Raw genomic sequence first — 53,250 nt, forward strand, 5'->3', positions numbered from 1 at the left:
TTAAGGTCTCTAAAGGGTTGTTGAAGACTACAACGTTGATAGGTCGGGTGTGTAAGTGCTGCGAGGCATTGAGCTAACCGATACTAATTGCCCGTGAGGCTTAACCATACAACACCCAAGGGGTTTTTATCTCGTCAAGAGAAACGCGGACTCCAAGTACACTTGAACGTGTAGAGAACACTAGTTAACTTTCCCAGATTGCTATTTATTGTCGATGACAATAAATAAAACCAAATTTGCTTGGCGACCATAGCGTTATGGACCCACCTGATCCCATGCCGAACTCAGTAGTGAAACGTAATAGCGCCGATGGTAGTGTGGGGTCTCCCCATGTGAGAGTAGGACATCGCCAGGCTTCTAATTCGTTTTTACTTTTACAAAAAGTGAAGACAAAAAGTTAAGATATTCGTTTTGAACTACGGATATCGGATAAAACGAAAGTTTTATCTCCGTGTGGAGCGGTAGTTCAGTTGGTTAGAATACCGGCCTGTCACGCCGGGGGTCGCGGGTTCGAGTCCCGTCCGCTCCGCCACTTTATTTAGACACAGTTAAGTCTTTAAAATAACTACAGGGGTGTAGCTCCAATTGGCAGAGCAGCGGATTCCAAATCCGCGTGTTGGGAGTTCGAATCTCTCCACCCCTGCCATCTTCAAGAAAGCCTCGTCAGAAATGACGAGGCTTTTTTACGTCTGTATGATTGTAAATTCCCACATAAAGAAAGCCCCACGATAAAGTGAGGCTTAATATGATGATCATTGATAGTGATAAAAGTGACGTAGCCAACGTTCAGCTATCATTATTTCGTCATCTTCACATAATGATTGAATACCTGGTTTAAATTGCGTGGCATCTTTAATGAGCTTTAATCCTGCAAGCATATGAGCCGCTTCAAATAAATACAGAGTTGGATCACCCATCCCTGTTTTAAAAGGCGTATTTGCTGATTCCCCCCCCGCAAAGAGATACACGCTGTACCCATGACGTGTTTTATATTCTTTGGTTAAATTATTGGTTTTCACTTCGGTGAGTACACCTTGTTGTAATAAATCAGGCAAATGAAGTTCATCATCAGCAGAGGTAACTGTGCTGATAAACATTGGTTGTGAAAGTGCATCAATCATCTCAGGTGTAATTGATTGATTGCCTGTGCAACAAAACAACATATTACAATGTTCGACTAAATATTTGATTGAGCAAGCTTGAATGCCGTCACGAGGAAACTGAGTTAATCTTCTTGGGTCGATATCAGTAACATGAATATTGGTAATACCTTTTGATCTGAGATGTTTTATCACACCGCGGCCAAGGTTTCCCGCTCCGATTACGCCAGTTTTTAGAAAGCCTGAATTATTAATTTTAAGGCCAAATTCTTCTCGTAATATTTGATCGGAATAGTGAACAATACATTCAGAAGCTTCAAAATCTGCTGGCGCTTTGATACTCAGATGGGAAACCGTAACAAGAGGCTTTGAAATTGATTTATTAAGATATTTTTGTAAGCCATTCGCGGTTAACTCAGTAATACCAATGCATTGTTCTTTGAAGGTGTCGCAAATATGTGTAATAGAGGACGAGAAATATCCACCGTGATCAAGAATAAGGAAAGGAGTGTCAGGAGTAATATGTTGGCGGATAAACATCTCACAATACTCAATATTTTTTAAATGAGCTTTATTATTGTGAGTCGAAACAACATGACAACGTGGGATTTTCTTTATCGTTGCGAGAAGTTCTGGGTTTGCGCCTACAGTGGCATCTTTGGGAATGAATATAAGTTTGTCTGCGAGCTCGGCAAGAACGTTAATATAGGGTAAAGAGCCTTCATAGCAATGCATGACAGAAAAAATCACAAGATTATTAGGGAGAACATATTCTTGTGAGAGTTTTTTTAGAAATTGATAACCATGATCAGCATAAAAATCAGCACAATATGAATGCGTTAATATTGGACTAGGCACTACTGTTGTTCCTTGAAAAATGCACTAATAAAACGAGCTAAAGTAAGTTATCTACATAGCTATCATTAAAAAGCTGTAGTAAAGCATGCAATAGAGGCTCTTGCTCACGGGACTGTTTACAACATAAACCTAAACTCATCGGCTCTATTGATTCTGTGTTAAACCGTTGTACTTTATCACTAACAGGACTGTTGTTAATAACAACATCGGGCGCTATGCCTACACCACAGCCAAGCGCAACCATACTAACAATGGCTTCATGGCCTGATATTTGGGCATAAATAGAGGGTGTTATTTTCTTTTTCTTGAACCATTTATCAGCACGGGTTCGCGCAGGTCCAGATTCTGGCAGTATAAAAGATAAAGATTTCCAATCTGGATCATAAGTTAAGCTTTTTTGTAATGTGGGTGATGAGATTAATGGCCCAATCAACGACATCTGGATTTGATCAACTTCGATGTAAGTTAATTTAGACGGTAGGGTGTCTGGTTTAGCAGCAATAGCGATGTCGACATCACCGGATAGGACTTTCTCTATTGCGAGGGCAGGATCCCCTGTTTGAAGTTGAATTTCGATATGGGGATAAATGACGCGAAACTTATTTAAGATATTAGGAAGGTGGCTATAGCTTGCCGTCACCGAACAGAAGAGGGTTAATTTCCCTTGTAGCTGAGAATGATCTTCCTGTAATTCACTTTTTAATTCGAACCAATTACTCACAATTAAAGATGCGACGGGAAGCAATTTCTTTCCAGCTAGCGTTAATTCAACACTGCGATTATCACGCATAAATAAGGTTTGGCTTAACTCCTCTTCGAGACGCTGAATAACGCGACTTAATGCCGAAGGGCTGATATGCATGGCTTGTGCTGTTTGGCTAAAGTTATGGGACTCACAAAGGTGAATAAATAGTTGCAGATTTTTAATATTCATCATCCATGTTGCACAATTTGCAATTAGTTGTTGTGAATATAGCACTTTGCGCAACAAATTACCTGATCTACTATCAGGTTATTCGACAATAATATGTCGACTAAAGGATTTATTTTTTCACGGAGTTTGTTGTTATGGCTAATTATTTTAATACCCTGAACCTACGTCAGCAGTTAGATCAACTAGGTCGTTGTCGTTTTATGGATCGTGCGGAATTCGCAACAGAAGCTGATTACCTTAAAGGTAAGAAAGTGGTGATTGTTGGTTGTGGTGCGCAAGGTCTAAACCAAGGCCTAAATATGCGTGACTCAGGTCTAGATGTCTCTTATGCGCTACGCCAAGCGGCGATTGATGAGCAACGTCAATCATTTAAGAATGCAAAAGAAAATGGGTTTGAAGTAGGTAGCTACGAGCAACTGATCCCACAAGCTGATTTAGTGGTAAACCTAACACCTGATAAGCAGCACACGAATGTGGTTGAAACGGTTATGCCATTAATGAAGCAAGGTGCATCTCTTGGTTACTCACACGGTTTCAACATCGTTGAAGAGGGCATGCAAATTCGTAAAGACTTAACCGTTGTTATGGTTGCACCTAAGTGTCCAGGTACAGAAGTTCGTGAAGAATATAAGCGTGGTTTCGGTGTGCCAACACTGATTGCCGTTCACCCAGAAAATGACCCACAAGGTGATGGTCTTGAGATTGCTAAAGCATGGGCGGCAGCAACAGGTGGTCACCGTGCGGGCGTACTTGAGTCATCATTTGTTGCTGAAGTAAAATCTGATCTAATGGGTGAGCAGACGATCCTGTGTGGCATGCTACAAGCAGGTTCTATCGTATGTTACGAGAAGATGATTGCTGATGGCATCGCACCAGAATACGCAGGTAAACTTCTGCAGTACGGTTGGGAAACAATCACTGAAGCGCTGAAGTTTGGTGGTGTATCTCATATGATGGATCGTCTATCAAACCCAGCTAAAGTAAAAGCGTTTGACCTATCGGAAGAGCTAAAAGATCTGATGCGTCCACTTTACAACAAGCACATGGATGACATTATCTCTGGTCACTTCTCTAGCACTATGATGGCTGACTGGGCGAACGATGATGCTGATCTTCTTGGCTGGCGTGGTGAGACCGCTGAAACACAATTCGAAAACTACCCATCTTCTGATATTCAAATCAGTGAGCAAGAGTACTTTGATAACGGCATCTTGATGGTTGCTATGGTACGTGCAGGTGTTGAGCTGGCATTTGAAGCAATGACGGCATCAGGCATCATTGATGAGTCAGCATACTACGAGTCGCTACACGAACTACCACTTATCGCAAATACTATTGCACGTAAGCGTTTATATGAAATGAACGTAGTGATCTCTGATACCGCAGAATACGGTAACTACCTATTTGCAAATGTGGCAACACCTCTACTTCGTGAGCAGTTCATGCCAAAAGTAGCGACGGATGTGATTGGTAAAGGACTAGGTGAGACATCTAACTTTGCTGATAACCAGAAGTTAATTGAAGTGAATGAAGCGCTGCGTAATCACCCAGTAGAAGTGATTGGTAAAGAGCTACGTGGTTACATGAAAGACATGAAGCAAATTGCTGTTGGCGGTTAATTTTAGCGTTGATTAAATAGAAAAAAGCCCGGTTTATACCGGGCTTTTTAATGTCGGAATTTTCAAATTAAGCGTTATCGCTTTTCGCTTCAGCATCAAGTTTTGCTTCAAGCTCTGCCATTTTTTGCTCAAGTTCATTAAGCTTCTGTCGAGTACGAAGGAGAACCTGAGTTTGCACATCAAATTCTTCACGGTTCACGACATCTAATTTACCCAATTGCGCTTGGATCACTTGTCGTACTTTTTGCTCAACGTCATTGCCGAGCTCTTTTACTGGCTGTGGCATTGCGTCTTGAATTTGCTTAGCTACTTGCTCAAGCTTCTTTGGATCAAACATGATTCGCTTACTCCGTTGCGAGAATCGTTATTCTTCTATTGTAATCGTCGTACTAGCTAAAATAAAAGGGCGCGGAAGTTCCAGCGCCCTTTTTCATTTATTTATTACTTAGAAATGGCTATCTGTTGCATCGTCATCTTCAACGAATACAGGTAGCGGTTTGTGTTCGCTTGCGAGGAATGTATAGATAACTGGCAGAACAAACAAGGTAAACAATGTACCGATAGAAAGACCTGCCACGATAACGATACCAATACTAAAGCGAGAGGCTGCACCTGCGCCTGATGCGTAAAGTAGTGGAACCAAGCCTGCAATCATCGCACATGTGGTCATTAGGATTGGACGAAGACGTATCTTCGCGGCTTCCATGACCGCTTCTAAGCGATTCTTACCATGGTATAACTGTTCTTCTTTTGCTACTTCACAGATCAAGATGCCGTGTTTGGTTATCAAACCTATCAAGGTTATCAAACCGATTTGTGAGTAGATATTCAAGGTTGTCGCTCCCCATGCCAGTGCGATTAACGCACCACAAATAGCAAGTGGAACTGACACAAGAATAACCAGCGGATCGCGAAGTGATTCAAATTGAATCGCAAGTACTAGGAAGATAACAGCCAATGCTAAACCGAAGGTTGCGTATAGTGCATTACCTTCTGTTACGTACTGACGGCTCTCACCAAGGTAGTTGTAGCTATAACCTTTAGGGAGAACTTTCGCTGCTTCGGTATTTAACCAACTTACCGCTTCACCAATGGATGTGCCAGGGGCTAATACGCCACTGATGGTTGCTGCGTTTTGCTGGTTAAAGCTTGGTAACGTTGGTGGGGTTGATTTCACCGTGATGGTTACTAAGCTACCTAGTGGGATCAGATCACCAGTATTGGTTTTCACATAATAGTTGTTTAAATCATTTGGATTGAAACGATTCTTACGCTCAACCTGTGGGATCACCTTGTATGAACGACCTAAGATATCAACACGGTTAATATCACCGCCGGCTAACATGGTACTTAATGTGTTACCGATTGATTGCATCGTCACACCATAAGCACCTGCTTTGTCTTTGTTGATATTGATTTTCATATCTGCCGAGTCGTACTTCAAGTTAAGATCTGAGTAGACGAACATCGGGTTGTCTTTCACCTTAGTCAGCATATCAGATGCCACTTGGAACAAACTTTTAAAGTTATTCGGCGTGGTGATCACGAACTGCACAGGGAAACCACCGCCAGCACCAGGCAAGCTTGGCATTTGGAACGCAGCCACTGACATTTGAGGAATGTCTTTGATTTTCTTAGCAACCTCATTTGCCACTTCGGCTTGGCTTTGGTCGCGCTGACTCCAAGGTTTCAAGGTCGCTAGACCAAAGGCTTGGTTAGATGCAGGGATACCGGAGAATACCTGTGCATACTCTACGCTCTTTTGATCGGTTAGCACCTTGTTAACTTGGTTCATGGTGTCTTCAATGTAATCCAAGTTTGCGTTTGATGGCGCATTACCTTGGAATACCACCACACCATTATCTTCAGCTGGTGCCAGTTCACTTGGAATGAACTTGAATAAGAACGGTAAGCTCGCAAATGCACAAATTGCAAATACAATCACGACTGAACGCATCTTCATGATGCCACCTAGCATTTTTTCATAGCGTAGGGTGAGGCGATCAAGGAAGCGATGCACTGTTTGTTCAAATTTATTTGGCGCTGCGTTTTCTTTCAGGAAGTGGGCACACATTACCGGCGATAATGTTAGTGCGATGATCCCTGAAATAAATACGGCGCCCGCGAGTGTTAATGCAAACTCTTTAAACAGCGAGCCTGTTAAGCCACCCATTAATGCGATAGGTGCGTATACCGCGCCTAGGGCGATAGTCATCGAAATAACCGGAACGGCAATTTCACGGGTACCAATAATGGCAGCACGGAAAGGGCTTTGTCCCATTTTCATGTGACGCTCAACGTTTTCAAGAACAACGATGGCGTCATCCACCACCAGTCCGATGGCGAGTACCATGGCCAGTAGTGTCATGAGGTTCCAAGAAAAACCAAACATTTGCATCACGAGGGCGACACCAACAAGTGATAGCGGGATCGTGATGATTGGGATCAGTACCGAGCGTAGTGAACCGATAAATAGGGCTATCACCACTAATACAATCACGGCTGCTTCAAGGATGGTTTTAATCACCTCATGAATCGAGTCGTTAATCGCAATCGTTGAATCGTACATCACCGTCATTTTGATGGTGCTTGGCATATTACGTTCAATGGTTGGCAGTAGTTTTAGCACATCGGATGCAATATCAATTGGGTTTGCACTCGGCGCTGCTTGGATAGCGGCGACTACGGCTTCTTGACCATTTGCTGTCGCACGGTAGCTGTCACTGCTTCTTGATAACGTTACTTTAGCAATGTCACCTAAGCGAGTGACTTGACCATCTTTACTAGTAACAACTAACTTTTCTAGTGTTTCAGGACTATTTGATTGCGTGTTAGCGCTGCCGTTATAAAGTACAAAGTCGTTATTAACCTGACCAACAGCAGATTGGTAGTTATTGGCTTTGAGTACTTGAATAACATCGGCAGCTGATAGGTTAAATGCCGCCATCTTTTGTGGATCTAACCAAACACGTAAGGCGTAAGGAACACCACCGTACATATCGACTTTAGACACACCGTTAACGGTAAATAACTGTGGTTTAACCACTCGCTCAATGTAGTCAGTGATTTGACTCGAGTTTAAGCTCTTACTGGTGAAACCTAAGTAAAGCACACCGGTATCACCACCTGTTGATAAGGTGATCGTTGGATCTTGGGTTTCTGTAGGTAGTTGTGAACGTACTGAGTTTACCTTCGCCAAAATGTCAGCCAAGGCTGCATTGGGGTTGGTATTCAGTTTCATTTGTACCGTAATTGTCGACATCCCCAAGGTACTTTGGGCGGTGATGTAGTCAATATTATCGGCTTGGGCAATGGCTTGTTCTAAGGGCTGAGTAATAAAGCCCTGCATCAGATCGGCACTTGCACCGTAGTAAGCTGTGCTTACGGTTACTACGGTGTTGGTCATTTCTGGATACTGTCGAACCTGCATTTTGAAAATCGCCTGAAATCCGAGCAATGCGATCATTAAACTGATCGAAATTGCGAGGACTGGGCGTCTGATAAATATATCAGTAAAGCGCATACTGAGTGTTCTCCAATTACAACAGTGGGGTTACGGCTGGAGCTTTGAGTGCATCATTTTCAACGATATGTACTAGCGTCTTATTACTTAAACGGATTTGACCTGTAGTAACAATTTGCTCGCCAGCTTTAATACCAGAAAGGATTCGCACTTGATTACCATGATTTTGACCTGTGGTTATCACTGTTTGAATTGCACGTAATTTACCGTCTTGTTCTTTTAGTACGTATACCGTGTCACCGTATAAGGTGTAAGTAATCGCAGTTTGTGGGACGATAATTTGATCGGGAATGGTTGGTAAGATCACGCGTGCACGAGCAAACATACCGCTACGTAATTTACCGCCACTGTTTGGAATATCTGCTTGAACTTGGATTAGACCTGTCTGGGCATTTACTGCCGGCTCAATCGCTGTGATTTGACCCTTGAAGTTAATATCTTGGTAAGCATCGACATTGATATCTACTTCTTGACCAATTTTGATCTTAGAAATATCTGTTTGAGGAACCGTAAAGCGAAAACGCATGGTACGGGTATCTTCAAGGCGAACAATTTGCGTACCCGGTTGAATGTACTGACCTAAGTAAACATTACGTAAGCCAACTTCACCAGTAAAGGGTGCCACGATATCACGGCGTTGGATTGATTCTTCTAACGATTTGATCTGTGAGACAAGTGCAAGGTAATTAGCTTTTGCTTCATCAAGGTTTGATTTAGATACCGAGCCTTTACGATATAGATCTTGGTAGCGCTTGTAGGTAGCCTCTACTGCCGGTAATTTCGCTTTAGTACTTTCTAGGCTAGAGACTTCTACATTAGAGTTAATTGATACTAACTCTTGACCGGCTTTAACATGCTGACCTGATTCAAATGCAATTTTGCTGATCACACCTGAGGCTTCAGAAGTTAATGTTACACCTTGTACTGGTTCAATAAAACCAATCGCTTGAATGGCTGGATACCAGTTCTCTCCTTTTGTTGTCATCGCCGTAACTGGATAATTGGGCTCTGGCATATTTGCCATGTACTCCGCGATTTTTTTCTGTTTGAACAAGTTGAAACCAATGACGCTCCCGAATAACAGGAGGACAAGAAGTAACACGACTATCCATTTTTTCATTGTAAAGTTTGCTCCGGTTTTACGCTATTAATGCAGAATGATGGCGTCCCACGAAGCATTGATTACTGCTTCAAGTTCGTCATCGTTGATCTGTAAACCACCATTGATTTGACGTCGAGCTAGGTTACAACTCGTCTCAAGGCTCAAAACACTCAGAACCTCGTTATCAATATTTTTAAATAAGCCGCAGGTTTTTCCTTCATTAAACATAGTTGCTACGGAAGAAAATAATTTTTGGCTTAAGTGCTTCTGCTCTTGTCTACTGCGACAAGGCAGATTTTGGAACTGACCCCGAATGATCAATGGGGCATCACCATTTAGTGTCATATGCCATAAATTAAGCCACATGGTGCGATAACGCTGCTTAATTGGCATGGTATCGACAACATTGTTACTAATTTGAGCGGCGATATAACTTAAAATATGATCATGTAATTGGTTGAGTAAGTCGTCTTTATCGTTGAAGTAACGATAAATAGTTCCTGCTGCAACATTGGCTTCTTTAGCCACCATTTGCATTGAAAGGCCGTGAAAACCAAATTCAGCAAGTAGCTTTTCTGTCGCTGCCAATATACGTACTTTTTTCTCATTCATAGTGGTAATCATATTTGGGGGTGCAATGAATGAACGCTCGTTCATTATTGTAGATAGTCACCCTTGATACGCAAGTTTTTAATATGGCTTTTGCACAATATTCATTGATTATTCAGTTTAAGTTATATGCTAGGCGAATGGTGGCTTTGAACTTATTTGTTAGATGTTATAGGTGTTGCTATTAGAGGAAGTTAGGGGTAAAAAAACGCACACCCAAAGGCATGCGCTAATTTATTTTTCGGAGGAAGTATTACTCGGCTACTTGCTCTTTATTGTCGGTATTTTTCTTTTTGCCGCGGCTGAAAATACGCTCAACCACCACAAAGAATATTGGAATAAAGAAAATCCCAAGGAATGTCGAACTTAACATACCGCCAAGTACCGCAGTACCAATCGCATTCTTACCACCAGAGCCTACACCAGTACTGATTGCCAATGGCACAACACCGAGACCAAATGCCAGAGATGTCATGATAATCGGCCGCAGACGTACACGAACAGCGTGCAGTGTTGCTTCAACCAGTCCAGCGCCTTTTTCGTAGTACTCCTTAGCAAATTCGACAATCAAGATGGCGTTCTTAGTTGCCAAGCCAACGGTGGTTAATAGACCTACTTGGAAAAATACATCGTTAGGCATACCACGAGCGTTCATTGCCAGTAGTGCACCGATAATACCTAACGGTACCACTAAGATTACGGCAAAAGGAACTGACCAACTCTCATAAAGTGCAGCAAGTACTAGGAATACGACTAAGATAGACAACGCATACAGCATTGGTGCTTGGTTACCTGATAGTCGCTCTTCATAAGATAAAGCATTCCATTCGATACCAAAGCCCGGTGGTAATTGTTTTACCATCTCTTCAATATCAAGCATTGCCTGACCTGTACTGTAACCCGGGACCACGCTACCTTGAATGTTGACCGCAGGTGTCGCATTGAAACGCTCAAGTCGAGGTGATGCGTATTTCCATTCGCCCGTCGCAAATGCGGAGAATGGTACCATTTCACCTTTGTTGTTACGGACATACCAAGTATCTAAATCCGTTGGTTTCATACGGTATTGTGCATCACCTTGTACGAACACTTTTTTCACGCGTCCACGGTCGATGAAGTCATTCACATATGAGCTACCCCAAGCGGTACCTAATACTTTATTTACTGATTGAATATCAATACCGAGAGCACGAATTTTGGCTTGATCAATATTGATTTGGTACATCGGTGCATCTTCTTGCCCGTTAGGACGTACCCCAACAAGATTTGGGTTTTGTGCCGCTAGACCTAACAACTGGTTACGCGCTGCGATCAGTTTATCGTGTCCTTGACCACTTCTATCTTGGAGGTAGAAGTCAAAACCACTCGCTGTACCTAATTCAATGACCGCAGGTGGTGCAAATGAGAACACCATTGCGTTCTTTATTGTCTGGAAATAGGCCATTGAACGGTTAACGATAGATTTCACATCCATCCCTGGCAATTGGCGATCAGACCAATCTTTTAATCCAACAAAGGCCATACCCATATTTTGACCACTACCAGCAAAACTAAAGCCTGATATACTTAATACACTAGCGACAGTCTCTTTTTCTTGATTTAGGTAGTAATCAGAGACCTTATCCATCACTTCTTGGGTTTGCTCTTGGGTAGAGTTCACCGGCAAGATAGCCTGACTAAACAAGATACCCTGATCTTCATCAGGTAAGAACGAGGTTGGCATACGCATGAAGATCCAACCGACAGCAACGGTTAGGCCAAGGAAGATAAACATCACGCGAATAGAGCGCTTAATCATCGCCGCAACACTTGATTCATAGCGCTTGGTTAAGTTATCAAAGGTGCGGTTAAACCAACCAAAGAAGCCTTTCTTCTCTCCGTGCTCTACCGGTTTTAGCATGGTTGCACACAAGGCAGGGGTCAAAATCACGGCCACCAAGACTGAGAGTGCCATGGCGGTAACAATGGTTATTGAGAACTGACGGTAAATAACCCCTGTTGAGCCTGACATAAATGCCATAGGAACAAATACAGCAGAGAGGGTTAAGGCAATACCGACCAGTGCGCCCGTGATCTGATCCATCGACTTACGTGTTGCTTCAACGGCATTTAAGCCTTCTTCATGCATCACACGTTCAACGTTTTCTACCACCACGATAGCATCATCAACCAGCAAGCCGATGGCAAGCACCATCGCGAACATGGTTAAAGTATTGATGGAGTATCCCGCCAGAGACAGCACCGCAAAGGTACCTAATAGTACAACCGGAACCGCAATAGTTGGGATCAAGGTTGCACGGAAGTTCTGTAAGAACAGGTACATGATGATAAACACCAGTGCCACCGCCTCAAACAGTGTATGAACAACCCCTTCAATCGATTTTTCAACGAATGGCGTAGTATCGTACGGGTAAACCGCGGTTAAACCTTCAGGAAAGAAAGGTTTTAGCTCTTCAACTTTCGCTTTTACCGCTTCTGCTGTCGCAAGTGCATTAGCCCCTGTAGCGAGTTTTATACCTAAACCACTAGCAGGTTTTCCGTTGTAAAGTACTTGAACTGAATAACTTTCAGCCCCTAATTCAACTCGTGCAACATCACTAAGGTGGACTGTTGCGCCAGAAGAGTCAGATTTAACAATAATGTTTTTAAATTCTTCTGGTGTTTGTAAGCGGCTTTGTGCGGAAACTGTCGCGTTAAGCTCTTGGCCTGGCAGAGAAGGAGATGCACCAAGTTGACCTGCCGAGATCTGTGCATTCTGCTCTTTAATTGCCGAAATAACATCAATACTGGTAAGGTTATATTTGGTCAGTTTTAAAGGATCTAGCCAGATACGCATCGCATATTGTGCACCGAAAGTGGTGATTTCACCCACACCCGGAACACGACTCATAGGATCGGCAACATTCGAACTGATATAGTCCGAAATATCGTTTTTATCCATTGAGCCATCTTCAGAATAGAAACCAACAACCATCAAGAATGATGAGCTTGCTTTGTTTACCTTCACACCTTGTTGTTGCACTTCCATTGGTAACAGAGGAAGGGCTGATTGCAGTTTGTTCTGCACCTGTACCTGAGCGATATCAGGATCCGCTTCAGCATTAAAGGTGAGGGTAATTTGAGTATTACCAAAGCTATCACTGGTGGAGGATAAATAGCGCAGGTTATCGATACCTGTCATACGTTGTTCGATAACCTGAGTAACGGTATCTTCCATAGTTTTTGCGTTTGCGCCAGGGTAGCTAGCGCTGATCACCACCGTAGGTGGTGCAATACTCGGATACTGCGACACTGGCAATTTGAGAATTGACAGTACCCCCGCAAGCATCACGATAATTGCGATCACCCAAGCAAAAATAGGGCGATCGATAAAGAAACGAGCCATATCTTATCTCTACTTTTGTGGTTGTGTGTTATCGGCTATGGTCGGTTGAACCAAAGCACCTGGGCGAACTTTTTGTAAGCCATCAACAATGACTTGGTCACCATCTTTTAAGCCTTTGGTGATACGCCATTGGTTATCAATCACTTGTGCTGTAGTTACAAGGCGAGATTCCACTTTGTTTTCGGCATTAACAACCATGACCGTTGCTTCGCCTTTACTATTACGGGTAACGGCTTTTTGTGGAACCATGATAGCTTTAGGATCGGTACCTGTGTTTAGCACTGCGCGAACATACATACCCGGAAGTAAGATACCGTCTGGATTTGGGAATTCAGCGCGTAATGTGACAGAGCCTGTATTAGGATCAACGTTGACTTCAGAAAACTGTAATACGCCGTGATGAGGATAAACCGAACCATCTTCTAGGATAAGTTCAACATCAGCATTCTGGCTAGCTTGGAGTTCACCTTGCTTTAATGCCGCTTTTAAACGGAGTAATTGCGCACTAGATTGAGCAATATCGACATTAATGGGATCTAACTGCTGAATAGTTGCAAGTACTTGAGCTTGCCCTGCATTAACTAATGCGCCAGGAGTTACAGAAGATTGACCAATACGACCTGAAATTGGGGCTTTAACTTTGGTATAATCCAAATTGATTTTGGCTGTATTGACGTTTGCTTTTGCTACTTCAAGTCCTGCGATAGCAACTTTATAGGCAGCTTGGTTATCATCGTTAGTTTGTTTGCTGAAAGCACCGCGTTCTACTAGCTTTTTACTACGAATAGCTAATGCTTTTGCTGATTCTAACGTTGCTTGTGCCTTGGCAAGTTCTGCTTTAGCACTTAAGTAAGCGGCATTATAAGTTGCAGAGTCAATGTTATAGAGTGATTGGCCTTTCTTTACATCACTACCTTCGGTAAAACCACGGTTTGTGATAATGCCAGAAACTTGAGGACGAACTTCTGCTTCTAAATAAGCTTTGCTTCGACCGGGTAATTCCACGCGGATTTCTTGTGGGTGAGATGTAATGGCAATAGTACCGACGGGGATACTTTTTGCTGCTTGTTGCGCAGTATTTTCTGCCGCATTCTGATCACAAGCTGTTACCCATAGTGCCATACTGACAACCATGGCCATTTTTGCGATTTTCCGCATGAAATCTCCTAATTTTAAGCAATATAACCGAGCGTAAATATCCAAATATATGGATTTACAATAGAGTAACCACTATTTACCATTTTGTAACCTATGATAACCGTTTAAACACAGAACGGTTATTTTTGGCATAAAATAGAGTTTCTACCATGGAGTCACGTAGAAATTACTATTTATACCTTTAGGGGATTGTTAATCATTACGTATGATTTTTTGTGATTGGTCTGAGTTTTAGTATTTTCTATATGAATAAAACTCAAGTTTAAAGTGAATGTATATGCACCTTTTTAAACGAGCGTCAGGATAACGAATGAAACTGAACCCAAGGCAAACAGAAGCAGTAAAATACGTTTCTGGGCCATGCTTAGTACTTGCTGGTGCAGGCTCTGGTAAAACCCGTGTGATCACTAATAAAATTGCTTATTTAGTACAGCAGTGTGATTACAAAGCACGCAATATTGCCGCGTTGACTTTTACTAATAAAGCGGCACGTGAAATGAAAGAGCGTGTAGGGCAAACATTAGGACGTCAAGAATCGAAAGGGTTGATGGTTTCTACCTTTCATACTTTAGGTTTGAATATCATTCGTCGTGAATATAAGCATTTAGGTTTAAAAGCCAGTTTTTCACTGTTTGATGATCAAGACCAAATGGCGCTTCTCAAAGAGCTCACCGAAGATGAGCTTGAAGGCGATAAAGATTTATTAAAGCAATTAATGTCCTCTATTTCTAATTGGAAAAATGACATGTTATCGCCAGCCGATGCGGCAGCACACGCCCGTAGTGAGCGCGATCAATTGTTTGCACATTGCTATGAAATGTACCAGCGTCAAATGAAAGCCTATAACGCATTAGATTTTGATGATTTGATTTTACTGCCTGTTTTGTTGCTGCGAGATAACGCCGAAGTGCGTAAACATTGGCAGAACCGTATTCGTTACTTGCTGGTGGATGAGTATCAAGATACCAATACTAGCCAATACTTATTTGTAAAACTATTGGTAGGTGAGCGTGCGCGCTTTACTGTGGTTGGTGATGACGATCAGTCTATTTACTCATGGCGTGGAGCGCAGCCAGAAAATCTAGGCTTGCTGAATAAAGATTTCCCTAGTTTAAAAGTGATCAAACTCGAGCAAAATTACCGTTCGACCAGCCGTATTTTGCGAACAGCGAATATTTTGATCGCTAATAACCCCCACTTATTTGAAAAAGCCCTTTTCTCTGAGATCCCTGATGGCGCGATGCTTAAAGTGATCACAGCGAAAAATGAAGAGCATGAAGCAGAAAAAGTGATTGGTGAACTCATTGCTCATCGCTTTATGAATAACACCGCTTATAAAGATTATGCGATCTTGTATCGAGGTAACCATCAGTCACGCTTGTTTGAAAAGTCGCTGATGCAAAACCGTATTCCTTATAAAATTTCAGGTGGCACATCATTTTTCTCACGTTCTGAAATCAAAGACATCATGGCGTACTTACGTCTACTGACTAACCTCGATGATGACAACGCATTTTTACGTATCGTCAATACACCACGTCGAGAAATCGGCCCAGTGACACTCGAGAAGCTTGGGACATACGCTAACATGCGTGGCAAAAGCTTGTTTGCCGCGAGTTTTGAGATGGGGTTAGAGCAACACCTATCAGGTCGAGGTTTAGAATCACTGCAACGCTTTACCCATTGGGTTAATCAATTAGCAGATAATGCTGAACGCGGTGATACGGTGGCGGCTGTGCGTCAATTAGTGCGTGATATTCATTACGAAGATTGGCTATACGAAACCTCACCAAGCCCAAAAGCTGCTGAGATGCGAATGAAAAACGTCTCTGATTTATATAGTTGGATCACCGCTGATTTAGAAGGTGATAACTATGATAATGAAGAGAAAACCTTAAAAGAAGTGGTGCAACGTTTAACCCTACGCGACATGATGGAACGAGGGGATGATGATGACGATGCTGATCAAGTACAACTTATGACGTTGCACGCCTCTAAAGGGCTGGAGTTTCCTTATGTGTTCTTAGTGGGGACAGAAGAGGGGATCTTGCCGCACCAAACCAGCATTGATGAAGAAAACGTTGATGAAGAACGTCGCCTTGCATATGTAGGGATCACGCGAGCACAGCGCGAACTAACCTTTACTTTATGTAAAGAGCGTCGTCAGTATGGCGAGCTAATCAAACCAGAGCCAAGTCGATTCTTGTACGAATTACCACAAGATGATTTGGAGTGGGAAAGTGAGCGCAAACCTGTTTCTGCTGAAGAGCGGATGAACAAAGGGCAAGCGCATATTGCTAATATTCGCGCGATGTTTAAAAAGTAACCCTACAAAATAGCGGCCATATAAAAAGAGGGTGAGCATTAATAATGCTCACCCTCTTTATTTATGATTGAGAAATTTATGGTTGAGAAAAATTATAAGCCAGCAATCATATAATTAATTGCGGCAACAATTTCTTCATCACTACAATCCATACAGGCCCCTTTTGCAGGCATAGCATTAAAGCCATTAATAGCATGATCGGCTAACACATCTTTACCTTGGGCAATACGAGCAGACCAATCACCCGCATCGTCTTTCTTTGGCGCCCCCATGACACCAGAAGTATGACAAGAAGCACAAAAAGTATTATAAACGGCATCACCATTACGTGGAGCTACTGCGACTTCTACAATAGGGGCTTCACCTTCAAGATGTAATGAACCTACAGGTTTAATGCGTTCAGCAATAGCTTCATCTGTCATGTCGTCAGCAACTGTGGGAGCTGCAATGGTGAATGCGACTACAGCAGCGAATAAAAATTGTCGAAAAGAAAAATCCATGGCGTTCACCTTATACTTCCCAATTGTATTTTTAGTTGTTGTTATCTTTACGCGCAGCTAATGTTGAAATTGAACGGTTAATGTTTTTAAATGATTATATTGTTGCATATTTGTTAGTATATCGGGTTGTGCTGTAGGATCAAACTTGTGCGCTGTATTTGTATGATACGAATCAATAGTTATTTGAGCATAAAATCAGCGAGCGAAAGAAAAATAAAAAAAAACACTTGCCGAGAGGCGTTCTGATCCGTAATATTCACCCCCGTCGATAGGGCAAGGCGCCCGTAGCTCAGCTGGATAGAGCGTTGGCCTCCGGAGCCAAAGGCCGAAGGTTCGAATCCTTTCGGGCGCACCATTTAAATGGTCGTATTGGCGGAAGGTAATACATTGGTGGCTATAGCTCAGTTGGTAGAGTCCCGGATTGTGATTCCGGTTGTCGCGAGTTCAAGCCTCGTTAGCCACCCCATATTATAGAGAGTTGATACGTCAGCTTTCTGGCTTTTTTAAAGCCCGCTTGTTTATTCAAGCACACAGAATTAAGTCGGTGAATAGCGCAGTTTGGTAGCGCATCTGGTTTGGGACCAGAGGGTCGGGGGTTCGAATCCCTCTTCACCGACCACTTATAATGGTGGCTATAGCTCAGTTGGTAGAGTCCCGGATTGTGATTCCGGTTGTCGCGAGTTCAAGTCTCGTTAGCCACCCCATTATTTAGGTTATCTTATTAAGAAGCCTTGGCATTAAAAGCCTAAAACATTGTCGGTGAATAGCGCAGTTTGGTAGCGCATCTGGTTTGGGACCAGAGGGTCGGGGGTTCGAATCCCTCTTCACCGACCACTATTAAGAAAACCGTATCGAAAGATGCGGTTTTTTTTCGCCTATAGAAAAGTAAAAGTCGCTCAGTGTTGTTGATTGGGGCCAGAGAGGTGGAGGATTCCCTGATGTTAGAGCTTCGCTTTTTATCGTTCCTAATGAAGGAGCTGTATCGTAATCGTAGGTTTTCTTCGTCGCCAATCTGATTTTATGTGGTGATAGATTTTAATAAATTTGTAATTATCCACTTATATATCTAGTAAATTAAAATTTTTGGTTGTTACTGTTGTGTATTTTTATGAAAGCAGTTGATGTTGTGATTATGTAAATCGTGGTAGTTGTTGTTAGTGATAAATTATTCATAACTTGTCTTTTGTTTTTTTAGGAAATAGTGATTATTTTGATGATTTTGCATGATATCGCTGTTTTTGTGGGTGTTTTGCATTGAAAATATATTTAGGTGGATATAGTTTTGCCGATAAGTAAAAGTGAATAATTATTCGATAATTCACATTTATTATAGTTTTTTGCTTTGAAATGTTGCTTTTGTGTAAAATATTTGACAGATTGATAGGCCGACATGCCATAGATGAATGTTCTGGTGTGGAAAGGATTCAAGTTTTTATATTGGCAGGATCTGCCAAGCAATTGAGGTCGGTCATGGCTTTATTAGAAGTAAAAAACCTTCGGATAGAATATCCATCCCGCCATGGGGTGCATGCTGCGGTGAAATCATTGTCGTTTTCTATTGAGCGCGGTGAAATTGTCGGCGTAGTGGGTGAATCTGGTGCGGGTAAATCAACCGTCGGCAATGCGGTGATTGATCTATTGAGTCCACCAGGACAAATCGCTAAGGGTGATGTGTATCTTGATGGGACAAAAATTTCAGGGCTGACGCCAGAGCAAATGCGTCAGGTACGTGGCGCTAAGATAGGGTTTATTTTTCAAGACCCAATGACATCGCTAAACCCGCTATTTACGGTTGAACAACAACTCACTGAAACTATAGTAACCAATTTACAAGTCACTCAGCAGGAAGCGTACAAACGTGCATTAACGTTAATGGAGCAGGTGGGTATTCCGCAACCGGAATTGCGCATTAAGCAATACCCTCACCAGTTTTCAGGCGGTATGCGCCAACGTGTCGTGATTGCTATCGCGCTGGCAGGAGAGCCTGATTTAATCATTGCTGATGAGCCTACAACAGCGTTAGATGTTTCGATTCAAGATCAAATTTTGACGTTGATCCGTGCGTTGTGTGTTGAGAAAAACGTCGGCTGTATGTTGGTTACTCACGATATGGGCGTTGTCTCGAATGTGACTGATCGCGTTGCAGTAATGTATCGCGGTGACTTAGTCGAGCTCGGCACCACAGAGCAAGTTTTACACCGTCCAGAACATCCATATACTCAAAGCCTAATTTCAGCTGTTCCACGTTCAGATATTAAATTACAGCGTTTTCCATTGGTGAATTATATCGAAGCGGCAGAAGAAACGCCGCCATTAGATGTTAAAAATCATTGGTTAGGGCAGCGCCAAGAGCAACGTGATTATTCAGGACCATTGTTGAATGTAGAGAACGTGAGTTTGCGCTTTGTGACCAAAGATTCTTTCTTTGAAAGTCGTCGGGAATATGTTCAAGCCAATAATGATGTCAGTTTCCAAGTCTTTGAAGGTGAAACCTTTGGCTTAGTGGGTGAATCTGGCTCTGGTAAATCAACCATTGCTCGTGTAATTGCTGGTTTATACCCGCCGAATGAAGGTCGGGTGACATTTGAAGGAATGGATCTAACGGCGCTGAAAAGTGAAGCTGACCGTCGTCCTTTCCGTCGTCAAATGCAGATGGTCTTCCAAAACCCCTATACCTCGATGAATCCACGGATGCGTATTTTCGATATTATTGCAGAGCCTATCCGTTTTCATAAATTAACCGAGAACGAAGCACAAACCCGTCAAATTGTGCATGATTTATTGGATCATGTTGGATTAGGACGTGCCTCTGGGGTGAAATATCCTCACGAGTTTTCAGGCGGTCAACGTCAACGTATTTCTATTGCTCGTGCTCTCGCAACACGTCCACGATTGTTGATCTGTGATGAGCCAACATCAGCTCTGGATGTGTCTGTTCAAGCACAAATTTTGAATTTACTTAAAGATCTGCAAGACGAATTGAATTTAACCATGCTGTTTATCAGCCATGACTTACCCGTGATCCGTCAAATGTGTGATCGCATTGGGGTGATGCAAAAAGGTACTTTGCTGGAAGTGGCGAAAACTGAACAGCTTTTTACCGATCCTCAACATGAATACAGCCAACATTTAATTTCACTAATGCCAGAATTTAAAGGGATTAGTCAAAATGGATTAAAGCGCGCTTAGTCCACATCAACAAACATTACTCGCGGGAGAGGTCCCGTGCATAAAGGAGTTATGCAATGAAAACCATCAAGAGCAAATTAGCCGTAGCATTGATTGCCGCGGGGTTAAGTTTTAGTGCTACTGCTGCAGAAATCAAACTGGGTTACGCTTCGGATCCTGTTTCATTAGATCCGCATGAGCAGTTATCAGGCGGTACGCTACAGCTATCTCATATGGTGTTCGATCCTCTTGTTCGTTTTACCCAAGATATGGATTTTGAGCCGCGTCTAGCGGAAAGCTGGGAGCGTGTTGATGATCACACGTTCCGTTTCAAATTGCGTCAAGGGGTGAAATTCCATTCGGGTAATCCACTTACGGCGGACGATGTGGTATGGACATTTAATCGCCTGCAAGATTCGGCAGACTTTAAAAAGATCTTTGCCCCGTATTCTGAAATGAAGAAAGTGGATGACTACACGGTTGAGTTGATCTCGAAAGGAACCTATCCACTGGTACTACAAACTGCGACATACATCTTCCCAATGGACAGCAAGTTCTACACAGGGAAAACCGCTGAAGGTAAAGATAAAGCGGAAATTGCGAAACACGGTAACTCATTTGCTTCTACCAATCTTTCAGGTACCGGTCCATTTATCGTTACAGAGCGTGAGCAAGGGGTAAAAGTTGAATTTACCCGTAATGCAAATTACTGGGATAAAGCGTCAAAAGGTAATGTAGATAAGCTAACACTATTGCCTATCAAAGAAGATGCAACACGTCTTGCAGCGTTGCTTTCTGGTGGTGTTGATATGATTGATCACGTTGCACCTAATGATCATAAACGTTTGAAAGAAGCAAAAGATGTTGATCTGGTGACACTACCGGGTACCCGTATTATCACGTTCCAAATGAACCAGAACAGCAATGAAGCGTTGAAAGATGTGCGCGTACGTCAAGCGATTGTACATGCGATTAACAACGAAGGCATTGTGAAGAAAATCATGAAAGGCTTTGCGACTACGGCAGGTCAACAGAGCCCAGTGGGATACCAAGGTTACAATGCTGATTTAGTACCGCGTTATGATGTGAAAAAAGCCAAAGAATTAATGAAAGAAGCGGGCTATGCCGACGGTTTTACATTAACCATGATGGCACCGAATAACCGTTATGTGAACGATGCAAAAGTAGCGCAAGCGGTAGCGGCGATGCTGTCTAAAATTGGCGTGAAAGTCGATCTCAAGACCATGCCAAAAGCGCAATATTGGCCTGAGTTTGATAAGTGTGCGGCAGACATGATGATGATTGGTTGGCATGCCGATACTGAAGATTCAGCGAACATGACAGAGTTCCTAACCATGACGCGTAATGAAGAAACAGGTCAAGGTCAGTACAACTGTGGTTTTTACTCTAACCCTGAAGTCGATAAGTTGATTGAAGCGGCGAACGTAGAAACCGATCAAGCCAAACGTAAAGTCATGCTACAGAAGGTAGAAGCGACGTTGTACAACGAAGCGGCGTTTGTCCCACTGCATTGGCAGAGCCTTGCATGGGGCGCGCGTTCAAATGTACACGCGGCCGATATTGTTAACCCAATGGAACAGCCTTACTTTGGCGATCTTGTGGTCGATGAAAAGTAAGTAATGTTATAGCGAAAGCGACAGTGCCGGAGCTTGCTCCGGCACTTTTTCAGGAAGAAAGAGAAGGGGCAGGGAATGTTTACGTTTCTGGTCAAGCGCCTGTATCAGGCACTGATAGTGATGTTTGTGATCAGTTTGGTGGCCTTTGCCATCCAAGATAACCTTGGCGACCCATTACGAGAGTTGGTGGGGCAATCTGTATCAGAAGCAGAACGACAACAATTACGTGATGATTTAGGACTTAACGATCCGTTTATCACCAAATACAGCCGATTTTTAGCTAATGCGGTACAAGGCGATCTTGGCACGTCTTATACCTTTAAAAAGCCTGCCACAGAGGTGATTTTAGACAAGTTAGTTGCCACCTTAGAGTTAGTTTTTGGTGCCACAATTATTATTGTCTTGGTCTCTATTCCGCTTGGCGTGTACTCCGCGATTCATCCCAATAGTTTCTTAACCAAAGCCATTATGGCGTTCAGTAGTATTGGTATATCAATTCCCGTTTTCTTAACTGCCATTATGTTGATGTACGTCTTTTCTATTGAGCTAGGTTGGTTACCTTCGTTTGGTCGAGGTGAAACCGCCAACTATTTAGGTTGGGAGTCGGGGTTCTTTACCCTTGATGGCTTAAAGCACCTTGTGCTGCCATGTGTTGCCTTAGCGTCGATTATGTTGCCGTTGTTTATTCGTTTAGTGCGCTCTGAAATGTTAGAAGTGTTGAGCTCTGAATACATTAAGTTTGCGAAAGCGAAAGGGCTACCGATGAAAAAGGTCTACTACCAACACGCCTTAAAAAACACCATGCTGCCGGTATTAACGGTTGGCGGGGTGCAGATCGGTACCATGATTGCTTACACCATTTTGACTGAAAGTGTATTCCAATGGCCAGGCACAGGATTACTGTTTTTAGATGCCATTAACCGTGTTGATACCCCACTTATCACAGCTTACGTGATTTTTGTTGGCTTGATCTTTGTTGTAACTAATACCATCGTCGATTTGCTCTATGGATTGGTTAACCCGACTGTAAACCTGACTGGCAAGGGAGAGTAAGTCATGAGTAATACACTAGCTGCACCAAGCCGTTGGGAGCGTTTTAAAAACTCCGATATTTTGTATTATTTTAAGAAAGACAAAGTGGCGATGGTGTGCTTCGCTGTCTTTCTAACGTTTGCCACCACGGCATTGTTTGCACCGTTTATAGCGCCGAGTAATCCGTATGATTTAGCGTCGATAGATATTATGGATTCAGAGTTACCGCCATCATGGATGGAAGATGGTGATGAGAATTTCTTACTTGGTACCGACGATCAAGGCCGTGATATTTTATCGACCATGCTTTATGGTGCGCGTTTATCACTAACGATTGGTTTACTTGCTGTTGCACTGCAAATGACACTGGGGATCGTGATTGGCTTAACTGCGGGTTATTATGGTGGCCGTGTTGATAGTTTCTTGATGCGTATTGCCGACGTGCAGTTGTCATTCTCGACCATGATGGTGGCGATCATCGTTTCTGCGATTTTTCGTACCGCATTAGGTGCTGAAACCTATGCGCAATATGCGGTGATCATGCTGGTGATGATCATTGGTATTGCTGAATGGCCTCAGTATGCACGTACAGTGCGAGCTTCGGTATTAGCCGAGAAAAAGAAAGAGTATGTTGAAGCGGCAAAAGTCATGGGCTTTAGAGCGCCACGTATTATGTTCCGTCATATTCTGCCAAACTGTTTATCACCGATCTTAGTGATTTCAACGGTACAGGTGGCAAATGCCATTATGTCAGAAGCGGCCTTGTCATTCTTAGGCTTAGGTTTACCGGTAGATCAGCCATCATTGGGTTCACTGATCAGTATCGGCTTTAAATATATCTTCTCTGGCGCGTGGTGGATCACTGTCTTCCCCGGTATTTTGCTGGTGGTATTAGTACTGGTAATCAACTTGTTAGGTGATTGGTTACGGGACGTGTTTAACCCGAAGATTTATAAAGGCTAATAGCTTGATGTTTAGATAATAAAAAGGCGACCCATTGGTCGCCTTTTTTATTAGGTGCTGTTACGATTTTTTCATCGTAATAGTAGCAACTTTGGCACCATTATCGCTTAACGTATCACGAACAAGTACGCCTTTATCCCATGCTTTACCTGCTGGGATGTAGCTAAAGCGGTTGATCTTGAAGTTATCGGTTGTCTCACCAGTATCTTTGTCATTCCAACGTACTGTTGTGTTTAGCTGATCTAGTGTTGCTGTAGATACTTTATCGTTGGTACCAAACCACCAGAAGTCCATCTTTGCAAAGTCTTCGTATGTGATCGTTTCGTTTATGCCATCAGTAATATCGCATTTACCTATAAACTCTTGGCCTGTTAGTGTGATTGTATTCTCACCAAACGTTAAGTTAGATGTTGCTACATCATGACAATCAGGACGCGTTTCTTTAGCGGTCCATGTTCCTGTGAAGTCAACAAAGCGATCTGTTTTTGCATCCGCTACAGGATAGAAGAATTCGATGGATTCACTGATTCGTCCTGCGTAATCACCATCTAGGTATTCTTTGCTGCGAATTTGAGTGTAAACCTGAGTTACTGGATCGTATGTACCTGACTGTGCTTCTTTTTGTTTATGGTCGCCATCTTGACGCTCAATGTATTCAAGGTTAGCTTGAGTTAATAAGCGCTCACTACAGTTTTTTGCAGTCATACAAGCGTATGGAGAGCCCATTGTTTCAATTTCAGACCAAGGCATCATTTCATTTTCAGTATAAGCTTCCGCCTTATTAGTCATCTCATAAACAAAGCTTGGTAAAGTGCTTGTTTTTTCGATGGTTGAGTCGTTAGAACCAGCAAGAATAATAAATTGATCATCAGTCAACTTGTAGTTCATTAAGCTTAAGCCACCAACGTACTTACCGTTTTGTTGGTCTTGATGAATAACCGTTTTAAATGTTTCATCGCTGCTATTTTTAACGCGTAGGTTGGCACTACGATGAATAATAATTTGGTTAGAGCCTTTTGCCCATTGTGTTAATACTTCATCAGAACCACGTTGTAATTGTTCTGGGTTTAAAGATGCTTGCATGTGCTTTTGAGCATCAGCAGCAGCTACAAGCGCTTTTGAATCTAGCAGGGTTAATAGTGTTTCAACTGATTTTTCAAAGTAACCATCATCCAAGGTAATTTTCGCTAGTGCAGCTTGAATATCAGTACTTGGGTTATCTTTGATCAGTGAAGGGATGATAATGGTTGAATCATCATTGTGTTCGTTAATGGTTAGTAGTAAACGTGCAAGGTTAATAGAGCGCTCGTAGGTACCAGCTGCTTCAAATGGGGTTGTAACTGCACGACCAGAAACTGAACCAATTAATAGACCGTCTTTGCCACCGATATAGAAACTAATAGTGCCATTTTCTGCACCTAACTCGTAGTTACCTTCTGCATCTGTTTGTGCTGCTTTCGTACCGATAACGTAATCTAAGCCCTGTACCTTAGCATCAATAAATTGACCTGTTGTAACTGGTGTTGGATTGCCTGTATCTGGCTTACCAGTGTCAGGGTTGCCTGTCTCAGGAGATGGATTTTCAACATCTGGTGCTGTTGGCGTTGAAGATGAATCGTCGTTACAGCCAGTAAGAGTTAGCGTCGCAAGAAGGGATGCTGCAACAAGAGACAGTTTAAATTGCATGATATAGATTTCCTTAAACAATATGCACAGTTAATCAGCCGAAAATAACATTAAAACAGTGATTTATAGTTGATTTTTCGATATGTTTGCAATTAAGGAAAATAAAATCAATGGTAAAAAAGTGCTTATTCTTATGATGAATACTATATTTTATAAAATGCGATAAGATTAACGAAATTGCTGGCTGGCATTAAGTCTAATGCTTTAGCTACATCAATATTTTGATAATAAAAAAGGCGACCAATGGCCGCCTTTTTTATCAGTGAAACTCAAATTTAGAATAGTAAATGTGCCATGCCTGCAATCACAGGCAAGGTGACCAGTGTACGTAGGATGAAAATTACAAATAGTTCCCACGCTTTAACGGGTACTTTACTACCGATCAGCAGTGCACCAATTTCAGACATGTAGATAAGTTGTGTCACTGACATTGCTGCGATGATAAAACGGGTCATGTCGCTTTCAATGGTTGAGGCCAAAATAGATGGCAAGAACATATCAGCGAAACCCACCACAATCGTCTTTGATGCCGCTTCCGCTTCTGGAATGTGCAGCAATTCTAAGAACGGAATAAATGGCATACCTAAGTAATCAAATAGTGGTGTATTTTCTGCAATTACCAGCGCGATAGTACCAATTGCCATAACAACAGGCAGTACGCCAAACACCATATCTACGGCATTTTTCACACCATCTAACGCAATTGCTGGAATACTTTTAACTTCAGCTGCTTTCTTTAGTGCTTGGTGTAAACCGTAAGAGAAAACGTTGTGACCTTGTGGCACATTTTCATCATGTTGACTCTCTGTTGTGCCATCAATGTAGATGTTTTTCTTACGTGATAGTGGCGGTAGACGAGGCACAATAATTGCCGCGACAAGACCAGCAAGGCATACCGTTAAGTAGAACGGTGCAAACATGTGCTCTAAGTTAACTTGCGCGATCACGACTAAGCTAAAGGTAATAGATACCGCTGAAAAGGTTGTACCAATAATGGCCGCTTCACGTTGGGTGTACATTCCCGATTCGTATTGCTTACTGGTCAATAATACGCCTACCGAGCCATCACCTAACCAAGATGCAATGCAGTTAACGGATGAACGGCCAGGCAAACCAAAAATCGGACGCATGATTCGAGTAAATAAAGTGCCGAAAAATTCCAGTAGACCAAAATTGAGTAGAAGCGGCAGTAGCAAACCGGCAAAAATAAATACTGAGAATAGAACAGGTAGTAAATCGTTTAATACAAGACCGCCTGTCGCGTCGTTACGAAACATTACAGGGCCAATATTAAAGTACGCCATAACAGCAAAGATAGCACCAAGCTGTTGAACCACAAACCACATTGGTGATGGGTTTAGTAAGCCATTTAAAAAACCATTGCGTGTAATAAACCCTGGCTTAAACACTTTAGTGATGATCGACATGATAGCTGTAAAGCTGATCACGCCTGTCACAATCGATGTCAGTGAATGTTCAAACTGCGCTTGAATAGTTTTCGCTAAAACAGCGATAGGGATTGTAATGTCACCATTAAAATTAATCGGTGCCATAAAAAGAAAGACACCAATTAATGATGGGATAATGAACATTAGCCAGGTGTTTAAGGTGTTTTTAGGTGGTGCTACTGCTTGGTTATGCATCTTGATTTACAACCTACTGATAGAAACTGCCGAATAAATAGGAATACCCTCTATAGACCCTGTGAGAATAACTATTCACTGGTTTTCCATATTTAGGGAGGGAGAGATTACATTCTTTTAATAAAGCATGGAATAGTTGACTGGTAAAAAATGGTTAATTATGTAAATGTTTTTTGATTTTATTCTGATTTTTATGTGTTTAGTAAACGTTATGATTTAACAAATTAATAAAAATTAGTGTGTTATGACTATTATACTGTGATGGGTATTTGACTCATTATTCTAGAGGTTCTAGATACTCTTCTCATTTGCGCAATATTATTACTTATATGTAATAGTGTTTTTGCTTTGGCAGGGATTATGTTTTTCTTTGTAATGGTTATAATGATGACATTAAACAATATGTTGTATTTATTGCTTTAGCTTAATTATAACGTTACCAATTTATTGAGGTTTGCTATGACAGAACAACATCATAATCATTTTCACGTTGGTCAAATTATTGAAAATCATCCATTTGCAGCGGGAGATGGTGCTGTTCTGGAAATGTTCCGCAATGATATGACGAATGTTGTTTTTCTTGGTTTAGAGAACATTACTGAAGATGAACAACAACTGCTTGCTGAATCAGGTGCTGAGTTTGGTGTATTAAGCACTGAAAATGGCGGTTGTTTAGTGGTACTAAAACTCGGTGATCTGGCGTTTGATATTCAGTTTAATGCTGCAGTGATCCCTAATGAGTTTTTTGCACAACCTGCTGAAGATACAGCTTCATTAACATTAAACATGATGGCTGTTGATACACAAAGCAATGAAATGAAAGTGATCCGTGAGTTTTCATTGCCAGCAGAAGTTAGCCATAAATTAATTGATGTGGTTAACAAGCAGCGTGAAATCGAAGATGTGATGGCTGTGAATGCAGAAAACATGCATTTACTAAACACTATCAGCACTGAAGAGTTGCTAAAACAAATCACGCTTACGCAAATTCAAAGTGTGATTGCGCCAAGCTGTAGTTGTGGTCATGATCACCACCATCATCACTAATTAATGAATATATTTAAAAAAACATCGCCTTTGCGCGGTGTTTTTTTTCGTCTTAATTACACTTACGCTGTCGTGATTAAAAAACGTCAGGCCAAAGATTGAGTGGTAGAGGGTATATAGCAAAAGGGCTTTGAACATGCCGTTCAAAGCCCTTTCTAAATTCTTTTTTCAGTAAGGTATTTTAATGCTTACTTATTGTTGCCGTTTTTGTATAGAGAAGAAAACGCTGGAGTGTATAGAGCAACAATTTTATTTACGATGCGAGTCATGGAATTACCTATAAAGTTTAAGCTGTTTTTACTGTACAACCTTCGCCCAACCCTAAGATATATAGGCATTCAGTCGTGTTTCGATGCGCGAATTATAGATATTTTTGGAACATTGAAAAATGAAAAAAACTAGTGTTTTAGTATTAGTTTTACTAATGAATTGGCGGTGTGTGTTAATAGGTAAAAATACGCTTTTAAACTAAGCTCTTTCGGTATCGTTGATAAAAGCAATAGCATAAAAAAGGCGATGTATTTCACTACATCGCCTTATCTATATTAGGTTCGTGTTAATGCCTAGCGCATTGTCACAAATTCCTCAGAGCCTGTTGGGTGAATAGCCACAACGCTATCAAAATCAGCTTTTGTTGCGCCCATCTTCATCGCGACACCAAAGCCTTGGATCATTTCGTCAACCGCGAAACCAATACCGTGTAGACCGACTACTTTCTCGTCATCGCCTGCACAGATCAGCTTCATCTTACATGGTTGACGGTGCGCAGTAACTGCGGTGTACATTGCTGTGAAGCCTGACTTGTACACTTTCACGTTTTCTTCGCCGTATTGCGCAATCGCTTCAGCTTCAGTAAGACCGATAGTACCGATTGGTGGGTGGCTAAATACTACTGTAGGGACTAATTTGTAGTCCATCTTCGCATCAGGTTTGTTGTTAAATAGACGCTCAGAAAGCTGACGACCTGCTTTAACTGCTACAGGTGTTAGTTCGATACCGCCTTCCATGATGTCACCGACACAGTAGATACCAGGAACGTTAGTTTGTTGGTATTCATCCACTTTGATGAAACCACGGTTATTGGTTTCAACACCCGCAGCGGCTAGGTTGATGGCATCTGTAGTTGGCTCACGACCGATAGCCCAGATCAGTACGTCAGTATTGTGTGATTCACCGTTTTCAAAGTACAGCGTGATTGAGCCGTCTTTTTCTTTCACTACTTCTTTTGGCACAGATTGCGTATGTAACGCTGGCCCTTCAGCTGCCATAACTTCAACTAGCGTATCTACAATCATTGGATCGAAGCTACGTAGTGGTGATTCTTTACGTACGAATAAGTGCGTATCTGTACCTAGTGCATTTAATACACCAGCGATTTCAACGGCAATGTAACCTGCACCAATGATAGCGGCACGTTTTGGTTGCTCTTTTAGTTCGAAGAAACCGTTAGAGTCGATACCGTAGTGTGCGCCTTGGATTGCAGGAATTGATGGACGGCCACCAACAGCAATAAGAATGTGATCAGCGGTGTAGTGTTCACCGTTTACTTCAACAGTTTTCTGGTCAACGAAATGGGCAAAACCGTTGATCACTTCAACTTTGTTATTGCCTAGTACATTGTCGTAAGAAGTGTGGATACGGCTGATGTAAGCTTCACGGCTTTCGACCAGTTTGCTCCAGTCAAAACCTTTTACATCAACATTGAAGCCGTAATCTTTTGCGTAAAGGTGCATAGCTTCAGCGATTTGAGCACCGTGCCACATCACTTTTTTAGGTACACAACCTACGTTTACACAAGTACCGCCGAGTGCTTTTGCTTCGATAATCGCAACTTTTGCACCATACATTGCAGCACGGTTTGCCGATGCAATACCGCCGCTACCACCGCCGATACAGATGTAATCAAAATGCTTTGCCATGACTTTACTCCATTAATATTCGTTATATTCGTGACGAGCTATTGAGCTAGTGTAATAAAGATTGGGGTGCCTGACGAGGATTTAAAATCGGAAAATACGATTGATTTGCTATTAAATCATCGGAAATTGAGATTGTGGCACGAATTATCTGGTACAGGCAGCATACACTGCCTGTATTTAAAGGGAGGAAAGATTGCCAATGGAGCTTATTCAGGCACAACCCATTCAACGGTGTGGTGACCATGATTAGGCGCAATGGCTTGCTGTAACCAAGGTAGAATGTCACGCATTTGGCTTTCTAGCTTCCAAGGCGGGTTAATCACAATCATGCCTGATGCTGTCATACCGCGCTCTTCACTATCAGGCTCTACACCCAGTTCAATTTGTAAGATTTTGGGGATATTTAAATCTTTTAAGCCTTGAAGCATGTTGTCGATAGTTTCACGATAAACCACAGGGTACCAAATCGCATAGGTACCTGTCGCCCAACGTTGATGGCTTTGCTTGATCGCTTTTACTACATCTTGGTATTCATGTTTAAGTTCATAGGGGGGATCGATCAGTACCACACCGCGACGCTCTTTCGGCGGTAGGGTCGCTTTTAAGCGAGCAAAGGCATCTTCTTTATACATTTTTACTTGGCGATCGCCACGGAACTCTTGCAGGAGTAGAGGGAAATCACTTGGGTGAAGTTCGGTGAGTACCATACGGTCTTGATCACGGATTTGTGCGCGTGCCACTTTTGGAGAGCCTGGGTAGTAACGCAGCTCTTCGCCGTGATTAAGATCTTTAATCGTTTCAATGTAGCTTTGGATCGCTTCAGGGATATCATCACGTGACCAAATACGTGCAATACCTTGTTTAAATTCACCGGTTTTTTCGCTGCGCTCATCTTGCAGATCGTAACGACCTACACCTGAGTGGGTATCGTGATAGACGAAAGGTTTATCTTTCTGCTTGAGTGCATCCAAAATTAAGCTTTGAACAATGTGTTTAACCACGTCGGCATGGTTGCCAGCATGGAAGCTGTGACGATAACTCAGCATGAAATCAATCTCTATCGGTATATAAAAGGAGAGGGGTTAAACAGTATTATCGTTAATTCTCACCTATTATCCAACCATGACACCACCTTTAGAGTGAACAATCATGAGTAAATGCGTGAATTCTTGCCTTTTTATACACTAAACCACGCAAACGATTGAAATTTACCTATCGCGGGCGCATGTTAATAATAAGATAAAAAAATAAAGGAAAAGCGTATGTCTAACCCATTATTGACGATGACCGATTTGCCACCGTTTGCTCATATTAAACCTGAGCATATTAAGCCCGCGGTTGAACAAGCGATCGCAGATTGTCGTGAAAATGTAGAATCTGTGTTGATGGAAATGGCAGAGCCAACTTGGGAAACCATCTGTGCGCCTTTAGCTGAAACTGATGATCGCCTAGGTCGTATTTGGTCACCTGTCGGTCATCTTAATGGCGTGAAAAATAGTGCTGAATTACGTGAAGCGTATGAAAGCTGTTTGCCTCTGTTATCTGATTACAGTACCTGGGTTGGACAACACAAAGGATTGTATGAAGCCTATAAAGCGATTAAAGCGAGCGATAAATTTGCGTCGTTGAATAAAGCGCAGCAAAAGTCGATCAAAGACGCCTTAAAAGAATTTGAGCTATCAGGTATTGGCTTACCTGCACAAGAGCAAGCGCGTTACGGTGAGATCAGTAAACGCTTATCTGAGCTATCTTCAACCTTTAGTAATAACGTGTTAGATGCCACCATGGCATGGAACAAGGTCATTACTGATGTTGAGCAATTAAGCGGTTTGCCTGAATCGGTTTTGCTTGCGGCAAAAGCGAACGCAGAAGCGAAAGAGAAAGAAGGGTATTTATTCACTCTAGAAATGCCGTCGTACTTACCGGTAATGACTTACTGTGATAATCGTGAACTCCGTGCTGAAATGTATGAAGCGTTCGGTACCCGTGCCTCAGATCGTGGTCCTAATGCAGGTGAATTTGATAACACTGAAGTCATTGCAGAAAAACTGAAACTGAGCCACGAACTGGCTCGTATGTTAGGGTTTAACAGCTACAGTGAAAAATCACTGGCGACCAAAATGGCGGAATCTACCGAGCAAGTGTTAGGTTTCTTAAATGATCTTGCTGATCGTGCGAAGCCACAAGGTGAGCGTGAGGTGGCTGAGCTACGTGAATATGCTAAGAATGAATATGGTATCGACGATCTACAGCCATGGGATTTTGCTTACTATTCAGAGAAGCTAAAACAACATCGTTACAGCATTTCAGATGAAGAATTACGTCCATATTTCCCTGAAAAGAAAGTCGTTGCAGGTCTCTTTGAGGTATTAAAGCGTGTGTTTGGTTTAGAGATCAAACAACGTGAAGGTGTAGAAGTTTGGCATGATTCGGTAACGTTTTATGACATCTTTGATAATAAAGGCAAACTTCGCGGTAGCTTTTATCTTGATCTTTACGCCCGTGATCATAAACGTGGTGGTGCGTGGATGGACGAATGCATGGTTCGTCGCACCCGTATTGATGGCACACTACAAACCCCAGTAGCCTACTTAACTTGTAACTTTAACCGTCCGATTGGCGATAAGCCGGCATTGTTTACTCACAATGAAGTCGTAACCTTGTTCCATGAAACGGGCCACGGTATTCATCACATGCTAACGCAAGTTGATGTAGCGTCAGTATCAGGTATTAACGGTGTGCCATGGGATGCGGTAGAGCTACCAAGCCAGTTCCTAGAAAATTGGTGTTGGGAAGAAGAAGCACTGGCGTTTATTTCTGGTCACTATGAAACAGGCGAGCCACTACCAAAAGAAATGCTAGATAAGATGCTCGCAGCGAAGAACTTCCAATCAGCGATGTTTATTTTACGTCAGCTTGAGTTTGGTCTGTTCGATTTCACGCTATACACCGAATATGATCCAGAAGTGGGCGCACAGGTGTTAGATACCTTATTTAAAGTGAAATCACGTGTCTCAGTGGTACCAAGCCCAGAATGGGGACGTTTTCCACACAGCTTTAGTCATATTTTTGCTGGTGGCTATAGTGCAGGTTACTACAGCTATTTGTGGGCAGAATTATTGTCTTCTGATGCGTTTTCACGCTTTGAAGAGGAAGGCATTTTCAATCCGCTAACAGGTCAAGACTTCCTAACTTGTATTCTTGAGCAAGGGGGCAGTGAAGAGCCAATGGCGCTATTCAAACGCTTCCGTGGTCGAGAGCCTGAGCTAGATGCAATGCTGCGTCATAGTGGTATTACGGGTTAATTATGACTATTGCTGTATAAAAAAAAGGCTCCTTTAAGGAGCCTTTTTTGATCGAGTAGAATGTTTAGTCTTGCGATGTCACGACCATAGGCCAGCCCATATCTGTTTGACGGGTTGCTTCTTGGTGTAGCTCACTACGCGTTAGCGGGTTGTTGATCAGCCATTTTGCAGGCAACAGTAACGTTAACTTATCGTTATCAACTTGCAGGCTAAATGGCGGTAAACAATGGGTATCACGACGGTGGCACATAATCACGGCAATACGTAATAAACGCAGTAATCGCGCCGCGCTTTGAGCTGAGAGGGCATGTTGCTCAGGTAAGCTGGTGAGAGGACCAATGTAGCGACGTAAGATTTCGGCCAGTAAATGACGTTGAGCACGGGTAAAACCAGGAAGATCTAGGTGCTTGATTAGATAAGCTGCATGATCTGCACTTTTCTTAAATTCAATGCTTGTCCCTATCTCATGCAGTTTTACCGCCGCTTCCAATAAGTTTTGTGCTTGAGGCTCTAGTTGCCAATTTGGGCATTGGCTTAACATCGACATTGCCATATCGTTGACAATATCGGCATGTTCGGTATCAATTTGAAAGCGTTGCTGAACACTGTTTATGGTACGAGTACATACATCATGATGGCGCATTTGTTCCATCATTTCATACACCATGCCTTCACGTAGCGCGCCACCGGCTAGCGTCATAGATTCAATTTTTAATGACTCAAATAGCGCGATTAAAATTGATAAACCACTAGGGAATACTAATGCGCGTTCTAGTGTTAAACCTTCAATATCAAGATCTTCTAAGCGCTCGTATTGCATAGCTTGACGTTGTAAGCGCTTAAGCTTTTGCAAGGTAATGATTTCATCCATTCCTTGCGCCAGCATAATTTCTTGTAGTGCTTGTACCGTTCCACTGGCACCAACACAAGATTCCCAACCGAGTTCGGTATAGCGTTCAATGATCGGTTCAATGACTTCTTTGGCGCCATTAATCGCCGCCTCGAAGTTGGCTGAAGTGAGGTAGCGATCTTTAAAGTAACGTTCAAGCCAAGTCACACAACCAATTTTTAAGCTGGTTAAAGCGCTGCTATCAAACCCTTTGCCAATAATAACTTCAGTGCTGGCACCGCCGATATCGACCACTAAACGTTTATCACTACCACCAGAGGTGTGCGCCACCCCTTGATAGATAATGCGGGCTTCTTCTTCACCCGGAATAATATTGACCGGATAACCAAGAATAGCCTTCGCCTTGGAAAGAAATTCTTCTGCGTTCACTGCTGTACGTAAGGCGGCAGTACCAACGATACGGATATGGTCGGCTTTGATATCTTGTAAGCGTTCGGCAAAGAGAGCCAAACAATCAAGGCCACGCTGCATCGCTTCTTCGCTGAGTACATTTTGGTTGTTAAGCCCTGCGGCTAAACGCACTTTACGTTTGATTTTCGCGAGTGTCTGAACACTGCCATTTACTTCGCGCACAATCCACATGTGGAAACTATTTGAGCCGAGATCAATGGCGGCATAAAGCGGTGATACTGAATTTCTTTCCATAGACATACATTACTTATCGTTATTACGCAGGCTTATTGTTTTGAGGCGGACGACGGCGATTATTGCGCGAACGTTGTTGCCCTTGACCTTGGCCTTGACGTTGAGTGTTACGGCGACCACCTTGACGAGGATTTCGTTGGAGGCGGATCGGTGCTGGAAGATCGTCTAACAATGCTTCTGAATCATACTTTGACTGTGGAATACCATGTTCAATGTAAGTTTCAATAGCGGTTAGGTTAATAGCGTACTCTTCACAAGCAAAACTGATTGAGTGACCACTTAGGCCTGCACGACCTGTACGACCAATACGGTGTACATAATCTTCTGCATCATCAGGGAGATCGTAGTTAAATACGTGCGTTACTGCAGGGATATGCAAACCACGTGCAGCGACATCGGTCGCGACTAAGATATCAACATCACCGTTGGTGAATTGATCCAAAATACGCTCACGTTTTTTCTGTGGCACATCGCCAGTTAGCAAACCAACACGATGACCATCAGCAGCTAAGTGACCCCAAACATCTTCACAGCGGTGCTTGGTATTAGCAAAAATAATTGCGCGTTCTGGCCACTCTTCCTCGATCAACGTTTGTAATAAACGCATTTTTTCTTGGTTAGATGGGTAGAACAATTCTTCTTGAATGCGGTGGCCCGTTTTTTGTTCCGGCTCAACGACAACGCTTTCAGGACTATTCATATGTTCAAATGCTAATTCTTTCACACGGTAGGACAATGTGGCTGAGAATAGCAGGCTTAAACGCTCGCTCGGTGCTGGCATGCGACGGAACAAGAAGCGAATGTCTTTAATAAAACCTAAATCGAACATACGATCGGCTTCATCAAGTACTACGACTTGAATGCTCGCTAAATCAATAACACGTTGCTTGTAGAAATCAATAATACGGCCACACGTACCGATTAAGATATCCACACCCTCATCAAGAATCGCTTTTTGCTTCTCGTAAGGTTCGCCACCGTAAGCGAGACCGGCTTTCAAGCCCGTACTTGCAATCAGTGATGATGCATCATTATAAATTTGGATCGCCAATTCACGCGTAGGCGCCATGATAATGGCACGCGGTTGATTGGTTTTTCGATGTGCAGGCGCAGCAGTCTCCAATAAATGGTTAAAAGTAGCGGTTAGGAAGGCAATGGTTTTACCCGTACCTGTTTGAGCCTGTCCCGCGATATCATGGCCAGTGAGCATAACTGGCAATGCCAAGGCTTGGATCGGGGTACAATTATGGAACCCTTTATCATCCAATCCTTTTAAAACTAGAGGGTTTAACCCTAGCTCGGCAAATTTCCGCTCTGTGATGTGAGTCGTCTTCATTGCTATAGAATATCAGCTTAGGGTTGCAATACGAAACGTATTCCATTCAAATAGGGTAACGATTTGCTGGTAAAATAAGATCAGCTAACAAAATCAACTGTTGGAGTGGAAGATGAGCGACAAGATTGTGCAGCTTACAGATGCGAGTTTTGACACTGATGTAATCAATGCTGCTGGCCCGGTATTAGTCGATTTTTGGGCTGAATGGTGTGGTCCATGTAAAATGATTGCCCCTATTCTTGACGAAATCGCTGATGAATACGAAGGCAAGCTAACGATTGGTAAATTAAATATTGATCAGAATGCGGAAACACCGCCGAAGTTTGGTATTCGTGGTATTCCGACATTACTGCTGTTTAAAGACGGTGGTGTAGCGGCAACAAAGGTTGGCGCGCTGTCGAAAACACAGCTTAAAGAGTTCTTAGACGCGAACCTATAAGTGCAATTTTACAAACCATGGACAATTTGTAAGTTGTACATGGTTTGTCTAACGTCTATGCTAGACGGATAGAACGTTTAGTGTTACCTTAGCGCACAGAAATTACATTTTCGTTCATTTCTTGACCAGGCCCTATTGGTCATCTTTATCTCAACTAATATAGAACCCCGATTTTGACAGACAAGAAACCCACCACTATGAACCTTACAGAATTAAAGAGCCAACCGATTTCTAAGTTGGTATCACTTGGCGAAAGTTTAGGATTAGAAAACCTTGCCCGCTTGAGAAAGCAAGACATCATCTTCTCCATTCTTAAGCAGCATGCGAAGAGTGGTGAGGATATTTTTGGCGATGGTGTTCTAGAAATATTACAAGATGGCTTCGGCTTCCTTCGTAGCGCTGATAGTTCTTACCTTGCTGGCCCTGATGATATTTATGTATCACCAAGTCAAATCCGTCGTTTTAACTTACGTACTGGCGATACCATTGCCGGAAAAATTCGTCCACCAAAAGACGGTGAGCGTTACTTTGCACTACTGAAAGTTAACGAAGTAAACTACGACAAGCCAGACAACGCCCGCAATAAGATCCTATTTGAAAACCTTACCCCACTGCATGCAAACTCACGTATGCGTATGGAACGTGGTAACGGTTCTACAGAAGACATCACAGCACGTGTTCTTGATTTAGCATCACCTATCGGTAAAGGCCAGCGTGGTCTGATTGTTGCTCCGCCAAAAGCGGGTAAAACAATGCTACTTCAAAACATTGCCCAAAGTATTGCCCATAACCACCCTGAGTGTGAGTTAATGGTATTGCTTATTGATGAGCGTCCAGAAGAAGTGACCGAGATGCAACGCCTTGTAAAAGGCGAAGTGATTGCATCAACGTTTGATGAGCCAGCATCACGTCACGTACAAGTGGCTGAAATGGTAATTGAAAAAGCAAAACGTTTAGTAGAGCACAAGAAAGATGTGGTTATCTTACTTGACTCAATTACACGTCTAGCACGTGCATACAACACCGTAATTCCTTCTTCTGGTAAGGTATTAACTGGTGGTGTAGATGCCAACGCCCTTCACCGTCCTAAGCGCTTCTTTGGTGCTGCACGTAACGTAGAAGAAGGCGGTAGCTTAACTATCATCGCAACAGCACTCGTTGATACTGGTTCGAAAATGGATGAAGTTATCTACGAAGAATTTAAAGGTACAGGTAACATGGAACTTCACCTTTCTCGTAAGATCGCTGAGAAACGTGTATTCCCTGCTATTGATATCAACCGCTCAGGTACGCGTCGTGAAGAGCTACTAGCGAAAGCGGACGAGCTACAGAAGATGTGGATTCTACGTAAGATCGTTCACCCAATGAGCGAAACTGACAGCATGGAATTCTTAATTGATAAGCTATCAATGACGAAGACTAATGATGAATTCTTTGATGCGATGCGTCGTCAGAAGTCATAATACGCTGTACTGAGTCACAGATTTTGAAAACGTCGCCCACGGGCGGCGTTTTTTATTGACAGAAATTACCTTGTATTGCGATGGTATGGGTAAGGAAGAAGAGTTTTACTTCGCTAGGGAGGCGTTATGTTACGACATTGGTGTGCGCTAGGCTTGCTGATCGCCTCGGCATTACAGCCTATTTCTGCGACAGAGATAACCGAAGCGAAAATCCAGCATATTAAGCAAATGCCACAATTTGTTGCTCACATTGAGGCGCTCAAACCTTATTATGATCACAGTGATTTTCAGTCATTGGAGATTCTGCTTGATCAACTCCCGCCATTAACTCAAGAAGTGGCTCGTAGCCAGTTGATCAAATACGCCAGCGAAGTCGGTCGTTTTAACACTGCTCGTATTGCGTGGCTCAAAATTCAAGCGAAGCGACAATCACCGTTTACTATTACCGAGCAAGGTGACGGTTATACCGTCAGCCGAATGGCTTTCTTTTATAGTAATCAAGCCAATGGGCTGCTGCGTGAGTGGAAAAAAGACTTAGTGAGCCAGCGAGCTGTGATTAACTTAGAGCGAGGAAAATTGACGTTATCTGAATGGCTAAAAGGCGATTTAGAGCAGCAACAGAAGCGCAGCCAAGTGATTGCACGTGCGATCGCGCAATTATCACCGCCAGCAATTAATGCGCTGGTTGAGCAGTTTCATTCAGATCCTCAGCTGATTTGGCTGCCAGATAACAGCATCTTAGCAACCTTAGCAGCACACTCTAATGATGCGAAGTTGTATGATGTGTTATGGCGTCGCCGTACCGATCAATACAGCTTGGCAGAATTAAACCGTTTATCTCAAGTTACCGCTTCTGATTTTGTGGTAAGCCAATTAATTGCAGCAACAGCAAACCCTTCATTAAAAGAGTCAGCATACCGCGCTTTAACCAGTTTTAAGCCATTGCCTGATAAAGCCAAAATCTTTTTACAGAACCAGTTAGGTAACGAAATAGAACGTTTGTTGATCACGCCTCACTTGCTTAAGCAAGGTCATGGTCACTGGTTACAACAACTCTTAACTGCCAGCAGTGATCCTGATTTAGTTGCTCATATAGAAGAGTTGTTATCGATGGGCTCAGTGTCTGCAATGAAACCCTAACCCCTTTATTTACTAGGGTGATAACCAGCTTAATTGAAACATCTGGTGGCGAAATTAGACCGCAGAACGGGTGTTTTAGCCTCTACAACTGGTTATACTAGCGAAAATCATTCTCATCACTACGCTGTTATTTTCGGTTATGGCGTAGCTCAATCGTGGTATCAGATATGAAATTCAAGGATCTGCGAGACTTCATCGCCTATTTAGAACAAAACGGGCAATTGAAGCGAATTAAGCAAGCAGTCGATCCCGATCAAGAAATAACAGAAATTAGCGATCGCACTTTACGTGCTGGTGGTCCTGCGCTTTTGTTTGAAAATCCTATTGGTTACAACATGCCAGTGCTTGCCAACTTGTTTGGTACGCCACAGCGTGTTGCGATGGGAATGGGGCGCACAGAAGTGAAAGAGTTGCGCGAAGTCGGTAAATTATTAGCGTATTTAAAAGAGCCTGAGCCACCTCGTGGTTTTCGTGAAGCGTTAGATAAGATCCCAGCATTTAAGCAAGTACTCAATATGCCAGTGAAGCGTCTGCGCAATGCGCCGTGCCAAGAAATTGTGTGGCAAGGTGATGAGGTTGATTTAGATAAAATCCCTGTAATGAGCTGTTGGCCTGATGATGTGGCACCACTGCTTACATGGGGCTTAACCATCACTAAAGGACCACATAAAAAGCGCCAAAACTTAGGGATTTATCGTCAGCAAAAAATCGCGAAAAATAAAATCATTATGCGCTGGTTGGCTCACCGTGGTGGGGCATTAGATCTGCGTGAATGGATGGAAACTCATCCGGGTGAGAAATTCCCAATTACTGTCGCTTTTGGTGCCGATCCTGCCACGATTTTAGGCGCAGTAACGCCAATTCCAGATACCTTATCTGAGTACGCTTTTGCAGGCTTACTGCGTGGGCGTCGTACTGAAGTGGTGAAAAGTTTAACCAATGACTTAGATGTGCCAGCAAGCGCTGAAATTGTCATGGAAGGCTATATCGACCCTGAAGAATTTGCAGATGAAGGCCCGTATGGCGATCACACGGGTTACTATAACGAGAAAGAGCGTCATCACGTCTTTACCATCACGCATATCACCATGCGTAACGATCCGATTTATCACAGTACTTACACAGGTCGTCCGCCCGATGAGCCTGCGGTATTAGGTGTGGCACTGAACGAAGTCTTTGTGCCGATTTTGCAAAAGCAATTTCCTGAGATAGTTGATTTCTACCTGCCACCAGAAGGTTGTTCATACCGTATGGCGGTGGTGACGATGAAGAAGCAATATCCGGGTCATGCCAAACGTGTGATGATGGGCGTATGGTCTTTCTTGCGCCAGTTCATGTACACCAAGTATGTGATTGTGTGTGATGAAAGTGTCGATGCCCGTAATTGGGACAGTGTGGTGTCTGCGATGACAACTCACATGGAGCCAGTACGTGATACCTTGTTCATTGATAACACCCCAATTGACTCGTTAGATTTTGCTTCGCCTGTGGTTGGACTTGGCTCTAAAATGGGCTTAGATGCAACGGTGAAATGGGATGCTGAGCTTGCTAGTACACCATCGATTGCCGCCAAATATGATGAGCAATTTGATGTTGATGCGGGCATGGCTGCTTTGCGTGACGCTTATCCTGAGATCCTTGATATTTACGTACCGACGGCAAGTAAGCAGCAGATGGCGATTGTAAGTATTACCAATACCGAATCGGATCAGGCGCAACGTGTGATGCAAGGTGTTTGGGACTTCATGGCGCAGTTTAGTGATGCAAAATTTGTCATCTTGTGTGATCAAGACGTCAACGTGCGTGATTGGAACGATGTTATTTGGGCGATCACTACACGTATGGATCCTAGCCGTGATACGGTACAACTAGCGCCAACATTAGACCAAAGTAGTAAGCTTGGATTAGATGCTACTAATAAATGGCCTGATGCTGTGGCACGTGAATGGGGTAACCCAATAGTTAAGAATCCGCAAGTTGTCGCGAGAATAGATGCGATTTGGGACCAACTTGGGATCGAGAAGTAACGGTTTATCGCTATACTGAGCGGTAGAGTGAGTATTATTTATTGCTGCTTCAAATAGTAAGTAGTAAGAGAAAATTATGTATCAAGTACGCCTGTTGCCAAACAACATCACCTTTACTGCGTCAACGCAGCAAACGGTATTACAAGCAGCGCTCGACGCAGGCATTACTTTTCCCAATCGCTGTCAGGTAGGGGCATGTGCAATGTGTATGTGCCGTAAAACATCCGGTGAAGTGAGTTATCAGTTAGCGCCAATGCTCACTGAAAAAGAACAAGCGGAAGGATGGATTTTTACCTGCCAAGCGGTAGCGGAAAGTGACTTGGTGTTAACGTTAGACTAGAGGAAAACCATGTCTATCCAGTGCGAAGTAAAGTCAGTACAACCCTTAGCCGCGAACACGTATCGCATTTTGTTAAAGCCTGAGCAGGCGATTGATTTCAAAGCGGGACAATACCTGCTTGCGGTAATGGGCGAGAAAGATAAACGTCCATTTTCAATTGCTAGTAGCCCATGCCGTGAAGGCGAGCTTGAGCTACATATTGGTGCGGCAGAGCAAAATGCGTATGCATTAGAAGTCGTAGAAGCGATGAAAGCAGCATTAGATTGCAATGAGCCTGTCGTGGTTGATGCAGCCCACGGTGATGCATGGCTGCGCCATGAAAGTGAGCGTCCACTACTAATGATCGCCGGTGGTACTGGTTTTTCTTATATCCGTAGCATGCTTGATAACTGCATTAGCCGTGGTTTAACCCAGCCTATTTTTGTGTATTGGGGTGGTCGTGGTATCGATCAGCTGTATGCGAATGAAGAGATGCAGGCGTTAGCAGCAAAACACGGCAACATTACCTATGTGCCTGTAGTTGAAAATGCCCCTGCAAACTGGTCAGGCAAAGTCGGTAATGTATTGGATGCTGTTGCAGAAGATTTTGTTTGCCTATCAGCGTACGACATCTACGTGTGTGGTCGTTTTGAAATGGCAGGTGCCGCCCGTGAGCGTTTCTGCAGTGATAAAAATGCGCAAAGAGAACATATGTTTGCTGACGCATTTGCGTTTATTTAACGATTAAATGTTTAAACCAAAGCCAGCGTTAAACGCTGGCTTTGTTGTTTTTATAACAAGCGATTTACCATTGGCTTTGCTGAACTTTGCGTTTCACCCAGGTTTCATTTAGCCACAGTGAAAACATTATGATCACGCCACCGACTATCAAACGTGAATAATCCACATCACGATTCCAAATCACGATATTCACAATCAACCCAGCAGGTACCAGTGCATTATTCATGATTGCCAGCGCGCCAGCATTGACTAACGTCGCCCCTTTATTCCAGATGAAATACCCTAAGCCTGAAGCAACGATACCAAGATAAACCAATATCCCCCATTGAGTATCGGTCATCGGTAGCTTGTCGTTATTGCCAAACAATAAGAACATCGGTAACGCGATACAGATAGCACCAATGTAAAACCAGCCAAATACCGTATGTTGTGGCAACTCTGTGGTTTCTTGTTCGATAATTCGCTTATAGCCCACTTGCCCGATAGCAAAACACAGGTTCGCCCCTTGGACGATGAAAAAGCCGATAATAAAGTTTTGGTTGATGCCTTCAAACTTGATCACAGCAGCACCCAGTACAGCGATTGCTGCGGTGAGCAAATACCACGGAGAAAACTGTTTATGGAGTGCATCGTAAATCAAAGTGACATAAATTGGGGTGAAAATAGTAAACAGTAATACTTCAGGCACACTGAGATATAAAAAAGATTGGTAGTAGAAGCAATACATAATCCCTAATTGGAAAGCGCCAACGATCATTAATTTGAGCGCTAATTTGGGATGAATATGTTTAAAGCGTAAAAAAGGGATAAAAACCAACGCGGCTAAACTGACACGAGTTAATACCGAAAACCAAGGGTCAACCTGACCTGCAAGGTAGACGCCAATTAAGCTAAAAGAAAACGCCCATAAAAGGGTGATGACAGATAAATATCCCATTACGCCAGCAACATCCATTTGAAAAATTAAGGGTATGCAGTGTAGCGAAAGTTAATCTTGTCGCCTATGAAAGATAGAGTAGAAAATAACAGGTATGAGCAGCAGCCAACGGTGTTGGCTGCTGGATTAAGAGGGGGATAGCGAGATTATTTCAGTGGAATCATTAATAAATCAACAGGCGTACGGCTTAGAAGTTGGCGGGTTGATGATAAGATTTTGCTCCAGAAATCTTGATGATGACCACAAATGACCAAATCAACATCCATGTTTTTTATCGCATGACAAATTTCTTCACTCAGATCACCGCTACCGACAAGGGTATGTGACACCGGATAGTGTGCTTTTTGTGCCAGTTGATGAAGGCGTGTTTGCGCATCATTTTCAGCACGCTCATGCATCTCTGCTAAATTAATATCAATGAGTCCGGTGTATAAATCAGCGTAATCAACATCGATATGGATCAGAGATAACTTCGCATCTAGGGCTTTGGCTAATAGCGCGGCCTTATGGACTAATACTTCGCTATCGTCTGATAAATCGATGGCGGCAAGGATATGTTTATAGACCATTAACTGACACTCCATATTCATTAGGTATGATTCATATTAGCATTGAGTATGGGGCAAAAATATCGATTTAGTCGCATCTTATTACGGAGTTGTGGTTAATTATTTTTCAAAAACAAGTAAGCGATTTTACTGTTGATTTCGTACTTCATGAAAAATAAAAGAGAATTATCTCAGTATTTTTTTTCGTTAGTTGCATTCTAAACAATGCGCAGTGACAATGTCTTGATTACACTTAAACAAACAGGAGTAGTGCAATGTTAGCCAAGGCTATGGTTGATAACCTAAACGAGCAAATCAACTTAGAATTTTTCTCTTCAAACCTATACTTACAGATGAGTGCATGGTGTGAGGATAAAGGTTTCGAAGGTGCTGCTGAATTTTTACGTGCTCATGCCGTTGAAGAAATGGAACATATGCAACGTTTGTTTACTTATGTGAGCGAAACAGGCGCATTGCCAATTCTTGGTACGATTGAGGCGCCAAAACACGAATTTGCATCACTAGGTGATGTATTCCGTGAAACCTATGAGCACGAGCAATTAATTACTAAGAAGATCAATGAGCTTGCTCATGTTGCATTTACTACGCAAGATTACTCAACATTTAACTTTTTACAGTGGTACGTATCAGAGCAACACGAAGAAGAAAAATTGTTTAAAGGCATTTTAGATAAAATTGAGTTAGTCGGTGAAGACGGTAAGGCACTATTCTTTATTGATAAAGATTTATCCGCGATGGCAAAAGCAGAGTCTACATCTGTTATGGATTCACAAGCCTAATATTGATAGGGAGCAAATTTGCTCCCTTATCTCCCGGCGAGTGGAACCGCATTTTTTGGGAGAATATATATGAGTAGTGATGCATTTCTTTTCGCACTTTTTTTAGTGGCAGTTGTTAATACGTCTCGTTACATCAGTACCTTAAGAACATTGCTGGTGGTGATGCGAGAATGTGATCCCCTGTTGTATCAGCAAGTGGATGGGCGCGGTTTTTTCTCTTCTCAAGGTAATGTCAGTAAACAGATCCGTTTATTTCATTACATCCGCAGCGAGCAATATAAAAAGCATCATGATCCGGTCTTTATGGCGAAATGTATTAAAGTACGTAAGCTATTTGTTCTCGCCAGTACCTTTATGATCACCTTTTTTATCGCGATTTTTGCGGTTGCCTTTCTTGGCTACTAACACTTCTTCGACGGAGCACTAAGAACCTTGTTTTTAGGCTAGCTTTGCGCGGTGTCCGATGTTTAGTATGATCTCAATATAATATGACGGATAGGCTATATCGGTAGCCTATTTTTTGCGTATCGCTAATCATAGAGAAACAGAAACGTTATGGAAAAGTTCATATATTGGTGGTCGTCGTTAGAAAAGGGCGCATCTGTCGATTGGATGTATAACATTGGCTTACTGTTATTGTTGAGCTCGGTGTTATGGGGCGGATGGATCTTATTGTCACGCCGTTTAGCTATAGTGGCAGAAAAAAGTCAGTTTATTTGGGATGACGCATTAATCAGTGCGATCCGCGCCCCCATTACCTTATGTATTTGGGTTTGGCCGGGACTGCTGTCGATAGGCATATTAGTCGATAACTTGACCAGTTATTCCAGTACATCATTATCGACTCTTCGTCATCTGTTGCTGATCTGGACCATTGTTTGGACGCTATTTCGTTTAATTTCCAATATGGAGCAGACCATATTGGAAAACCGACCGCAGCGTGATGCGACAACCGTAAATGCGATATCGAAGATTTTGCGTTTAATCGTCATGGTGTTTGGCGGTTTAATTGCGATGCAAAATCTGGGCTTGAGTTTATCAGGCTTACTCACCTTTGGTGGTGTTGGTGGTTTAGTTGTCGGTATGGCAGCCAAAGATCTGCTGGCGAATTTCTTTGGCGGCATGATGTTATATTTTGATCGTCCGTTTAAGGTGGGTGATTGGATCCGCAGTCCTGATCGTCAAATTGAAGGTACGGTAGAGAAAATTGGTTTCCGTATGACCATTATTCGCACCTTTGATAAGCGTCCAATGTATGTGCCTAACTCGGTGTTTAGCTCGGTGGTGGTAGAAAATGCGTCTCGCATGCTCAATCGCCGTATTAAGCAAAGTGTCGGTTTACGGTATTGTGATGCTGCGGTGGTGGGTGATGTCGTGCGTGATATTAAAACTATGCTACAAAACCATCCAGATATCGATACTCGACAAACCTTGATTGTGAGTTTTGATACTTACGGTGCGTCGTCACTTAATATCTTGGTATATACCTTTACCAAAACGGTTGAATGGATTAAGTACAAAGACGTACAGCAGGATGTGATGCTTAAAATTGTTGAGATTGTACATTCGCATGGGGCCGATTTTGCTTTCCCAACCACAACATTAGACATGCCTGCAGCGGCATCTACGGCATTGGCCTCTATTGAGCGTGCTCAGCAAGCTTAATAGGTTTGCTATCAGGATAAATTATTACGGTTGGTATTACGCCATTAGGTAGGTAAAATAGCCGCCGCGAGAGAGAAAGGATGCTAGCGACTAGCATCCTTTTTTCGTTTTTCCCTTAGTGTTTTTGAAAGGCAGATAGTAATTCATGGCAAATAAATACGATGTCGTCATTATCGGTGCAGGTGCTGCAGGGCTAATGTGTGCAGCTGAAGCGGGTAAGCGTGGTCGCTCTGTATTGGTGGTTGATCATGGTAAGAAGCCGGGACGTAAAATCCTGATCTCAGGTGGCGGTCGTTGTAACTTTACCAATATGGATGTGGCCGCGAATAATTATGTTTGTCGTAATCCACACTTTGTGAAATCTGCGCTATCTCAATACACCCAATGGGATTTTATAGGCATGGTGTGCCAACACGGGATTGACTATGAAGAGCGTGATCATGGCCAGTTATTCTGCCTAGATTCCGCCAAAGACATTGTTCAAATGTTGTTGTCTGAATGCGATATGCCTAATATCGCCCAGCGTTACCAAGTCGATGTTCATAGTATTGAAAAGACGGATTCAGGCTTCACGCTTGGCCTTAATACCGACACCGTTAGCTGTGAATCGCTGGTGGTTGCAACCGGTGGTTTATCAATGCCTAAACTGGGCGCAACCCCGTTTGGTTATCAAATTGCCGAGCAGTTTGGCTTGAAAGTGATCCCAACTACTGCAGGTCTTGTACCGTTTACGCTGCATGTTGAAGATAAAGAAGCGCTCGCGGATCTGTCTGGTATTGCTGTTCCTGCGGTCGTTGAAACTGAAGATGGCACTTCATTTAAAGAGAACTTACTGTTTACCCACCGTGGTTTATCAGGCCCTGTGATTTTACAGGTATCGTCATACTGGAAGCCGGGTCAGAAGATCACCGCAGATTTATTACCGCATTTAACCTTGGCTGACACCTTAAATGAGATGCGTGAAGCACATCCAAACCAAAGCTTGAAAAACTCGCTGTCTCGCTTACTGCCTAAGCGTCTTATCGAGGCTTTGATTGAGCGTGGTGATGTACAAGATAAACCGTTAAAGCAACTTAATCATAAAGAGCTGGCATTACTGAGTGAATACTTCCACCAATGGCAGATCGCGCCAAATGGTACAGAAGGCTATCGTACAGCAGAAGTGACATTAGGCGGCGTTGATACCGATGAGCTATCCTCAAAAACCATGGAAACTAAGAAAGTTAAAGGCTTGTACTTTGCGGGTGAAGTGATGGATGTGAGTGGTTGGTTAGGTGGCTATAACTTCCAGTGGGCATGGAGCTCTGGTTATGTTGCTGGGCAATATGCCTAATTTATTTCATACAATATTTTGTCTCTAGTTTTAATACTCTCTTATTAAGAAAGATAAGAGAGTATCTCCCTGCCTATCACGACGTTACTGACTTTTCTTGTTTGAGCGTGTCTTGTAGCCAAGCAATGACGTTTTGTACTTCTGGCCTGTTCTGGCTTTCTTTCTTACTGACGATGAAATAGCTACAACGGCTTAATACACTATGGGGTGTAAGCTCTGCTAATAAGCCTGCTTTTATTTCATCGTTGACAAACATTCGATGTGTAACAAAAACACCCAACCCTGCGATAGCAGCTTCAATTGCCTGCACAGAACTTTGAAAATAACGCCGCTTGGTGTTGTTAGGTACATCGACGCCTAAGCTTTGACACCAATGTGTCCAATCTGAGTCACGTAGAGAGCGATCCACCCAAATCGTTGGCTGTTCAGCAAAGTAGTTATCTAAATCATCAGGAAGAGGCTTTTTTGTGGGGCTACCGACTAGCACCAACCTATCTTCACTCCAAGGAACCACATTGTATTCAGGCCATTCATTTCCCTCACCATAACAAATAGAAATATCAAGGCTATGGGGCAGAAGATCTAATGCCAACGTCGAATGCGTAGAAAAGCGTAAATCAATATCAGGATACTTTTCTTGCAATGCAGGCATTCGAGGAATTAACCATTTTAGCCCTAAGGAAGGAATAATACTGACAGAGACTTGCTGCTGAGAGGTTAACTCTCGAAGAGTTGCCTGCTCAATGATATTTATCCCCTCTTGAATGGCACGTTGATATCGCCTTCCATCTTCCGTTAACGTCATTTGACGTGTTGTGCGATGAAATAACCGCTTTCCGAGATAGCTTTCAAGGCTTTGAATACTTTGACTAACAGCAGAGTGAGTGACGCACAACGCATTGGCTGCTTTAGAAAAATTAAGGTGTTCACATACGCTGAGAAAAACAGGTAGAGATTTTAATGGCGGTAGATGCTTCATTTTCATCTGTTAGAAAAACTTACATAACCGTAAGTATATATCGTTTCTCTCTATTGTTGCTAAAAACTAAAATACAGTGAAAACAAGAAGAAATATTCGTTTTTAGCAGGATATCTAATTGAAGTGCTAATGATCTAACAAGAGAAAATTATGATGAAAAAAGCATTACTCGTTATCGATTTTATTAATGATATTGTCCACCCCGACGGCAAAATCCCATCATGTGCTACGCATGTTCAAGAACAAAATGCGATAACCCATGCCAACCAAGCGCTTGCATATGCCCGTAAAAATGATTGGTTAGTGATTCTCGTTAAAGTCGGATTCGAATCCCATTATTATGCCCAACCTAAAAACTCGCCAATCTTTGGTTTGGCCAATCAATATAAGGCATTGCAGTTAGGCTGCTTTGGTACTGAATTTCATGATGATTTAGATGTACAAACGAGTGACTTTATTATTGAAAAACCAAGAATTAGCCCTTTTTACGGTACACCATTAGAAGCGGTTTTACGTGCCAACCGTATTGAACATGTGTATTTAGCTGGTGTGAGTACCACTTTAGCTATTCAATCGACGACCCGAGATGCGCATGACCGCGATTATAAAGTGACGATTATTGAAGACGCTTGTGCTGCAGACAGTCAGCAAACACATCAACAGTCTATTGAGTTGCTTTCTCGACTTGCCGAAGTGATCAGGGTTGAGCAGCTTACCTGTTAGTAATTGAGACAAATACAAGAGCATAAAGCCGATGAAAATGACATGGGGCTATAATCAGTGGCATATAAAACAGACACTATCTGCATGGTGTGATGTACCAACGCTTGTGTGCATGACGGTTGCTATTTTTCCCTGTTTCATTGTGGCGTGTATAACCGGCGATCATCATTACCTGCAACTGGGGTTGGTGAGTGGGGCACTTTTTTGTGTGCAAAATAGTTTAGGTTTAAGTGGGTTATTAGAAACGTGCTTACATTGGCTGGCTATTATTTTAGGTTTTACGGTGTTGTATTGGGTGCAAAGCTCTCCACTGTTGTTTGCTTTGTTCTGCGCTTTATTGGGGGCGATTTGCGCCAGTTTTGCTTATTGGGATAAAAATTTAAAATCGTTAGGAAATTGGATATTGATCCCTGCGTTATATTTAAGTTGTGAGCTTTATGATCGTGTAAACCCTCATACATTTACTCATGCGTATATAAAATTACTTGAACAATTACCCGTTACCTTAATTGGACCAATATTGGTTTTAGTCTGTTTAAATATGGCTAAAATGCCGAAAGATCGGACATATGCTCTGATTGGTAGGGATCATCCCTATATCGTTAAAAAACAACCAGCGGTCATTTACTCGGTATTAAGTATTTTCTTCGCTATTTTTATGACCGCTGTTTTTGTTAAATATTTCGCTATAAAACAAGGACAGTGGGTTATTTGGTCTTCGGTGAGTGTGATAACCGGAGAGCTAAGTAGCATGCATAAAAAGTTTAAACATCGAGGTAGAGGGGCGGTATTAGGTTTAAGTTTAGGAGGAGGAGCTGTTTATCTATCTTCATTTATTGGAAGTGTTACATTACTAAATAGCTTTGCCGCTTTTCTTATTCCTTTAACTCTAGTCATTAAACCTTATCCTGTCGCTTTTACATTACGTTGTATGCTTATTGCCATTGCTGCTGGCTCGATGGCACATACAGAATCAATTGCGATGGCTCGAATGTTCGATGTTGTATTGGGTGGTGCGATTGGTGTGATAAGTGTTTATGTTGTGACTTATGTTATTAGCCCTTTATTTAAAATAAAGAGAGGAAAAGAGGACTATTGAAGCGACATTTAAACCTAAAACATTTATTTTAAATTTAAAAGTATTACTATCAATGAGTTACAACGATAACCAATAATTATAGAAAATAACCCTTTACAATTATTGGTTATAAGACAATAATGGCGTCGCTCTGTTGTTCAGAGTTATTAATGAAACATCAAGTAAAAGTAAAACCTCAGAATTTCTTCGTTATTGTTGTCATCCTCAGTGTTTCCCTTAGCTTCATCGTCACATTCAATAATTCAAGCTTTCAGCGCATCGTGATTTTTTATTGCGATAACTCATGAATTTTAATTTAAATAAGGGACACAATATGTCTACTGGTATCGTTAAGTGGTTCAACGAAGAGAAAGGTTTCGGTTTCATTACTCAGGATAATGGCGGCGCTGACGTATTCGTTCATTTCCGTGCTATCGCTTCTGAAGGTTTTAAAACTTTGGCTGAAGGCCAAAAAGTTTCTTTCGAAGTAGAGCAAGGTCAAAAAGGCCTACAAGCAGCTAACGTTGTAGCGCTATAAGAATTTAAGTTGGCGCAAAGAGTTATATACTATTTGCGCCGCTTTCAAAGTAAAAATAATTAGTTATACCGTACCATCGAAAATAATAACCACTTCCAATATCTGCTTTTGTTTGTATTTGTCGTTACGTTCCTATTTCCCTCGTTACCTATAATAAATAGATTTTATACTCATTTTATAATTTAAATGTACTAAGAAATATCTTAGAAATTAATTTAAGTTAATGATAAAGCTAAGGATATGCTCATGTCTCGATCTCTTGGTCGTAAACGATTTTGGTTTCAACAAAACCGCCCTGTAAATACAATAAATACACAAACAGAAGAAGCAGTAAAATAATGAACGTAAATTTTAACTTATTAAAAAATAAACATTCTTGGAATTCAACAATTCATCAGTTAAATAGTGATGTATTAACCCGACATGTATTAATGAAAGGGAATGTTGATAATGTGGATATTAATTTCTCATACTGTGAAAAAACCGGTAAAGGCGATATTACTAATGCTGATAATAAACTAATTGGTAATTTCACTATCTCTTATTAATACCTAAAGGGTATTAAATTAATCGAATAAACTCATTCGCTTAATTTAATAATCTTACTCGCTGAAAATTGAAATTTGTCATCTTTTTCGTAGAAGAAAACTGTTTATCGCTGCATTTATGTTGTTTTATCCGTGTTTCCCTTTGCTTTCTCGATAGTTCAAACATCGTTATTTCGGCCGTCGCGTGTTGCGACATCTCAATGAAATACATATAAGGGACACATAATGTCTAATAAAACACTTGGTTTAGTAAAATGGTTTAACGAAGAGAAAGGTTTTGGTTTTCTAACTCAAGACAATGGCGGCGCTGACGTCTTCGTTCACTTCCGTGCCATCGCTTCAGAAGGTTTCAAAACCTTAACTGAAGGTCAGAAAGTTTCATTTGACGTAGAGCAAGGCCAAAAAGGCCTGCAAGCGGCAAATGTGGTTGGTCTGTAAAGACTGACGATCAGGTAGCGGCATCGCTGCTACCTGAACATCCACTAGGGTGTTTAACTAAAGAAGATATTAGTTAAATGTCTTACTCGCTGAAAATTGAAATTTGTCATCTTTTTCGTAGAAGAAAACTGTTTATCGCCGCATTTATGTTGTTTTATCCGTGTTTCCCTTTGCTTTATCGATAGTTCAAACATCGTTATTTCGGCCGTCGCGTGTTGCGACACCTCAATGAAATACATATAAGGGACACATAATGTCTAATAAAACACTTGGTTTAGTAAAATGGTTTAACGAAGAGAAAGGTTTTGGTTTTCTAACCCAAGACAATGGCGGCGCTGACGTCTTCGTTCACTTCCGTGCCATCGCTTCAGAAGGGTTTAAAACCTTAACTGAAGGTCAGAAAGTTTCATTTGACGTAGAGCAAGGCCAGAAAGGTCTGCAAGCGGCAAATGTTATCGCGCTATAAGTTTATCTGTTGATAAGCATGAAATGCTGGCTAAGGCCGGCATTTTTTATATCTGTAATTTGGCGTCATGGATTGTGATGTAATCGCACAATATTAATTTTATGAATGGAATAACATAAAAAAATCCCCACTCAATGAGCGGGGATTTAGGGTAATCACGTTATCGACTTAGTCGATTATAGAGCGTCTTTTTTGATACAAAGAACGTGGTATTTACCGTCTTCGATCTCTGCGCCTTCAGTTTCGTGTTCGAAACCTGGGAATTCTGCATCCCATGCTTCTAGTGCTTTCAAGTACTGAATTTGAGGACTTGTTTCGTCACCGAAGTTTTCACCACCCATTAGCATTGGGATGCCTGGTGGGTAAGGGATAACAGAGTTCGCTGCAACACGACCCACTAGCTTGTCAGAAGGTACTAGCTCAACTTCATCAGATACGACGAACTGGTAAGCAGTACGTGGTTTCACTTCCATTTCTGGAAGGCTAGAGTAAGCGTGGTTTAGTACTTGGCTTGGGTTATGACGTACTAGGTACTTAAACATCTTGTTACCAAGATCTTTAAGGCCAAGACCTTTGTATACTTCTGGTGCTGATGCAACTAACTCAGGTAATAGTGTTTCGATATCTGCGTTAGCATCGTAGTGACGCTTGAATGACAACAAT

42 protein-coding genes, 7 tRNA genes, 2 rRNA genes and 1 pseudogene are annotated in these 53,250 nt (G+C 42.3%); 33 read left to right on the top strand and 19 right to left on the bottom strand.

Translation table 11 applies throughout. From position 1 onward, the window contains the following. The 4 genes from C9J38_RS19475 to C9J38_RS19490 form a co-directional block, all read left to right on the top strand. Positions 1–108 (top strand): 23S ribosomal RNA (locus tag C9J38_RS19475); the annotation flags it as partial. 131 nt (positions 109–239) lie between these two features. Next, positions 240–355, top strand: a 5S ribosomal RNA gene (rrf, locus tag C9J38_RS19480). A 100-nt stretch (positions 356–455) separates the two neighbouring features. Next, positions 456–532, top strand: a tRNA-Asp gene (locus C9J38_RS19485). Between the two features lie 37 nt (positions 533–569). Beyond that, a tRNA-Trp gene (locus C9J38_RS19490) sits at positions 570–646 on the top strand. 106 nt (positions 647–752) lie between these two features. On the opposite strand, the gene C9J38_RS19495 is transcribed toward C9J38_RS19490, so the two are convergent. Together C9J38_RS19495 and ilvY are read right to left on the bottom strand one after the other, a co-directional pair. Then, positions 753–1,958, bottom strand: a complete 1,206-nt coding sequence (locus tag C9J38_RS19495) for an NAD(P)-binding domain-containing protein (protein ID WP_107208547.1) — start codon at positions 1,956–1,958, stop codon at positions 753–755. A 37-nt stretch (positions 1,959–1,995) separates the two neighbouring features. Next, a complete protein-coding gene (ilvY, locus tag C9J38_RS19500) occupies positions 1,996–2,892 on the bottom strand; it encodes an HTH-type transcriptional activator IlvY (RefSeq protein ID WP_107208575.1) in 897 nt (298 codons plus the stop codon). Between the two features lie 134 nt (positions 2,893–3,026). On the opposite strand from ilvY, the gene ilvC reads away from it, so the two are divergent. Continuing rightward, positions 3,027–4,511, top strand: a complete 1,485-nt coding sequence (gene ilvC / locus C9J38_RS19505; RefSeq protein WP_005372215.1) for a ketol-acid reductoisomerase — start codon at positions 3,027–3,029, stop codon at positions 4,509–4,511. A gap of 67 nt (positions 4,512–4,578) precedes the next feature. Here the strand turns inward: ilvC and C9J38_RS19510 are convergent, their stop codons facing one another. The 6 genes from C9J38_RS19510 to C9J38_RS19535 all read right to left on the bottom strand — a co-directional run bounded on the left by C9J38_RS19510 (position 4,579) and on the right by C9J38_RS19535 (position 14,288). Next, on the bottom strand, positions 4,579–4,848 hold the full coding sequence (locus tag C9J38_RS19510; RefSeq protein WP_107208548.1) for an accessory factor UbiK family protein: 270 nt from the start codon (positions 4,846–4,848) through the stop codon (positions 4,579–4,581). 108 nt (positions 4,849–4,956) lie between these two features. Beyond that, positions 4,957–8,034 (bottom strand): multidrug efflux RND transporter permease subunit, encoded by a 3,078-nt coding sequence (locus tag C9J38_RS19515; RefSeq protein WP_107208549.1) that lies wholly within the window; start codon positions 8,032–8,034, stop codon positions 4,957–4,959. A 16-nt stretch (positions 8,035–8,050) separates the two neighbouring features. Then, the gene (locus C9J38_RS19520) at positions 8,051–9,154 is read right to left on the bottom strand and encodes an efflux RND transporter periplasmic adaptor subunit (protein WP_107208550.1); all 1,104 of its coding nucleotides are present in this window, start codon (positions 9,152–9,154) and stop codon (positions 8,051–8,053) included. Positions 9,155–9,181: 27 nt separating this feature from the next. Next, complete coding sequence (locus C9J38_RS19525; protein WP_107208551.1) at positions 9,182–9,793, bottom strand: TetR/AcrR family transcriptional regulator; 612 nt, start codon at positions 9,791–9,793, stop codon at positions 9,182–9,184. A gap of 205 nt (positions 9,794–9,998) precedes the next feature. Continuing rightward, on the bottom strand, positions 9,999–13,130 hold the full coding sequence (locus tag C9J38_RS19530) for an efflux RND transporter permease subunit (protein WP_107208552.1): 3,132 nt from the start codon (positions 13,128–13,130) through the stop codon (positions 9,999–10,001). Between the two features lie 9 nt (positions 13,131–13,139). After that, positions 13,140–14,288, bottom strand: coding sequence for an efflux RND transporter periplasmic adaptor subunit (locus C9J38_RS19535; RefSeq protein ID WP_107208553.1), 1,149 nt, complete (start codon positions 14,286–14,288; stop codon positions 13,140–13,142). Positions 14,289–14,598: 310 nt separating this feature from the next. On the opposite strand from C9J38_RS19535, the gene rep reads away from it, so the two are divergent. Next, the gene (gene rep / locus C9J38_RS19540) at positions 14,599–16,614 is read left to right on the top strand and encodes a DNA helicase Rep (protein ID WP_107208554.1); all 2,016 of its coding nucleotides are present in this window, start codon (positions 14,599–14,601) and stop codon (positions 16,612–16,614) included. Between the two features lie 92 nt (positions 16,615–16,706). Here the strand turns inward: rep and C9J38_RS19545 are convergent, their stop codons facing one another. Next, the gene (locus C9J38_RS19545) at positions 16,707–17,114 is read right to left on the bottom strand and encodes a cytochrome c5 family protein (protein WP_107208555.1); all 408 of its coding nucleotides are present in this window, start codon (positions 17,112–17,114) and stop codon (positions 16,707–16,709) included. A gap of 278 nt (positions 17,115–17,392) precedes the next feature. On the opposite strand from C9J38_RS19545, the gene C9J38_RS19550 reads away from it, so the two are divergent. The 9 genes from C9J38_RS19550 to C9J38_RS19590 all read left to right on the top strand — a co-directional run bounded on the left by C9J38_RS19550 (position 17,393) and on the right by C9J38_RS19590 (position 23,914). Continuing rightward, positions 17,393–17,469: transfer RNA gene (locus tag C9J38_RS19550), tRNA-Arg, on the top strand. A 35-nt stretch (positions 17,470–17,504) separates the two neighbouring features. After that, positions 17,505–17,580: transfer RNA gene (locus C9J38_RS19555), tRNA-His, on the top strand. 76 nt (positions 17,581–17,656) lie between these two features. Continuing rightward, positions 17,657–17,733, top strand: a tRNA-Pro gene (locus C9J38_RS19560). Between the two features lie 9 nt (positions 17,734–17,742). Then, positions 17,743–17,818: transfer RNA gene (locus tag C9J38_RS19565), tRNA-His, on the top strand. 53 nt (positions 17,819–17,871) lie between these two features. Further along, positions 17,872–17,948: transfer RNA gene (locus C9J38_RS19570), tRNA-Pro, on the top strand. 636 nt (positions 17,949–18,584) lie between these two features. Further along, the gene (locus C9J38_RS19575) at positions 18,585–20,303 is read left to right on the top strand and encodes an ABC transporter ATP-binding protein (RefSeq protein ID WP_107208556.1); all 1,719 of its coding nucleotides are present in this window, start codon (positions 18,585–18,587) and stop codon (positions 20,301–20,303) included. A 56-nt stretch (positions 20,304–20,359) separates the two neighbouring features. Continuing rightward, complete coding sequence (locus C9J38_RS19580) at positions 20,360–21,919, top strand: ABC transporter substrate-binding protein (RefSeq protein ID WP_107208557.1); 1,560 nt, start codon at positions 20,360–20,362, stop codon at positions 21,917–21,919. A 75-nt stretch (positions 21,920–21,994) separates the two neighbouring features. Next, positions 21,995–22,972, top strand: coding sequence for an ABC transporter permease (locus tag C9J38_RS19585; protein ID WP_005372184.1), 978 nt, complete (start codon positions 21,995–21,997; stop codon positions 22,970–22,972). 3 nt (positions 22,973–22,975) lie between these two features. Continuing rightward, positions 22,976–23,914: an ABC transporter permease gene (locus tag C9J38_RS19590; RefSeq protein WP_006647518.1), complete on the top strand. Its 939-nt coding sequence runs from the start codon at positions 22,976–22,978 to the stop codon at positions 23,912–23,914. A gap of 60 nt (positions 23,915–23,974) precedes the next feature. Here the strand turns inward: C9J38_RS19590 and C9J38_RS19595 are convergent, their stop codons facing one another. Continuing rightward, entirely contained in the window at positions 23,975–25,600 is a 1,626-nt protein-coding gene (locus C9J38_RS19595; RefSeq protein WP_107208558.1) for a chromosome partitioning protein ParA, read from the bottom strand. 275 nt (positions 25,601–25,875) lie between these two features. Then, on the bottom strand, positions 25,876–27,243 hold the full coding sequence (locus C9J38_RS19600) for a YjiH family protein (RefSeq protein WP_107208559.1): 1,368 nt from the start codon (positions 27,241–27,243) through the stop codon (positions 25,876–25,878). Positions 27,244–27,702: 459 nt separating this feature from the next. Here C9J38_RS19600 and C9J38_RS19605 point away from each other — a divergent pair, with 459 nt between their 5' ends. After that, entirely contained in the window at positions 27,703–28,290 is a 588-nt protein-coding gene (locus tag C9J38_RS19605) for a hypothetical protein (protein ID WP_107208560.1), read from the top strand. 563 nt (positions 28,291–28,853) lie between these two features. On the opposite strand, the gene gorA is transcribed toward C9J38_RS19605, so the two are convergent. Together gorA and C9J38_RS19615 are read right to left on the bottom strand one after the other, a co-directional pair. Beyond that, entirely contained in the window at positions 28,854–30,209 is a 1,356-nt protein-coding gene (gene gorA / locus C9J38_RS19610) for a glutathione-disulfide reductase (RefSeq protein WP_107208561.1), read from the bottom strand. Between the two features lie 206 nt (positions 30,210–30,415). Next, a complete protein-coding gene (locus tag C9J38_RS19615) occupies positions 30,416–31,255 on the bottom strand; it encodes a 23S rRNA (adenine(2030)-N(6))-methyltransferase RlmJ (protein ID WP_107208562.1) in 840 nt (279 codons plus the stop codon). Positions 31,256–31,471: 216 nt separating this feature from the next. Here C9J38_RS19615 and prlC point away from each other — a divergent pair, with 216 nt between their 5' ends. Next, positions 31,472–33,514 (top strand): oligopeptidase A, encoded by a 2,043-nt coding sequence (prlC, locus tag C9J38_RS19620; RefSeq protein ID WP_107208563.1) that lies wholly within the window; start codon positions 31,472–31,474, stop codon positions 33,512–33,514. Between the two features lie 64 nt (positions 33,515–33,578). Here prlC and gppA read toward each other — a convergent pair whose 3' ends face one another. Together gppA and rhlB are read right to left on the bottom strand one after the other, a co-directional pair. Next, positions 33,579–35,069: a guanosine-5'-triphosphate,3'-diphosphate diphosphatase gene (gppA, locus tag C9J38_RS19625; protein WP_107208576.1), complete on the bottom strand. Its 1,491-nt coding sequence runs from the start codon at positions 35,067–35,069 to the stop codon at positions 33,579–33,581. 22 nt (positions 35,070–35,091) lie between these two features. Next, complete coding sequence (gene rhlB, locus C9J38_RS19630) at positions 35,092–36,405, bottom strand: ATP-dependent RNA helicase RhlB (RefSeq protein WP_107208564.1); 1,314 nt, start codon at positions 36,403–36,405, stop codon at positions 35,092–35,094. Between the two features lie 112 nt (positions 36,406–36,517). On the opposite strand from rhlB, the gene trxA reads away from it, so the two are divergent. From trxA to fre, 6 genes are all read left to right on the top strand, one after another. Next, positions 36,518–36,844, top strand: coding sequence for a thioredoxin TrxA (gene trxA, locus C9J38_RS19635; protein WP_005372169.1), 327 nt, complete (start codon positions 36,518–36,520; stop codon positions 36,842–36,844). A 197-nt stretch (positions 36,845–37,041) separates the two neighbouring features. Further along, on the top strand, positions 37,042–38,307 hold the full coding sequence (gene rho, locus C9J38_RS19640; protein WP_005372168.1) for a transcription termination factor Rho: 1,266 nt from the start codon (positions 37,042–37,044) through the stop codon (positions 38,305–38,307). A gap of 126 nt (positions 38,308–38,433) precedes the next feature. Beyond that, complete coding sequence (locus C9J38_RS19645; protein WP_107208565.1) at positions 38,434–39,447, top strand: hypothetical protein; 1,014 nt, start codon at positions 38,434–38,436, stop codon at positions 39,445–39,447. A 167-nt stretch (positions 39,448–39,614) separates the two neighbouring features. After that, positions 39,615–41,474: a 4-hydroxy-3-polyprenylbenzoate decarboxylase gene (ubiD, locus tag C9J38_RS19650; protein ID WP_107208577.1), complete on the top strand. Its 1,860-nt coding sequence runs from the start codon at positions 39,615–39,617 to the stop codon at positions 41,472–41,474. Positions 41,475–41,547: 73 nt separating this feature from the next. Next, entirely contained in the window at positions 41,548–41,814 is a 267-nt protein-coding gene (locus tag C9J38_RS19655) for a 2Fe-2S iron-sulfur cluster-binding protein (protein WP_181319886.1), read from the top strand. A gap of 9 nt (positions 41,815–41,823) precedes the next feature. Beyond that, positions 41,824–42,534, top strand: coding sequence for an NAD(P)H-flavin reductase (fre, locus tag C9J38_RS19660; RefSeq protein WP_107208566.1), 711 nt, complete (start codon positions 41,824–41,826; stop codon positions 42,532–42,534). 64 nt (positions 42,535–42,598) lie between these two features. On the opposite strand, the gene C9J38_RS19665 is transcribed toward fre, so the two are convergent. Both C9J38_RS19665 and C9J38_RS19670 read right to left on the bottom strand, forming a co-directional pair. Beyond that, on the bottom strand, positions 42,599–43,471 hold the full coding sequence (locus tag C9J38_RS19665) for a carboxylate/amino acid/amine transporter (protein WP_107208567.1): 873 nt from the start codon (positions 43,469–43,471) through the stop codon (positions 42,599–42,601). Positions 43,472–43,617: 146 nt separating this feature from the next. Next, positions 43,618–44,040, bottom strand: coding sequence for a universal stress protein (locus tag C9J38_RS19670; protein WP_107208568.1), 423 nt, complete (start codon positions 44,038–44,040; stop codon positions 43,618–43,620). 254 nt (positions 44,041–44,294) lie between these two features. On the opposite strand from C9J38_RS19670, the gene ftnA reads away from it, so the two are divergent. The 4 genes from ftnA to C9J38_RS19690 all read left to right on the top strand — a co-directional run bounded on the left by ftnA (position 44,295) and on the right by C9J38_RS19690 (position 47,817). Next, positions 44,295–44,819, top strand: a complete 525-nt coding sequence (gene ftnA, locus C9J38_RS19675) for a non-heme ferritin (RefSeq protein ID WP_107208569.1) — start codon at positions 44,295–44,297, stop codon at positions 44,817–44,819. A 69-nt stretch (positions 44,820–44,888) separates the two neighbouring features. Further along, the gene (gene uspB / locus C9J38_RS19680; protein WP_105061214.1) at positions 44,889–45,224 is read left to right on the top strand and encodes a universal stress protein UspB; all 336 of its coding nucleotides are present in this window, start codon (positions 44,889–44,891) and stop codon (positions 45,222–45,224) included. Positions 45,225–45,374: 150 nt separating this feature from the next. Beyond that, on the top strand, positions 45,375–46,484 hold the full coding sequence (locus C9J38_RS19685) for a mechanosensitive ion channel family protein (protein ID WP_107208570.1): 1,110 nt from the start codon (positions 45,375–45,377) through the stop codon (positions 46,482–46,484). A gap of 145 nt (positions 46,485–46,629) precedes the next feature. Further along, positions 46,630–47,817 (top strand): NAD(P)/FAD-dependent oxidoreductase, encoded by a 1,188-nt coding sequence (locus tag C9J38_RS19690; protein ID WP_107208571.1) that lies wholly within the window; start codon positions 46,630–46,632, stop codon positions 47,815–47,817. Positions 47,818–47,893: 76 nt separating this feature from the next. Here the strand turns inward: C9J38_RS19690 and C9J38_RS19695 are convergent, their stop codons facing one another. Then, the gene (locus C9J38_RS19695; protein ID WP_107208572.1) at positions 47,894–48,802 is read right to left on the bottom strand and encodes a LysR substrate-binding domain-containing protein; all 909 of its coding nucleotides are present in this window, start codon (positions 48,800–48,802) and stop codon (positions 47,894–47,896) included. Positions 48,803–48,949: 147 nt separating this feature from the next. On the opposite strand from C9J38_RS19695, the gene C9J38_RS19700 reads away from it, so the two are divergent. The 6 genes from C9J38_RS19700 (at position 48,950) to C9J38_RS19725 (ending at position 52,587) form a co-directional block, all read left to right on the top strand. Next, entirely contained in the window at positions 48,950–49,519 is a 570-nt protein-coding gene (locus C9J38_RS19700) for an isochorismatase family cysteine hydrolase (RefSeq protein WP_107208578.1), read from the top strand. A 31-nt stretch (positions 49,520–49,550) separates the two neighbouring features. Beyond that, positions 49,551–50,618: an FUSC family protein gene (locus C9J38_RS19705; RefSeq protein WP_107208573.1), complete on the top strand. Its 1,068-nt coding sequence runs from the start codon at positions 49,551–49,553 to the stop codon at positions 50,616–50,618. Positions 50,619–50,901: 283 nt separating this feature from the next. Further along, the gene (locus tag C9J38_RS19710; protein WP_370444651.1) at positions 50,902–51,135 is read left to right on the top strand and encodes a cold-shock protein; all 234 of its coding nucleotides are present in this window, start codon (positions 50,902–50,904) and stop codon (positions 51,133–51,135) included. 338 nt (positions 51,136–51,473) lie between these two features. Continuing rightward, a complete protein-coding gene (locus C9J38_RS19715) occupies positions 51,474–51,683 on the top strand; it encodes a hypothetical protein (protein ID WP_107208574.1) in 210 nt (69 codons plus the stop codon). Positions 51,684–51,908: 225 nt separating this feature from the next. Then, positions 51,909–52,121 carry a cold-shock protein gene (locus C9J38_RS19720; RefSeq protein WP_005372111.1) on the top strand — a complete coding sequence of 71 codons (213 nt, stop codon included), beginning with the start codon at positions 51,909–51,911 and terminating at the stop codon, positions 52,119–52,121. Positions 52,122–52,374: 253 nt separating this feature from the next. Further along, entirely contained in the window at positions 52,375–52,587 is a 213-nt protein-coding gene (locus C9J38_RS19725; protein ID WP_006647467.1) for a cold-shock protein, read from the top strand. Between the two features lie 176 nt (positions 52,588–52,763). Here the strand turns inward: C9J38_RS19725 and C9J38_RS19730 are convergent. After that, positions 52,764–53,250, bottom strand: a pseudogene (locus C9J38_RS19730) (arginine decarboxylase); the annotation flags it as partial.

The organism is Photobacterium sp. GB-210 (assembly GCF_003026075.1).
In the GTDB taxonomy this organism is placed as follows: Bacteria; Pseudomonadota; Gammaproteobacteria; order Enterobacterales; family Vibrionaceae; genus Photobacterium.

Excerpts from the sequence above, each read along its gene's own strand:
- ilvY (WP_107208575.1), bottom strand. The coding sequence starts at position 2,892 with ATGAATATTAAAAATCTGCAACTATTTATTCACCTTTGTGAGTCCCAT.
- ilvC (WP_005372215.1), top strand. The coding sequence starts at position 3,027 with ATGGCTAATTATTTTAATACCCTGAACCTACGTCAGCAGTTAGATCAA.
- C9J38_RS19510 (WP_107208548.1), bottom strand. The coding sequence starts at position 4,848 with ATGTTTGATCCAAAGAAGCTTGAGCAAGTAGCTAAGCAAATTCAAGAC.
- C9J38_RS19515 (WP_107208549.1), bottom strand. The coding sequence starts at position 8,034 with ATGCGCTTTACTGATATATTTATCAGACGCCCAGTCCTCGCAATTTCG.
- C9J38_RS19520 (WP_107208550.1), bottom strand. The coding sequence starts at position 9,154 with ATGAAAAAATGGATAGTCGTGTTACTTCTTGTCCTCCTGTTATTCGGG.
- C9J38_RS19525 (WP_107208551.1), bottom strand. The coding sequence starts at position 9,793 with ATGAACGAGCGTTCATTCATTGCACCCCCAAATATGATTACCACTATG.
- C9J38_RS19530 (WP_107208552.1), bottom strand. The coding sequence starts at position 13,130 with ATGGCTCGTTTCTTTATCGATCGCCCTATTTTTGCTTGGGTGATCGCA.
- C9J38_RS19535 (WP_107208553.1), bottom strand. The coding sequence starts at position 14,288 with ATGCGGAAAATCGCAAAAATGGCCATGGTTGTCAGTATGGCACTATGG.
- rep (WP_107208554.1), top strand. The coding sequence starts at position 14,599 with ATGAAACTGAACCCAAGGCAAACAGAAGCAGTAAAATACGTTTCTGGG.
- C9J38_RS19545 (WP_107208555.1), bottom strand. The coding sequence starts at position 17,114 with ATGGATTTTTCTTTTCGACAATTTTTATTCGCTGCTGTAGTCGCATTC.
- C9J38_RS19575 (WP_107208556.1), top strand. The coding sequence starts at position 18,585 with ATGGCTTTATTAGAAGTAAAAAACCTTCGGATAGAATATCCATCCCGC.
- C9J38_RS19580 (WP_107208557.1), top strand. The coding sequence starts at position 20,360 with ATGAAAACCATCAAGAGCAAATTAGCCGTAGCATTGATTGCCGCGGGG.
- C9J38_RS19585 (WP_005372184.1), top strand. The coding sequence starts at position 21,995 with ATGTTTACGTTTCTGGTCAAGCGCCTGTATCAGGCACTGATAGTGATG.
- C9J38_RS19590 (WP_006647518.1), top strand. The coding sequence starts at position 22,976 with ATGAGTAATACACTAGCTGCACCAAGCCGTTGGGAGCGTTTTAAAAAC.
- C9J38_RS19595 (WP_107208558.1), bottom strand. The coding sequence starts at position 25,600 with ATGCAATTTAAACTGTCTCTTGTTGCAGCATCCCTTCTTGCGACGCTA.
- C9J38_RS19600 (WP_107208559.1), bottom strand. The coding sequence starts at position 27,243 with ATGCATAACCAAGCAGTAGCACCACCTAAAAACACCTTAAACACCTGG.
- C9J38_RS19605 (WP_107208560.1), top strand. The coding sequence starts at position 27,703 with ATGACAGAACAACATCATAATCATTTTCACGTTGGTCAAATTATTGAA.
- gorA (WP_107208561.1), bottom strand. The coding sequence starts at position 30,209 with ATGGCAAAGCATTTTGATTACATCTGTATCGGCGGTGGTAGCGGCGGT.
- C9J38_RS19615 (WP_107208562.1), bottom strand. The coding sequence starts at position 31,255 with ATGCTGAGTTATCGTCACAGCTTCCATGCTGGCAACCATGCCGACGTG.
- prlC (WP_107208563.1), top strand. The coding sequence starts at position 31,472 with ATGTCTAACCCATTATTGACGATGACCGATTTGCCACCGTTTGCTCAT.
- gppA (WP_107208576.1), bottom strand. The coding sequence starts at position 35,069 with ATGGAAAGAAATTCAGTATCACCGCTTTATGCCGCCATTGATCTCGGC.
- rhlB (WP_107208564.1), bottom strand. The coding sequence starts at position 36,405 with ATGAAGACGACTCACATCACAGAGCGGAAATTTGCCGAGCTAGGGTTA.
- trxA (WP_005372169.1), top strand. The coding sequence starts at position 36,518 with ATGAGCGACAAGATTGTGCAGCTTACAGATGCGAGTTTTGACACTGAT.
- rho (WP_005372168.1), top strand. The coding sequence starts at position 37,042 with ATGAACCTTACAGAATTAAAGAGCCAACCGATTTCTAAGTTGGTATCA.
- C9J38_RS19645 (WP_107208565.1), top strand. The coding sequence starts at position 38,434 with ATGTTACGACATTGGTGTGCGCTAGGCTTGCTGATCGCCTCGGCATTA.
- ubiD (WP_107208577.1), top strand. The coding sequence starts at position 39,615 with ATGAAATTCAAGGATCTGCGAGACTTCATCGCCTATTTAGAACAAAAC.
- fre (WP_107208566.1), top strand. The coding sequence starts at position 41,824 with ATGTCTATCCAGTGCGAAGTAAAGTCAGTACAACCCTTAGCCGCGAAC.
- C9J38_RS19665 (WP_107208567.1), bottom strand. The coding sequence starts at position 43,471 with ATGGGATATTTATCTGTCATCACCCTTTTATGGGCGTTTTCTTTTAGC.
- C9J38_RS19670 (WP_107208568.1), bottom strand. The coding sequence starts at position 44,040 with ATGGTCTATAAACATATCCTTGCCGCCATCGATTTATCAGACGATAGC.
- ftnA (WP_107208569.1), top strand. The coding sequence starts at position 44,295 with ATGTTAGCCAAGGCTATGGTTGATAACCTAAACGAGCAAATCAACTTA.
- uspB (WP_105061214.1), top strand. The coding sequence starts at position 44,889 with ATGAGTAGTGATGCATTTCTTTTCGCACTTTTTTTAGTGGCAGTTGTT.
- C9J38_RS19685 (WP_107208570.1), top strand. The coding sequence starts at position 45,375 with ATGGAAAAGTTCATATATTGGTGGTCGTCGTTAGAAAAGGGCGCATCT.
- C9J38_RS19690 (WP_107208571.1), top strand. The coding sequence starts at position 46,630 with ATGGCAAATAAATACGATGTCGTCATTATCGGTGCAGGTGCTGCAGGG.
- C9J38_RS19695 (WP_107208572.1), bottom strand. The coding sequence starts at position 48,802 with ATGAAAATGAAGCATCTACCGCCATTAAAATCTCTACCTGTTTTTCTC.
- C9J38_RS19700 (WP_107208578.1), top strand. The coding sequence starts at position 48,950 with ATGAAAAAAGCATTACTCGTTATCGATTTTATTAATGATATTGTCCAC.
- C9J38_RS19705 (WP_107208573.1), top strand. The coding sequence starts at position 49,551 with ATGAAAATGACATGGGGCTATAATCAGTGGCATATAAAACAGACACTA.
- C9J38_RS19710 (WP_370444651.1), top strand. The coding sequence starts at position 50,902 with ATGAATTTTAATTTAAATAAGGGACACAATATGTCTACTGGTATCGTT.
- C9J38_RS19715 (WP_107208574.1), top strand. The coding sequence starts at position 51,474 with ATGAACGTAAATTTTAACTTATTAAAAAATAAACATTCTTGGAATTCA.
- C9J38_RS19720 (WP_005372111.1), top strand. The coding sequence starts at position 51,909 with ATGTCTAATAAAACACTTGGTTTAGTAAAATGGTTTAACGAAGAGAAA.
- C9J38_RS19725 (WP_006647467.1), top strand. The coding sequence starts at position 52,375 with ATGTCTAATAAAACACTTGGTTTAGTAAAATGGTTTAACGAAGAGAAA.